Raw genomic sequence first — 57,671 nt, forward strand, 5'->3', positions numbered from 1 at the left:
CCTCCCCAACCTAACCACTCGGGGTCCCCTGGCCCCCGGGGGCCTCCCCCCCCCCGCCCGGGCCCGCCCACCCCTACCGGGGGCCCCGCCACCGACAGCGACCCGGCGACCAGGTCCCCCGGGTACGGGCAGCCGCCCGCCGTACCGCCGAACCCGGCAGTCCCGGCCCCGACCTACGGTCGCTCGACCAACCGTGCGTCGGCGATCGCCGTCCCGTCGTCCTGTCGGCCCCGTGCTCGCGGGTCCCGCGCTCGACGCAGCCGCCTACGGACGCGTCCGGGGCTCCCGGCGATGTGCGACCGCCGCCCGGATCTCTGCCAGCGCGCGGTCGCGGTCGACCGGCGGCGGCCGGAACCGGCCGCCGGACCGTCGGACGTGTTCCTCCCAGCGGTCCTGCCAGAACTCCACCGTCCAGCCCGGCCATCGCTGCGGCATCTCGTAGGCCTCGGCCGACGCCCCGAGCACCCACCAGCCCACCCGGCGCCGAACCGGATCGACATGGACCCCGCCTTCCGCCGGCATACGACACACCGCCTGCTCCGGACCGCCGTCCAGCCGGTCGAGAAGCGAAATCCCCTCCCGGATCGGATGGTCGGCAACGTTCGCCACCACATAGCAGCGGTCCGAGCCGACCGTCACCACCGCGACCATCGGCTCGGGGTCGGCCAGGTCCTCCGGATCCGGTTCCAGCAACTCTCCGGCGAGAACACCGTGGCCGCGGTCGCGTACGAGCTCAGGATCCAGCCCCAGGTAGCTCCGCAACTCCGCGGGACCGTCGTACGACCACCGCACATCCCAACCCGCCCAGGCCTCTCGCAACAGCTCCAGGGCCGCGGCCCTGTGGCGCATCACGGCACTCGGCCCCTCCCAGGCGAACACCAGCAGTACCCTGCGACCGAGGTCGATCAGCGCCGCCCCCTGGCAGTGCACGTCGTCCAGCCACCAGTCGTCGACTCTCAGCCGCTGGACCATCGAGAGCGCTTCCGTCGGCCCGGCCAGCAGGTCGAGGTCGATCCCCACCGCGCCGAACCGGGAGAGATACAGCTCGTACTCGCCGTTCTCGCGGACGACGACAAAGTTCGCGCGGTCAGCCACGTGCCCAGGATGGCCGACACAGGAAGCCCGCCACCACCGATTTCACGCGGCAACGCGGCAACGCGGCCGCTTCGACGCCGACCGGTTGCGGCAGACGCCGGCCGCGCCGCCCCGGCCGAAGGCCGCCGACGGCCGGCTCGTCCTGGCCGTGGACGTGAGCAACCGGCTGCGGCCGGACGCCGAGGGCAGCGCGGACAGGCTGCTCTGCCACGCCTTCGGCCGGCCCGGGACCGACACCTGATGGTCCCGGGCCGGCCGAACTCGTTCGTCGCCGCTCTCGAACGTCGAGAAGGGCAGACCCTGCTCGGCCGGCTTGGACCTGGCGATCTTCCTGAGGACTGTGTCCCTTGAACTACCGGAGCCCTGGCGGCCGTCGGCTACGGCATTGCCTCGAATGCCTCCCGATGGTCGCGCGCCCACTGCTCGAACGTGCCCGCCGGCCGGCCGAGCACCCGCGGCACGTGGTCCGTGACGTAGGCCGCACCGCCGGCACGTGCCCAGCCGATGCCGGTGACCATCTCGGCCGGCAACCGGTCGAGCTCGTTCGTGTCGGTGATCCTGACCGGCCGTTCCAGCACGCCTTCCAGGATCGCCGCCTGGTCCGCGGACGTCAGCAGCTCCGGCCCGGTCAGGTCGTACCGCTGCCCGTCGTGCGCATCGCCGGTCATGGCGGCGACGGCGACCGCGGCCACGTCCCTCGGGTCGACGACGGCCTGCCGGGAGTCGCCGGTCAGGTTCGGGATCGGCTCTCCGGCCTGGATCAGGGTCCGGTGCCACAAGAGGTTCGACGCGAAGCTCGGCGGGCGCAGCATCGTCCACACGAGCCCGCTGGCCTCGATCGCCTCCTCCGCGGCGAGGTGCCACGCGCCGACGGTCGCCCCGTCGAACCGCGCGCCGCTGCCGATGGCGGACAGCTTGACGATCTTACGGACGCCAGCCGCCCGCGCGGCCGTGACCAGGGCGATGTCGTGGTCCGCGGTGGGTACGGGGGGCACGGTTACGAGGAAGACCGTGTCGACGTCGGCCACTGCGCGCGCCAGCGACGCCGGGTCGTCGAAGTCGGCCCGCACCCCGCCGGGCCGCTCGCGGCGGGACATGGCCCGGAACGGCAGGCCCCGCTCGGTGAGCAGGCGCACGACGTGACTGCCGATGGTGCCGGTGGCACCGGTAACAAGGATCATGTCCCGACGATGACAGCGCTCGCACCGCTCCTGATAGGAAGTTTCGGCACTATCGTGGGCCGCGTGAGTTCTCTCGTCGTGCCGCCTGCCCTTCTACGGTGGGTGGCCGGGATCGATGTCGCCACGTCGGCGGGGGCGGCGGCGGTCGACGTTCCCGACCACGCCACCACACTTCTCGTGCGCACGGACAGGCGCGAACTGATCGTCATGGGCCCCCGCACCCGGGCCGCCTATCACGTCGCCGTGCCCGGCCGCTCGTGCGTGCGGGCCCGTATGCGGCCGGGTCGTGCCCAAGCCCTGCTCGGACGTTCGCTGAACGGCCTCGCCGACGGTGTCCTGCCGTTTGGCGAACTACCGGGCCTGGACATCGACCAGCTCGCCGCCGACCCGCTCGCCGCTCTCGAAGAAGCCTTGGCCGACCGCCCGGAACCGTCGGAGCGGCTCGAGGAGGCGGCGCGTCTACTGGCCGACACCACCGTCTCCGCGACCGCGGCCCGGCTGCACATCAGTGAGCGCCGCCTGCACGCCCTGTTCACCGACGCCACCGGCCTGTCCCCCAAGCACTTCGCACGCATCGACCGCGTCCGCACCGTGCTCGCGGCCGACGCGGGCCGATGGGCGGACATCGCCACGACGGCCGGCTACTACGACCAGTCCCACATGACCGCCGAGTTCCGCCACTTCATGGGTGTCCCACCGGCCGCGTTCACCGCTGGCCTGCGCCCCGCCGCGACTTCGTGCACTGCCTGAGTTCCAGGACACGGCACAGAGAAGCAGGCCTCCCGGTGATCACCAGGCCCTGTGCCTCTTCATCTCCCGAGGAGCCCCATCGCGCCTGTCTGCGCGACCTCCTGATGTCCTGTCCCGTGAAGTTGGGGATGCGGCTGGCTGGCGGGTGGCTTGCCCGCGAGTGCGGTGTGTCCGTGGTGGTGATTGCAGGTCTGGAGCCTGGCGAGGCAGGCGTCGCGGGGTTCCTGTTCGATGCGGTAGCGCCGTGCGTAGGCCCATTCGTCGCGCAGGGGCGGCTGAAGTGTTCGCCCTTGCAGTTGGTCCGGGGGCGGTAGGGGTGGGTGCGTTTGTGCGCGATGCCCTCGGTGGCGAGGGCATCGCGCCAGGCATGCGACAGGTAGCGGGCGCCGTTGTCGGCCATGACGCCCTCACTGGCGAACCCGTCTCCTACACCCAAGCCTGACAACAGCCCGTACGATGCTGTTGAAGGTTCAGAGTCGGCTCACAGGGGCGCAGCTGGGAGAGATGGCCTCTGGGACGTCGATATCGCAACGCGGGCTCCGGATTTCGAACTGAATGGATTGGCGCACTCTGCGCCCAATCGCAGCAGGTCAGGAAGTGTCGGCCCCGCGCTCGCGGGGATAGCTCCCGGGGTGTGACCTGAATCCCGGGATGAGCCTGGTCGGCCCCGCGCTCGCGGGGATAGCTCCCAGGAGGTGCGGGACGACTTGGTGAAGGCCGGGTCGGCCCCGCGCTCGCGGGGATAGCTCCACCCCGCGCCGGGCCGAGTCCGGGTCCGGCTGGTCGGCCCCGCGCTCGCGGGGATAGCTCCATGATCCCGGGGCCAATCGCCAAAGCGCTGGGGTCGGCCCCGCGCTCGCGGGGATAGCTCCCCGCCCTGGTCCCGGTGTCCATCACCGGCGCCGTCGGCCCCGCGCTCGCGGGGATTGCTCAGGCAGAGCATGGACGCCCCGCCAGCGGTGCCTCGGCACTACTCAGGCGGCTCTTGAGTACGCTCGCCCATGCGCTTCCGACCGGCCGCTTCCTACCGTGATCAACATGGACACGAACGCGGCTCCCGCCCACCCCCAGCCCTCCGTCAACCCGCGCTGGGCCACCGGCTGCGGGATCGCGGTGGCACTCCTCACTGCCCTGGTCGTCCTGGGAGCCATCGTGCTGGCCAAGTTCGAGGACTCCCTGACCCAGCACGGGTACGTCAAAGGCCCCGGAACCGTGGTCGAGCCCCTGCACGCCGGCGGGACCGCCCGCTACGACGACGGCCTGAGGATCACCGTGAGCCCGCCCCACCGGGAACCCGACAACAGCTACAGCTTCACGATCACCTACGACAACGGCACCGGCAGGGAACTGCGCCCGGGCGGGACGTCCCCCGACACCGGCCTCGGCACGACCCGCGGTTCCGCCCCCGTCGTCGTCCGCCCGGGGAAAGCCCTCGACTCCGCCACCCCCACCCCCACCCCCGCCTCCAGCGCCGGCCCCGCTCCCGTCCCTGCCCCCGGCATGACCTTCCTGGACGGGGCCGCGTCCGTCACCGCCCTCACGCCGCCCCTCGACACGGAGCAGCACCGCACCGTGCCGGTACGGGTGAAGCCCGACAAGGACGGAGGCCCGGTCACGGTGGAGGTCACCCCGAAGTCGCCCGGGTACCGCGACACCGCGTACTGGCAGTTCTCCCTCAGCTGACCAGCCGACCCCACGCACGGGTGCGGCGTCCTGCCGGCCCCATGTCCACCGGACGGACCCAGCGCCCACGGGGGCGCTGCGGGGTGCGCAACGCCCCGGGAAGCACCACGGATGCGTGGCCGGCGATCAGGTCTTGCGCGAGGACGCGGGCGCGTACGAGAACTCGTCGATCGGATGCCTGACCTGACGCCTCAGAAGGGCCATGGTCCTGATGGGACTGGCGCCCACGTCCGCGGAGAACGCCATCACGATCCCGCGGAGCTCCAAGCTCTGGACATCGTCGGACTCGATCTTCGGCAGCAGCTTCTCCGTGACACCCAGCCGGGCATCCACGTCGGACAGGGCGCGACCCTGCCGCGCGCGGGCCGCCTGCAGCAGTCGGCCGACGCCCGCCATCGGCCGAGGGGCCGGCCGCTCCTCGGCCGTGCCGCTGCGCCAGGACTCGGCCAGGACCCATCGTCCCCATGGTTTGCGCCGGACGAGGCCGTCCGGTGGGAGATCACGGAAACGGTCGCGGGCAAGACCCGTCGCACCGTCACCACCTTCGACGCCGTCGGCCGCACTCTGTCCGCCGAGACCACCGGTGACGAGGGCTACCCCGTCCCGAAGTGCTAGATCGAGTACGCCCCGGCCACCGGGGCGCTGCTCAGGACAACGCCGCCGCCATCGTCCCAGCGGTGCTGAACTTCGTCTTCAAGCCGTTCAGCTTCTAGATTGACCCAACGGTGTACTCCGATCCACTGAACCAACCTGTCGGGGCGCCGTCCGGATCCCGGGCGGCGCCCCGGCGCACCCGAAAAGTGGAATGGAAAAAGCGTAATCGTCGGAATGCGGGGGCACTGGCCTACCTCACGATCGGGCTAGTGTGCTTGCTGATTGCCGTCGCCGGAGTGGCCAGTACAACGAGGGTCGACGACCTCATCCCGATCTGCCTCACGGGTGTTCCAGGTGTTCGGTGCTGGAAGGCTCAACCGCTCACGGTCGGAGACGTCAGGCTGTCCGGGCTGACGCGGGGGAGATCCCAGGCCGGTCACGGAACCGTCACATCGCCTGCGCCGAGCGGTGCGTATCGCTACGGTCACCCCCATCACCTGCACCACGTTCTCAGAGGAACCCCATGCGCCGCACCGCCCTCGTCCTGCTTGCCGTCGGCCTGACAGCCACCGTCGTCGCATGTTCCAGCTCTGGGGCTGGTGGCGAAAAGCCATCGGTCAGCGCCCCGACCGCGACGGGCAGCGCCACGCTCGTCAAGGACACTCCTGCCACCTCTCCCGCTGTCGCGACGAACATGGCGCCGGGCTCGGTGGCGGGTAGCGCATCGGCGACTTTCGCCATGGTCGCCATGACCGTGCAGACCGCGAAGTTCGGCCGGTCCGTGACGGCGGAGGACGACCCGAATCACCTGCTCGGCAGGCCCGGCCAGTACACCTCGAAGGTCACGTTCACGGACTCGCGCGTCAAGGAGGCCGACGTCGAGGGCGAGGACGCCGACTCGGTGGCCCGCGGCGGCGCGGTGGAGGTGTTCGCCACCGAGGCCGACGCCAAGGCGCGCGCGCAGTACATCCAGGGCATCGTCAAGTCCCTCCCTGCGGCGGTGGAGTACGACTATGTGCGCGGCACCGTGCTGATCCGCGTGTCCAAGTTCCTGACGCCCGCGCAGGCCGACGGCTACAAGGGAGCCATTGGCGCCTGACCTGCAAGGATGACGTGCCGGCCCCCTTGGGGGTCAGCCGGTCGGGCATCCGGGTGTCCGGCTCGTCATGCAGGCCGACGTGACCTCGCGGATCGACCACAGCGAGCATCACCGGCCCCCGTCCGCGGCGAAACACGAGCCGCTGGAGCTGCCGTTCCCCCGCGGTCGATGGTGCGGGGGAACGGCAACCCTCATGCCTTCGTCCGGAACCTGATCTCAGTCGTCTCCGAAGGTCAGCCCCTCGACCGCCTCGCTGAGGATCTCCCGGTCCTCGGTCTGGAACTCACGGGGGGCGGATCGCCGGAAGCGGGGGTGGTTGAGGTCCATCTGCAGCGCCGCATGCAGCGGTGCCGGGCTCAGGTCCTTGCCGACGGGCAGTTCGGCGAAACTCCTCCCAGCAGGTCCCGCCGACCGGCATGATGACCGATGGTTACCACTCACATCGCCAGAGTCACGTATCAGGTGTGGGAGAGATCAGGATGCCGAACGCCGTCACCGCCCCGTGGGGCACCACCCGAATGCGCCCGTTCGCCGACACGCCGCCCTGGCCCGCCCTGACTCCGGTCATCGACCCGGACACCCAGGTCGCGGTCTTCCACGACGAGCAGGGCCGCACCGTCGAGCTTGGCAAGCACGGGACCAGCACCGACCGGACCGGCCCGACGAGCACCGGCGGCGGTGGCGGAGACGGGCAGAGCGGCGGCCAGGCCCAGCCGACCGACGTCGACACCGTGACGTCCAACGACCAGGACCAGAGCTGAACCGTGGCGGGTGACCGGCGGGCGGCGGTCCTGGTGCTGACCTGCGCCTACGACCCGACGGCCGACATCGTGCTGCGGATCCTGGCCGAGCGGCAGGTGCGGGTCGTACGCGCGGATCCCGGCGCCGACCTTCACCAGGGCGCCGTGCTGACCGCCCGCTACACCGCGGCCGGCCGGCGCGGCACCCTTGCCACCTCCAGCCGCACCCTCGACCTCGACCGGCTCCGCGCGGTCTGGTACCGGCGCCCCTCGGGCTGGGCCGCGCCGGCCGGCATGGACGGGCAGGACGCCGAGTTCGCCCGCGCCCAGGCCCAGTGGGGCGTCGGGGGCGTCCTCGCCGCGTTGCCCGGCGCCCACTACGTGAACCACCCCTGGCGGATCCGGGCCGCCGAGCACAAGCCCGCCCAGCTCGACGCCGCGCTCGCGGCCGGCTTCGCCGTCCCCGACACGATCGTCACCACCGACCCCGAGCAGGCGCGCGCCTTCTGCGCCGAGCAGCCGGACGGCGCGGTCTACAAGCCGCTGTGGAACTCCCCCTGCACGGACGAGGACGGCCGGCCGGTGCAGGCCTGGGTCGCCGAGGTCGCCCCGAAGGAGATCACCGACGCCGTCGCCGCCTGCCCGCACCTGTTCCAGACCCGACTGGCCAAGGACCACGACGTGCGGCTGACCGCGGTGGGCCGCGAGCTCTTCGCCGTCCGGATCGACAGCCCGGACCTGGACTGGCGCCGCCGCCAGCACCTGCTCACCCACACCCCGATCGACGTGCCCACGTCCGTGCGCCGGTCCGTGGCCCGCTACCTGGAGCACTTCCGGCTCGTCTACGGCGCCTTCGACTTCGCCGTCGACGCTTCCGGCCGCTGGTGGTTCCTCGAATGCAACAGCAACGGGCAGTGGGCGTTCTTCCCGCCCCCGACCACCGACGCCATCGCCACGGCGATCGCCGACCAGCTCCAGAAGGGCCCTGCCGCATGACCACCACCGCCGCCGCCGCGGACCTGCGCGCAGCCCTCGTCCGGCAGCTCGCCGCCGACGAGGGCCTCACCGACCCGCACTGGCGTGCCGCCGCGGCAGCCGTGCCGCGCGAGGCCTTCGTCGGCGACTACTTCCGCGAAGTCCCCGGCTCCTTCCCCACCTCCTGGGAACCGGTCCGGGAAGGCGGCGACGGCTGGCTGGAGGCCGTCTGCACCAACCAGACCCTCATCACCCAGCTCGACGGCCGCATCCACCCCGCCGACACCGACCAACCGGTCGCCGGATCCCCCTCCTCCTCGTCCACCCTGCCGTCCCTGGTCCTGCGCATGTGGCAGCAACTCGACGTCCACGACGGCCACCGCATCCTGGAGATCGGCACCGGCACCGGCTACTCCACCGCGCTCGGCGCCCACCGCCTCGGCGAGGAGAACATCACCAGCGTCGAAGTCGACCCCGGCCTCGCCGAACGCGCCGCCACCTCCCTCAAGACCGCCGGCTACGCCCCGCGCCTGGTCGTCGGCGACGGCCTCGCCGGCCACAAGCCCGCCGCACCGTACGACCGACTGATCGCGACCTGCGCGGTGCGCACCCTGCCCTACCCCTGGCTGCACCAGGTCAGGCCCGGCGGAAAGATCCTCGTCACCTTCTCCGGCTGGCAGTTCGGCTACGGCCTCGCCCTGCTGACAGTCACCGAACCCGGCGAGGCGACCGGCCGCTTCCTGCCCGGCTGGACCAGCTTCATGATCGCCCGCCCCCACGACCGCCCCCCGCGCCAGAACCCCACCCTCCTCCCCGGCGACGAACGCCCCACCCGCATCGACCCCGGCACCATCACCACCTGGACCGGCACCTGGGTCGCCCAACTCTCCGCCCCCTCCGCCGAACGCATCGGCGGCGGCGACCAGCAGATCCTCATCGACCACGCCACCGGCTCCCACGCCCGCACCCAACCCGACGGCCACGGCGGATGGACCGTCACCCAACGCGGCCCGCTGCGCCTGTGGGACCAGGTCGAGGACGCCGTCGAGACCTGGCAGGCGGCCGGCGCACCGCACCAGGACCACTTCGGCATCACCGTCACCGGCGACGGGCAGCGGGTCTGGCTCGGCGACGAGGACGGACCCGGCTGGCGCCTACCGGTGTGATCGTGCGGCCTACGAGTCGGGCCTGGTGGAGGCCCGGCGCACGAACCCGGCGGGCTGAGGCGGGCCGGAGTGGGCTGAGGTGGGCCGAGCTCGGTCGGCTGCACGCCGAGGGGAGGGTCAGCGGCAGAGGGCCGCGTCCAGGGCGGCCGCCATGTGCTGTGCGCCGGCCTCGTCCGGGACGGTGGTGACTGTGATGGCGGCGGCGCGACCGTCGTCGGTGACCTCGTCGCGGGAGCGGTAGCCCGGGGTCGTCCCGCCGTGGCCCCAGTACACGCCACCGCACGACAGCGGCCGGCTCACCAGGCCCAGCCCGTAGCGGACGCCCGGAGCCACCTCGTCGGCGGGGACGGTGGTGCGCATCTGGGCGAGCTGCGCCGGGGGCAGGAGCCGGCCGCCGAGGAGCGCGGTGTAGAAGCGGCTGATGTCGCCGGTGGTGGAGACGACGGCGCCTGCCGCTCAGCCCCAGGACGGGTCCAGTTCGGTGTAGTCGCGGAGCGAGCCGTCGGCGTCCCGGTTGTAGCCGTTGGGGTGGGCCTCGTGGATGCTCGTGTCCCCCGGGGTGGGGAAGTACAGGCCCGGCCGGCACACGACCGCCCGCGTCGCCCCCAGCCGCGCGGGCACCGAGTCCTGCGCCAGGTCCATCGCCAGGGCCGACAAGCGGGGCCACCGCGGTCGGTCACGTGCCGGCCGGGCGCCGCCGGTGCTGTCACCACCAGTGCCGTCGAATCCGATGTCCAGCGCCCCGACCTCCGGTCCGGCCCAGAACAGCATGGCGAACAGCTCGACCGCCGAGACATCGGCCAGATCCGCTTCGAACCGCACGTAGTGGTTCCCCAGAAGCGAATGGCGCACCTGGACACCGAGCCCGGCCAGCGCCGCCCATCCGGCGCACGGACGACGGCGTCCGGCATCACCACCAGCGCACCGTCGTAGCGGTGGCCCAGGTCGTCGTGGCTCTTCCAGACGTCGTCGAGATCGAGCGAGCCGTGTGTCCTGACCGGGCTGGTGCCGGCCAGTTCCCAACGCGACGCCTCGTCCTGCTCGACCGCATCGACCAGCTCAGAGGGCTCCACGCCGCGCACGGCGAACGGGTAGAGGTAGACCAGCTTTCCCCGCCCCACCCGCAGCCACCGATCCCCTGCTCTCCGCTGCAGTTCGAGCAGACCGTACCGGAGCGCCCACAGCTCGCTCACGCTGCCCTCGTCGGCCGCGATGACCCCGTCCGTCTCGGCCCGGCGCAACGCCACGATCGTGGGGTTCAGCGAGGCGCCCGAGGCGTAGAACGCGGCAAGCGCCCGTGCGGCCATGGCCGTCGCACGCTGCCAGCCGTCGTACAGCCGCCCCAGCTCCATGACCTGGTCCGCGACGTCATCGTGGATCCGACGGAACCGGATCGAAGCACCTCGCATCAACCGGACGGCCCGCCGAGCCCACAGAGCCGCCTCGTCCGCCGTCTCCGCCCGGACGTGCAGCGGTCCGTTCGCTGCCCCGCTCGTGGTCGGCGAGGGGTGTCACCGACTGCTGAGGCGGCCGATCCGTTCGGCGGTCAGGCAGGCGCGCACGATGGCCACCCGGACCAGCGGGCCGCCGAGGCCGCACTTGATGACATAGAAGAGGATGAGGTTGGTCGAGGTGACTGCCAGTGCGTACACGTAGACGTCGTGCAGAAGTCCCAGGTAGAGCAGGGTGCCGACGCTGAGGACCGCGACCGCGTAGAACATCGAGGTCGGCGACCACTGGGTGAACGCCGCCAGGCCGGTGATCTTGCTGTCATCCTCGGGCACCGTGGTCAGCCCGAGCCGCCGGGAGCGCGCGATGACGGCGCGGACGTACGCCAGGGTGACGGCGTTGGCGAGCCAGGTGAGGATCTGTCCGATCGCCGAGTTGATGGGCCACCAGCGCGGTTCGACCAGGGTGATGGCCAGCACCAGGCCGCACGGGACCACCGCCATGATCCGCATGATGGTCTCGGTGGTCAGGGCGAGCCGGCTCAACGAGCCGGCCCGTCGGCCGATCGCGAGCGGCGTCAGGCCGGAGAACAGCATTTGGTAGTACTTTGGGGCGGCGATGGCGTAGGACAACCCGACCATGCGGGCCGGAAGATTGGCCCGCCAGTCCGGTACGGCGTAGTCCGCGTGCCGCCACGAGTCGACGATCGGAAGGCCGTCGCGGTTGCCGCCAAGGTGCTGGGTCAGCTCGATCAGCCGATTGTCCCAGGACAGGTTCAGGTCGCGGGCCAGCCAGGTCAGGACGGCGAAGTTGGTGAGCGCCCACACCAGGGCCGACAGCAACGACCAGCCGAGCAGCCAGGTGGCCAGCGGTTGTCGGCTGCCGGTAGCCGACGGAGTGCCGCTTCGCCGGCGGCTGCGCCACAGCCGCCACTCCCGGCCGGGGTCGCCCGCCAGTGGTCGGGCCAGCTCGCGCAGCGCCCGCCACCCGGTCTGGACCCGCAGCTCGCCGCTGTCGCGCTCGGCGGCCCGGACCAGTTCGAGCTCGGCGAGGAAGCGCTCCTTCAGCTGCACGTAGGAGAAGTCCCGCCGCGCCGGATCGGAGAAGATCAGCAGCCGCCGCTGCGGGACGGCGTCGACCAGGTCCTCCAGGAACCGGGCCAGCTGCGGGGCGCGCATGTAGAAGATGTCCGGCACCACCCGTTCGGTGCTCTCCGCCCCGGTGCCGAAGAGCATCAGCAACCGGCCCAGCGAGTAGAGGTCGGCGCGCCGGATGTCGCCGTCCCCGGCCCGGACCTCGGGTGCGATGTAGGAGGAGGCGACGCCGGTGGTGCCGGTGATGGTGTGCGTGTACAGGTAGTTGCGGCCGAGGTCGACCAGTCGGAAGGTCCCGTCGGTGGTCGAGACGATGATGTTGGAAGGCGAGAGGTCCGCGTGGACACCGCCCAGCCGGCCGTGCAACGGATTGTCCGCAGCGGCCTGCTGAAGCTCTGCCAGGGCGTCGAACAGCTTCAGTCCGTGTTCGCGGAGCCGGTCCAGACTCAGCCGGAGCTCACCCGCGGGCCGGCCGGCCGCCTCGGCCCGGACGGTCTCGGCGAGGGTGCTGCCCTCGATGAACTCCATCATGATCCAGTCATCGGAGCTGGCCCACACCCGCACCAGGTGCCGCAGGCCCTGGGCAGCCGACCCGTAGGTCCGCGCGTACTCGCGGGTCGCCCTGGCCAAGGTCTCGATCCGGGTGAACGGGTAGAGGATCAGCTTCAGTGCGAAGTCCGGGCGGGCCCCGTGCACCGGGCCGACGGTGCTCCCCCGGAGGATCACGGACGTGCTGCCGTGACGGTGGAAGCGCAGGTTCGGCGCCATGGCCCGCCATTCCAGGACCGCTTGCGCGGTGTCCGGGCCGGGGCGGTACCCTGCGGCGGCCTCGGGGCTGTAGACGGCCGACACCACCCGGCCGACCTCCTCGTTCGCGGCGAGTACACCGCAGACCGCCGGGCAGTCGTGGGTGAGGGTGCCCCCGTCCGCACCGTGCGCGGTGTCGCCCCCGTCTCCCGGGGCCGCGGTCGAGACCCGGGAACGTTGCGCCTCGGACTCGGCAAGACCGATCAACGTCAGCAGGAAGAACCCGGTGAACCCGAAGACGTCGGCGCACGCCTCCTGGAGCGCTTCGCTCTGCTCCCGGTAGCGGGTGCACCAGGCCGTCAGGTGGGCGATCGTGGCCGTTCGCGAGCCGAGTCCGAAACGGGTGTCGAACGAACGCTCGTCCACCGGTATGTCCCGCAGCACCCGCTGCCAGGCGACGAGCCGGCCGGCACGCCGCCTGGCGTTCTCCGGCCCGGACGGCGGCAGGCTCAGCGCCGACCGCAGCGAGGCCGTCCGGTCCTCGCTATAGCCCGTCAGGTCGCGCAGGGCGGCGAGCACCGGGTCGAGCGTTGCTCCTTGGGGCGCCATTCGCGGTCTCCACCACCGTCAGCCGTGGTACGGCATGGATGCGGCCCTGGGCGATCATTGCGGTGGGTCGGTCCTCCAACGCGCAGAATGCCGTCTCGTAGGCCGTGCGAGCGTGTTCGAGCAGCAGGTTCCGGTCCGTCTCGTGCCGCTTCAGCTCCGGCATCCAGGGCAACGGAGCGAGGTCCAGCACGTGCGGCCCGACCTCGCCGACCGAACGCCGCTGACTGCGCAGCCACTCCTGATCGCGGTACTTCTGCCGGATCGCCGCCAGGTAGCCGCTTCCCAGCCCGGTACGGAGCCGTTCGAGGTACAGGTAGGTGTAGCGGTGCATCAGGGACAGGCTTCCGCCCATGCGCTCGCGCATCGGGCGGGTACTCAGCGAGAGCACGTGCGTACAGCCGTCGTCGAGCGCGAGCCGGAACGGGAGTGCCGTCAGCACGCCGCCGTCCACGGCCCGCCTCCCGTCGGAAGTCCGCGCGGTGCCCGGTACTGCGATCGGCAGCCAGGCGGAGGCGCGCAGCGCCGACTTGAGTTCATCCTTGGAGGAGAAGTCGCGCAGCACGACTGTTCGCAGGGCGTCGACATCCGTGACCGGAACGGCCAGCCGAGCCGGAGAGTTGATCACCGCCGCATAGTCCAGCGGTTTGACCCGCTCCATGACGTGGTCAAAGGCGTAGCCCAGGTTCAGAACAGGCCTTCGGCGCAGCGCCCTGGAAAAGTCGACGAACCGGCGCGTCGCCAGGTCGTCATAATAGATCGACAGTGAATACCAGGTGTTCCCCATGAGAAAGTAGGCGCCATTGATCCCGCCCGCCGAACACCCGTAGACCACGTCGAAGGCGTCCTTGAAGCCGTGGTCCTCCAACTGGCACAACATCGCGGCCGATACCACCCCGCGCATGCCGCCACCCTCGACGGCAAGCGCGACCCGCGCCCCGTCCGTGCGGCTCCCCGGAAGGCTCCCGGAGTCGCGCCTGGCGCGCAGAATCTCGAGCACGGGATGATCCGGATCCCAATACCCCTGTGTAGACATCAGCCTGTCTGTCACATCGACGTACTGTGCCATACGGGGAAATCATCTGATGGTGTTTTCCATCAGATGACGAGGCGAATATGCGGAACGCCACCCGCCGCTTCACAAGCGAAAGTCGGCAATTCCGCTTGTGGCGGAGGAACCGGTCCGGAAGTCTGCCACCAGATTTTCGAGCACCGATGCGAACACGGCCCGCTGAACGGGGACCGCCTGTGCCCACGGCCGCGAACAAGGGACAGTTGTGTCCGCGGGCCGGTCCGGGGGTGGTGTGCGTGGCGCTCGACGCGAGGTCCGCCGGCACGCCGTCGGCCCGGCCCCGGCTGCGGACCCGCCGGCCCCGGCCCCTCAGGCGTAACACACCGTCCACAGGGCTTCAGTGGACTTCGGACAGATTCCGAGAACCGAGACACCGTCCGGCGTTCCGGGCCGCCCGGTGCCGTCCGACCCCGGAAGGGGCGGGGCGGCACGCCCCGGCGACGGCAACCCAGGCGTTCCGGCCACGCACCGGACCGGGGGGAGAACCGTCATGACCCACCGTCCCTCACCATGGACCCGCACCGGCGGCGCGCTGCTCGCTGCGACGGCGCTCGTTCCGGCAGCGGCTGCCTGGTACGTGTTCGCCGTCCGGATGCCGGACGACACCGAGCGGTCCCGCTCGTACTCGGTCGCCACGACCTGCCCGGCCGGGAACCCGGGCACGGCGGTCGAGGAATGCGTGCGCACCGTGCCGTTCACCGTCAGCGGCACGGTCCTCCGGCACAAGGACCACCTGGCAACGCTGGACGGCGCGCCGTCCTGGAGCGGCACGGTGCGGTTCGGCAACCCCGGGCCGCTGCTGGAGGACCTGAAGCCCGGCGACCGGGTGGACGGCACGGTGTGGCGCGGCCAGGTGATGCGCCTGGAGCGGGCCGGCGTCGCGCAGGCCTCCGTCGACGAGCCCCGCGACGAGGCGCAGCTCATCGCCGGGCTGGGCACCTTCGCCGCGCTGCTGGCGGTGCTCGCCGCCGCCCTGGGCGCACTCCTGTTCACCGGCCGTCCCACCACGTTCGCCCTCGCCCGGTCGCTCTTCTTCTGGACGCTGTTCTCCTGCGTCATGCCCGCGGTGCTCGCGTTCTGGGCCGACCTGCCGTGGTGGACGGTGCCGGCCGCGGCCATCCCGACTGCGCTGCTCGCGGCAGAGGCGGTGCGCCGCCGGAACACGGCAGGGGCCCGGACGGGGCCGCAGGGGTTCGTGGACGACCATCTGCCTGCTTGACCCCGTCGGCAGTCGGCGCGGTTGCCGCCGGCTCCCCGCCGTGGGCCTGCCGGAGCATGAACGGCCGGTTCCCCGACGCCGAGCAGCATGTGCTGAAACGGCCTCGCACCGTCCGCTACGAGCACTTCCGCCCGTTCACAGCGGACTACGCGTCACCGCAGGGGCCGCAGGGCGCAGCCGCGGGCCCTCGAGTGGGGCTCCACAGTCGTGGCGGAACGGACGACGGGGAGCGGTCCGGAGGCCGCCCAGGTCCCGAGGGGGACAGGGCGGCCCCGGTGGCCCGCTGCTCGGCCAGGTGACCCCTGCTGTGGAGCTCCTGCACTCTCACGGCCGCGTTCGCCCCGTGCTACGCAGGACGAAGGACAGGGTCGATCCCGGCCAGCATCTCGTGCAACCGGCAGGCTCCCAGGGCGACGCGGTCGTCGATGTCCCGTGACAACTCCTCGCAGAGCTCCAACGCCTTGTCCCGGTCGTCCGAGAAGATGCCGAATACGTCGACGATTGCGGTGTGGATCCAATCGCTGTGATTCGAGTCAGCGGCTGCCAGCGCAGACGCGACTATCGCCAGCCCGACCCTGTCCTTTCGCCGAAACAGGGCTTCTGCGGTCACTCGGGTCACGAAGGTGTCACCTGGGTCGAGCACGAGCTCGATCAGTGGCCCGAGTGCCTCCCGCATCTCGGCGAAGCCTGCCAGGCCGTGACCGGCATCCGCCCGGTCACGGTAGTCGTGGCTCCGCCCGAGCGCACCGAGCGCCATGACGGCTGCGTGCCGCCGCCGATCACTGTCCACCTGCCTGCCCATCCCTCCCACGATGTCCGGTCAAAATACCGCGAGGTACCTGCCCCGCCGGGTGATCGCCAGGACAATGCGTAGTTCAGAGAGACGTACCGGGGCCGAGCGCCGTCCTGATCGACACCCAGGCATCGAATCCCGCTCGCCTGCGCCTGGGGCGGCAGCCTTGGTCGTCCCCCTCAAGGACGGCAGGTGCACATCCCCCCGGCGCGACCGGAAAACGCCGGCGGGGCGCCATGGGGCCTTCGCTGCCGTGACGCCGTGACAAGCACCGTGACGTCCTGGGGTGCCCGGCGCGGGACCTGCTGAGGCAGTTGAACGGGTCAGCGGGGGCTCGGGCCGGCCGGCGGCTGCTCGACACCCGGTCCGCCGGCGTGCGGCGCCTGGACGTAACCCTCGGCCGGAACCGGCAGCGCGTCGATGCAGGCCGTCGAACAAGCGTTGACCAGCAGTGGCAGGACGTCGGCGCCCGACGTCCGCAGTGAGATCCAGGCCTGGCGGAGGTTCACGCCCTCGATGCGCTGGTCGCAGACGCTGCACGTACGGATCACCGCGGCACCCCACACACCGGGGTCGAGGTCCTCGAAGTCGACGCCCTGGGCGGCGGTCGTCGCCAACAGCCGCGGAAACGGCGGCCGTCGCTTGTAGTTCCCGTAGACGGCCCGGGTGCTCACCGTACTGCGGCGCAGGCCGGCACACCGGGTGATCTCGTACGGGAACCAGTGCAGGCGGTAGGAGGTGTACGGGGTGAACTCCTCGAGGCTGCGCATCGCGCCGATCTCGGGTGGGATGCGCACCAGGTTGCTGCCGTACAGCACGAGGTGCTTGACCGAGGTGAGCCCGGCGATGGTCGGGGGGAGCGTGACGACCTGGCGCCGCTGTTCCGCGGTGAGTTCCACGAGCGGTTCGAAGACCTCACGTCCGTCGGCTGCCGCTTCTTCGACCAGTTCGAGAAGGCGGATCCATCCCGGTGCGGTGGTGTCCTGACGCTCCCGGTGGAAGCGGGTCGGCCGCTGGGGCCTGGTGCTGAGGCGCTCGAGGCATGTGCACAGATCGCGGGGCGACTCATGGCCGTCGGGACCGACGGCGCGGGCCCAGTGGTTCGAGAACACCTGTGGCTTCGACTCCTCACTCATCCGCTCACGGTAACGTCACAGCCGACGGGTCGTGGGCGTGATCGGATCCTGTTGTCCGTCCGCCGGCCCGGCTGCGTCCGGTGCCGTACCGTCACGTGCTACCGGCAAGCCGGCCGGCAGCGAGGCGGAACGCGCCCTCCCACTCGGTTCCCGGCCGAAAACCCGCGCCCTGCTCCACCACGGCCGGCCGACCGCCGGGCACAGGCGCACTATCCACCCGCTCGGAAAGCATCGTTCTGGCAGAACGGCAGGAATCGCCACCCGACCAGGGCCCGCTTCAAGTCCTCAGCCCTGCCGCTCGACGGATCTCCTCTACTTTCCGGGTCCGCCGCGCTGGTGGACGTGCCAACCCACCGCATGCCAGGGCTCGGGGTCGAAGGTGGTGCGGAACTCGACCAGCAGGTAAGCAGGCAGAACCAGCACAGCACCAGGGTCCGCCCACTCGGTAGGACCACTCGGGACGTGCTTCCTGAAAAGCTCGGCTGTACTCGGCAGGAGCCATCCCCGCGTGTGCGGGGCCGACAGCGGGATGTTCGCCGTCGCCGCGGCGCTCCTGGAGCCATCCCCGCGTGTGCGGGGCCGACACTTCCTGACCTGCTGTGATTCGTCTCAGGATACGCGAATCTATTCAGTTCGAATCCGTAACCCAGCCTGCGCAGGGCTGAAGCTCGAGGCCGACCCGGAAGCCCCGCTCTTTCAGCCTGGCGCCGAGGAAACCGTGCTCGCGAGCACGAGGCCGAACTCCTGGCAGCGGACCTGTCGTTACCCTGAGGAGGAGCAGCACCCGTGAGCTAGGAGCCGGTGAGTACGCAGTGGCTGTTCACGCAGCTTTCCGAGAGCGCTCCCCGCGAGCATTGTCCTCCTGGTCCATCACTCCGGGCTCGACATTCTCACACCGCGCATCCGTTCCTTCGCCGTCATGTCGACGGGACACCAGAGCGGAGGGCTCCCGGAACGGCTTGGCGCGGTCCGCCAGGATGACCAGCCCGGCCTCCGCGCCCTCGCCGCCGTCATCGTCGCAGGACGCTCCCTGCTTTCGAACTCCGGCGTCGTCGAAGGACACGTCATCCGTATCGTTCCGTGGAATCGACGCTGTCAAGTGCCGCCGAGGATCCTGCCGCTTCGAATACGTGCTGGCCGATTGCGTCGCGGGCAGGAAGACTCAGCTGCTGTGGACATGGGAATCTCTGGCTTCAAACCGTCCTTCCTGGTAGGAGTCGAGGCGGTTCGGCAGGCGCACGAATCACGTCTGGCAACGCTCGTCGGCAGGCGGCTGACGGGGTTCGCGCTGGTGCGCTTCGCCGGGGACGACGACTGGTTCGCCGACTGCCCGGTGGTGGTGGACTTCGACGGCCTCCGGGTGGAGGTCTGCCACGCGAAGCTCGACGAACTCTCGATCGGCTGGAACACCATCGACACCGCAGCGGCCATCACCGGGTGGGAGCGGTCCGAGCTCACGCCCCAGTGGTCCCACAGCGATGAACGGCTGGGGCAGTTCATCGGCCAGGAACTGCGCGAGGTCGCGCTGCTTGAGTGGCGGCCGGCAGACCGTGACCTGGCGGCCGCAACGGTGGCGGTGGGGTTCGCCTTCACCGAGGGCCGTCTGCGGATCGTCAATGGCCTCGACGAGAACCGCATCGAGATCGGCGCGACCCCGCCGGACTACATTCGACACCGGCTGAACCGCTGATCGCTACCACCCAGCCGACTTCTGGACGATTCCAACGACTGGGCAGGGCAGCCTGCGCTGGGATGCCGATCTGCCGAGGTGTCGGCTCGACCGGCGCGGGGACGTCGGAGATCCGCTTCAGTAGCCCGACGAGGGTGGCTTGCCCGTCGTCGACTCGGCGGCGCGTTCGTCGTCCGTCACCGCGATGGCCGCGAGCACCGCTGGCGAGGGCCCGGGGCCGGCACCCTGCCCGGGCCAGCCGTTGCACCTCTCGAGGCCACCTTCCACGCTGCCGGTGAACGCCAGCGCTTCGCGACCGGTCCCGAGGGCACCGAGCAGGGTGTCGAGCGCCGCGTCCGTGTGTGTCCTCCGCCGAGCGGCTCACCCCGGTAGACCTTCAGTAGCCGGTGGGGCTGGCCATGGTGGTGGTGCGTGGGGTCGGATGCGCCGACGCCCCGGGGTGCACCGTCTCAACCCTGCGACGGCGTCCAGAACGCGGTGATCCTCGCTGCGCCGGGCCCGATCCCCTGCCAGGAACCGTCGAATTCGAGGACGGCCACGGAGGCGGTCGGGAACCCGGACTCTTCCACCCACCGTGAGAGGTCGCCGTCGGCTGCTCCGGCGAGGAGCCGGACCAGCTCGGGCAGGCTCGGATTGTGTCCGACGACGACCAGGTCGCCCACGTGGTCCGAATTCTCACGCACCATCGCGACCAGCTCGCCGATCCCCGCTTCCCGTCGATGGATACTCACACTGAGGTCGTAGAGTCCTGGCTCGTGGACCGTCTCTGGGAGCCGCGGCAACGCGGCGCCCACGTGTTCCCAGGTCTCCCTGGTCCGGCGGGCGCCGGACACCCGCGCGAGATCGGGCGTGATGCCGGAACCCGCGAGCCATCGCCCGGCCCGGGACGCCTCCTCCCGTCCCCGCTCGTCGAGACGCCGTTCCCTGTCGACCGCCGTCTCCCGTTCGGCCTGCGCATGACGGATCAGGACGAGTCTCCGGCCGGTACCCACGATCACGTTGGCCTCCCCTTGCCCGCAGGCCGCGGTGCAGCCCGACGGAATCGCTTGATCTTTTGGAGCCGAACACTACCCGGGCGGCGAGGAGCCCGGCCTCGGCCGCCGCGAACGGATCGTCCCGCCTCCGCCAGTGCCGGTGGGCGGGCCGGTGCCGGCGGGAAATCGTTGGATCACGGCTGTGCGGGACCTCAACCCTGACCGGCCATGACGACCCCTGAAGAGGTGGACGAGACGGTTCTCCTGCTGACCGCGCGCCCGCCCGGCACGGTGGAGACCGTTCGGGCGGGCGCGCGGCCGGCTGGACATCGACGGCATGGTCGGCACGCAGACCGGGGGCGCCTTGCGGGAGCTGATCTACCAGGGCTGGTACACCGACTGCTTCGATTGCTTACCGACCCCGTGACGGTCGTCTCGGTCTCTTGAGGCGGACCTGTCCCGGCCTGCCGAGGACGGGTCCGCCCGGTGGTTGCGAGCGGCGCCGGGATCGACTCAGTGGCTGATCATCGCGCCGAGTGATTTCGCAGACTTGAGTGGATCGGCCCTGTCAGCCACCCGTCCGCAGATCGCGCAGTCCTTCCTCGAAGACCGGGAGTGCGTACTGCTCCGTGCCGGGTCCTGGCATCTCGAGCTTCTTGAGCTGCCCGCCGACGATGTGGGAGACCAGGGGCACCGGAAGCGCGTCGGGCCAGAGACCGGTCCGCTTGCCCTCCGTGAGCACCCGGCGGAACGCGCCGGTGGATCCCCGAAGACTTCGGCCGTTTGCCTTCAACTCCTCTGCGGCGCACTCACCTTCGCCCTCGACGATCTGGAGCAGGATCTGCTGAGCACGGGGCGGGAGACGGTCGTAGTACGAGCGGGCCCGTTCTGGCGTCCAGCGGTCGTCGGGCACCGCGGTCACGACGGCAGTCGGCATGGCGGCGAGAGCGAGCAGATTCTTGAGTGCCTCGGGGGTCGGATTCTCCACGGTGATCGTGATCTTCATGGCGGACACCTTTACAGCTCCGCTGGCCGAACACAAATAACCACGACAGACACGCCAGAGACGCGGAAGGCGCCTTGAGATGCCGTATGTACCAGCTCCTGTGTTGCGTCCTCTAACTGGATTTAGAGGACGCAACACAGCGCCCGGTACAGATAGGCTGTCCCGGACGGATCATCAGCCCGCCGTACCGGAAGGAGAGCGCCCGTGGATGCCGAGGCGTCGGACGGCCTGCCCGCCCTGGTGGAGCGTTCCACCGAGATCGTGGTCGGCGAGCTGGTGGACGACGGCCAGGCCCTCGCGCCGTTCGCGCACGCCGGGGTCGACCCCAATGAGACGCTGACCGAGGACGCGGCCGACGACCTCGCCTCCGCCCGGCCGGCACGCACCAGCCAGACCTACGCCGAGCAGTGGCGCTACTTCGCCCGCTGGTGCGCCGACAACGGCCGCCACCCCGGGCCGCGCACCAGCGAGGCGAACATGGTCTCCTACGTCTCCCACCTCCGCCGCCGCGGCGGCCGCGACGGCACGGGCGCGCCCGTCAGCTCCCTGCGCCTGGCGATGGCAGCCATCCGCGACGCCAACGCCCGTGCGGGGTACGAGAACTGGCCGCCGAAGAAGGCGACCGCCGAACTGATCCGCAAGCAGGCCGCCGAACACGCCCGCGCCCGCCGCACCCCGAAGTCGAGCCCGCCCGTCGACGCCGCCCGCATCGCCCACCTCCAGCAGGGCACGACCGCCGACATCCCGCTCGCCCGCTGGCGAGACCTCACGATCCTGCACCTCGGCTACCGCACCCGTGCCCGGCGCTCCGAACAGGCGGCCTACCGCATCGACTCCGTCGCCTTCGAGCACCTGGAGGACGGCACCGAGCAGATGGTCGTCGGCAAGCGCACATCGAAGAGCGACCACTGGTCCACCGGCCGCGAGTACGTCGTCCGCGACCCGGTAGCGATCACCGTGGTCCGCACCTACATCTCACTGCTCGCCGAACTCGGCCAAGCAGAACCGCAGTTGCCGCTACTACGCGGCATCACCCGCTGGGGCAACCTGATGCCCGTCCCCGCTTCCGGAACCGGCATGACCGGCCACTCGGTGAACCGCGCCTTCAAGCGCATGGTCACCCGCACTCCCGGCTTCGACGCCAAGAACGCCACCAGCCACGGCCTGCGCGCCGGCGTCCCCGCCGACCTCGCCGCCCAGGGCTACAGCACGGCGGAGATCCTGGTCATCACCGAGGACTGGAAGTCCACCACCATGGTCGAGAAGTACGCCAAGGCCGGCCTCCGCCGCGCCGGCAAGGACAACCTCGGCCGGGCCCAACAGGCCCTCGACTCCCTGGTCGTCCCACTGCCGCCGACCGGTCCCACCGGATAAGCAGGGCGGACGCCCCGTATTGCCGTGCCGTGGTCTGTCCACTCGCCGGACCACGCCCGTCCTGGCCGCCGACCCGCCCAAGGCCGCCGGAGGGCTGGCTGGGCGCTGGGGCGGCCGAAGGCAGACCACGCGGTCTTCATGTCCCTGCCAGAATACTCCCGTCCCAGCGTCCGAACCTCGGAAGACTCAACTGCACCCAAGGCTTTTATTATTGCCAAATCCTGCCGCCATCAGCAGCATTCGCACCAATTACGCCCAGATCCATTCAATGGGTGCCGAAGCCTTTCCAGCGCCCCTCCTCGTCGGACCAGCATGGTGGTGTTCTGCTCTTCGTCCATAGCCAGCTGCGGGGCGGGCGAGAGGCCTCGACCCCGATACGCCCTTCGGCCTCTGCTCGCGACGATCCGCGAGCGCCAGGGCCGCATCGACGAGATCGAGGAGTACGAGGCGAAGTACTACGCCGACCGGGCGACGGCCAAACCAGTGGCCGTCGAACCACTCACACCGGCTCTGACCAGTTGATCGGCACCTCCCGCACGGCAGGGGAGGCCCAGGTGGGGTGTCGGCTGGCCGCTTCATCGCCGAGCTGGTACCCATAGGCGCACATCAAGCCTTGTGCGGAGGCTGGCCGCCATACCGTGAGCCGGGGAGGCACCCCTTGTACGTCAGTGTGCATCACCAGTTTGAGGATCGCGTCGTCGAGGCCCCGACGTCGGTCGCCGTGTCCGCCGGTGACGAGCAGCTGACCTACGAGGAGCTGAATTCCAGGGCGAATCAGCTGGCACGATACCTGATCGCTTCGGGAGTCAAATGCGGCGACCTCGTCGCCGTCTGCACCGATTTCGGCCTCGAACTGGTGATCGCACTGCTCGGTGTCCTCAAAGCTGGAGCGGCGTACGTGCCGCTCGATCCCTCGTATCCGAAAATCCGCTTGAAGATCCTCGCGCAGCAGGCCAGCAGTTCAATGCTGCTGACCCAGGCGCACCTGGACCTGCGTCATGGTGTCGCAGAACAGGTGCTGTGTCTGGACTCCGACTGGGGGCAGGTCGCCGCACACTCGAATACCGACCTCCCGCGCGAAACCACCGCGGACAACCTCGTCTACTGCATCTTCACCTCCGGATCGACAGGAAAGCCCAAGGGAGCGCTCAATCACCATCATGGATTCGCGAATCTCTGCGCGTGGTACTCAGGAGAGGCGACAGGCGGTGGCCGTGACAGCAGGACCCTGGTGGTCAGCTCGATCGCTTATGACCTGACCCAGAAGAACATCTTCGAGCCGCTGACGTCCGGCGGCGAGGTGATCTTCGCTGGGCGGCGCCCGGGCGACGTCGACGGGGTCCGGGCCGCCGTGGATCGCCGTCGCCCGACGAGGACCAACTGCGCGCCCTCGGCATTCCGCGTGTTGGAAGACGTGTTGTTGTGCGACTCCATGCGGGTGGTTGTGCTCGGCGGAGAGTCGCTTCCTCCCCGTCTCGCGGAAGCGATCGTCGACCGCGGCGTGCGGTTGGTGAACTCCTACGGGCCGGCGGAATGCTCCGACGTGGTGCTCTATCACGTCGGCTTCACCAAGGGCGACGACGTCGTTCCGCTCGGAGAGCCGATCCCCGGCGCCGAGATCCATCTTCTCGACGAACGCATGGATCGTGTGGACGGCGCCGGCACGGGCGAGCTCTGGATCGGCGGGGTCGGGGTCGGACGGGGATACGTGGTCCAAACCGCCACGACGGCCGGCAGGTTCGTCGAGAACCCGTTCGGCGAAACGCCCGGGCGGCTGTACCGGACCGGAGATCTGGTAAGGCGAACCGACGACGGGACGCTGCTGTACGTCGGGCGCACGGACCATCAGGTGAAGATCAACGGTCACCGAATCGAACCCGAGGAGATCGAAGCCACGCTGCTCGGTCACCGTTCCGTTGACAACGCTGTCGTACTGTCCTGGCAGAACCGCATCGGCAGCAAGGGGTTGGTGGCATTCGTCGTTCTCGCACGAGGTGTGACAGGTGTCTCCGGCGAGTCCCTCCGCGAGTACCTCTCCCGGCACCTCCCGCCGTTCATGGTTCCGGCAGTGTGGAGATTCACCGACAGCCTGCCCCTGAACTCCAGCGGCAAGGTCGACAGATCGGCACTGCGCTCGGCTCTGGACGATGGGTTGCGCGCGCCGTCGTCGCAGGCGGAGGCAGCGACGCCGACAGAACGTGTGCTACTGGACATCTGGCGCGAGACGCTCGGACACCAGGGCGCCGGGGTGGAGGATGACTTCTTCGCGCTGGGCGGGGACTCGCTCACGGCGATGAGGATGATGATGGCCATCAAGGAGCGGCTCTCGCGCGAGACATCGATGGAGGCCATCTACGCGGGCAGGACGGTCCGCGGGGTCGCCGCCGTCCTGGGAGGAACCGTGGCGGTCGAAACCCCGTCAGTGGTCGAGACCCCGTCGCGGCATGCGCTAATGGCCGCGCAGAGCTACGAATTCGTCCCCAGCCTCTCGCAGGAACACGACCTGCGGAAGCCAGCCGGTGAATTCACCTTCCTCAAGAACTTCTGTTTCGGATTTCGAGTCGGCAACGGGTTCGACATCGGCCTCTTCTCACATGCACTCGCCGCGACCATCGACCGGCAGGAGGCGTTGCGGGCCAGCTTCGTCACCGATACCGACGGCAAGTTGTTCGGGAGAGTCGCCGCTGCGCACACGGAGAGTTCAGGGAGCGTGGAGGCCCTGGAAATTCAGTGTGAGTCCCGCTCCACCGGCACGATGGAGGCGCTGCGCCGAACACTCTTCCGTACCTCTGCGGCGCCCTTGTTGCGGTGTTCGGTGTTCCGGCGATCGGACGATTCCCTCGTCTGTGCGTTCAACCTGCACCATTCCATCGCGGACGCGTGGTCGATGAGCGTGCTGACCCGGGACATCGGTGAAGCCTACGCTCGGCTGCAGTCGGGGATGCCGGCCCACGACGGGCGAGCGCGCCGCTTCAGCGACATCGCTCTGGCGGAGCGCAGAGCTGTCGCGGCAGGGGCGTTCGATGCCGAGGAACTCTTCTGGCGGCAGACCCTCTCGGGCCTTCCGGAGCACATCGACATCCCCCTCGCCAGCCCGACTCGACCTGCTGTGTTCAGCCACCGGGGCGACGCGTTCCAGTACGACTTCAGCAAGGGGGAGACGAGAGCAATCAGGGGACTCTGTGCAAGCGCTGGGGTCACGCCGTACGTCGTCCTTCTGACCTCGCTCTTTCTCGTACTGCACCGGTTCACCGGCCAGGAGGACCTGTACATCAGGTCACCCGTCTCGAACCGCCGGGACGGCGCGCTCTCGGACATCATCGGACCGTTCGGGGGAATGCTGGTCATCCGCGCGTTGGTACGCAACGACACGGGGGCATCCGCGCTACTGCGAAGGGTCGCGGAGAGCGTCGTCACGGCGCAAACACACTCCTTGCTTCCGCCTCCGGTTGCCGCCCGGTGCATCCCGGGTAATGACAACCCCGCGTTCGGCTCGCGATTCCAGGTCACCTACAACCATCACAATTACCCGCCGCACCCGACGAGTTGGGGCGAGACCAGGCTGGCCAAGCTGCCGGAGGACTTCGGTCACATCAAGGCCGACTTGGTCCTGCACAGTTGGTTCGACGACGGCAGGTTGTCGATGGCGCTTGCCTTCTACGCGGCGATCCTGACCGTGGAGAGCGCCCAGAAGCTGGTGGACGAACTGAGGGCGGTCATCGCGGAGTTGGTCGGAGCGGGACCGGTGTAGTCGCGACGGTGCCTGAGAGGGCTTTTCTGTGGTCACTGGGGGAGACGCCCCCGGGACCGGGGGTCTCATGCTCGACCGGAAGGTGGTCGATCCCCACGACGTGAGGCCCGTGGCCACAGCCGGATCCAAAGGACCGAGGAGCGGAGGTGCGTGTGCTGTCGAGCAAGTGGTGTCGGGGGGTCGCCGTCGGGGTCTTCGCCTGGGTGGCGGCGTCCGGTCGCCCGGGGCCGTCGGCCCAGGCCCAGGCGGCGCCGAACTCCCTGGTGACGCTGCACCAGGTGTCGCACATGACGATACTTCTCACCTCGATGGGGCAGGACCAACAAACCCACCTCAAGGAGGAGGTGAAGGACCACACGGACCAGCGGTGGCTCCTACACCCGGACGGGACCGGCGGCTACACGATCAGGGACCCGAGCGGCAGCTCGTGCCTGTCCTCGGCGTCCCTGGAGAACTACAGCTGGATCGTGCCCGCCGCCTGTGATTCCGCCCAGTCACCTCACCGAACGTGGAGACTCGTGCACAAGGACGCCGGCTTCCAGGTCGCCGATGCGGCGAACACCTTGGCCTGCTTCCACGGTTTCACCGAGGACGCCGGAGAAGTCATGGTGTGGAGCTGCAGCAATTACACGGACCAAGTCTGGTTGCCGGTCTTCGAGCCCCGGTGAGGCTCCTCCGGCTGCGCTCGATCGTCGTTGCCCCGGCGAGGTGAAGCTCCGCGCGCCGGGCAGGGGACGGTGCTGACCGCCTCCTAAGCTCGGTCCGGTGACAGCTGGAGTCCATCGGCAACTCGCGATCTTCCTGGCTGCTGCCCTACCCCTCGCGGCGGTCGGCTGCCAGGCACCGGCATCCGCCGATGCGCCCGACACCGCGGACTGGGTCACCGTCCGACTCGCCTCGGACCTCACCAAACTCCTCACCGACCCCGGCGGCCCCCTGGTCATTCGCGACTTCGATCCTCAGCTCACCGGCCAACGCTGGCTCATCGACCGCCGGGCAGGCACAGGCCCGTACATCATCGGCGACGGTGGCATCCGCTGTGTCTCCGCCCCGAACGGCAGCCAGGGCACCCAGATCGTGAACACCGACTGCGCCGGGTCGGACGTCACCCACTGGCGGTTCGTGCCCCAGGCGGGCGGTTTCCGGATCAGGAGCGACGAGACCCCGTACTGCCTCGGCGCCCCCGACTCCGCCAAGCCGGTCGTGCTCTGGCCGTGCGGTGACAGCGGCACGAACGACGTCTGGCTTCCGGTGATCGAGCCCGCGTCACTCTCACCCTCCGCGTAGAGACCTGACAGGAGCCGCCCATGGCCTCGATGACGCTGAAGGACCTGCGCACCCGGCTGGCCGACGCCCAAGGCAGGACCTTCACCCTGACCGGCACGGAACTCGGCGTGGGCGCGTCCGACACGGTCTTCGGCACTTATCTCACCGGCGGCACGCTCACCATCACCGCTGCGGCCACGGACCCGGACGGGCTGACGGCGGCCGGCAGTGTCACGCTGCCGGGCAAGGGCGGCACGACGGCCGTGAAGGCCGCGTTCACCGCCGCCTCCGACGACGTCGGCGGTTACACCCTCACGTTCCCGCTCGCCTCCGGCTGGACTGTCACCACCAGTGACGGAAAGGTCCACGACTACAGCACTCTGCAGAAATCCGGCACCCTGACCTCGCCCGCGCTCGTCCTGCGGGGCCAGGAGTCGACTGGCAGCGGCGTCCTCACCTGCACCTCCGGGGACACCCCCTACGCGTTCGCCCTCGACGGCTCCGGCACCGTCACCACACCCGGCGGTCTCACCCTCGGCAAGGCCGCCAAGGCGTTCGGGTTCGGTATGGACGAACAGCTCGACATCGAGCTCACCGACCTGTGGATCGGCAACGACCCGAGCAGGAAGGCGACGGTGATCACGGGCAGCCTCCGGCTCTCCGAGGGCCACCAGGTCGCCTGGGTGGCGGTCCTGCAATGGCTCGACCCCCTCCTCTGGGGGATCACCGTGGTGACCGCCGACCTGGGCTGGGACGTCCCCTCGCTCTCACCCCTCGCCCACATCATCCCGTCGACGTCCAGCCTCGTGGTCTCCAGCGCCGGGCTGACCTTCGTCCGCAGAAAGCTCGAATCGGAGAAGCTCACCGAGTTTCAGCAGATCCTGCGCGAGACCGTCGGTACCACCGCCCGCCCGGTGCCGACGCTCCCCGACCCGCCGCTGGAGGCCGGCGCGATCGCGACACTGGGTTACAAGATCGGCGGCATCCCGCGGGACGGCGTGAAGGTCCGGCTCGGCGCTCTGTCCAAGGACACCGAGTCGGACGACACCCCTCCTGATGCCAAGGCCGAGCAACACCCACGACCCGCCTCGGAGGGGCCCTTGCGTCTGGACACCGTGAGCCTGGGATACGAGGGCGGCACCATGGCGATCACCATGGACCTCACCTTCGCCCTGGGGCCGATCGTTTTCCAGGTCTACGGGCTCGGGCTGGCCTACTGTCTCAAGGGCTCCGAACACGGCCGGCAGAAGCCGACGATCAGCGGCCTGGGAGTGGAGGTGAGGACCGGCCCGGCCGAGCTGCTGGCGGCGCTGCGCTATCGGTCCGACGACCACTACGATCCGCTCGTCGAGGGGGCCGGACTCCTGACCCTGCCCTCCTTGGTGGCCACCGTCGTCGGAGCGTACGCCCGTCCCACGGGCGATCCGTTCGCCTCCTTCTTCCTGTTCGGCAGCCTCTCCGTCGGCGAGAAGAACGCCCAGGGCCTGGGCCCACCGTGGTTCCGGGTCAAGGGCATCTGCCTGGGCGGCGGCTACAACAGCCAGGTCCGGCTGCCCGGTGTCGCGGAGATCGACAAGTTCCCGCTGCTGCGTGGCGTGGACGACCCGGCGCTGTTCGGCGGGAACGATCCGCGTCCGATGGACGTCCTGAACGTCCTCACCGGCGGGTCGCACCCCTGGGTGAAGCCCGACAGCGGCGAGTACTGGATCGCGGGCGGACTACGGGCGAGCATCGTCGAGTTCGTCGACCTGCGCGCCATCCTGCTCGTCGAGTTCGGCAACGACCTGGTCGTCTCGCTGGACGCCCTCGGCGTGTGCGACCTGCCCAGGGAACCGCCGCAGAAGGCCGCCGCGGCCACGGGCGATTCGAAGGGCACCACCCCCACGATGGCGCACATCGAGCTCGCAGCCTCTGCGTCGTACGTGCACTCGCAAGGGCTGCTGCAGCTCTCTGCCGAGCTCGGCAACAAATCCTGGGTCGTCTCCAAATACGCCAAGCTCACCGGCGGCCTCGCCGTATGCTCCTGGATCGACCCCAGCCCGCACCATGGGGACTTCGTCCTCAGCTTCGGCGGCTACCACCCGGCCTACGACAAGCCCGACTGGTACCCGGCCGTGCCCCGCCTGGGACTGAACTGGACGATCGACGACAAGACGCACGCCCGGGGCGAGGTGTACGCGACCGTCACGCCCAACGGGCTGATGTTCGGCGGATCCCTCGCCCTGGTGTACGAAACCGGTGCCTTCAAGGCGTGGCTGACCGCGCACCTCGACGGCCTCTTCGAATGGAATCCCCTCTACGCCGAGATCGCGGTCGGGGTCTCCGTCGGTGTACAGGCCACCGTGTCCGTCGCCTTCGTGCACGTCACCGTCAGTGTGGAGATCGGCGTCGACCTCGACTGGTGGTCGCCGCCGGCCGGCGGCCACGCCGACGTCCACCTGTGGTTCCTGTCCTGGGCCTTCGACTTCGGCGACCCCAGTCCCGACCACAAGGCGGTGTCCTGGAGCGCGTTCCAGAGCCAGCTGCCGCCCCAGGATTCCTCCAGGCGGACCTGGACCGAGATGAAGGAGATGACGACCAGCCCCGACGAGGACGAGGAGGCCGTCGGCACCCCCGAGGATCCGGCGGCCCCGCCGGTCTGGGTCGCCACCAACCGCGGTTTCGTCTTCGGCACCTCCGCCGCCGTGCCGGCGACCCGGCTGTACCTGGGAACCCGGCAGATCACGGACGGGAGCGGAACGGACGGCGGCGCGCTCTTCGTCCGCCCGCTCCGGACGGAGACCGACTCGGTGCACACCGTCACGGTCACCGACGCAGACGGCAAGACGGTCGACACCTCCGCGTGGCCCGCCACCGCGGTGCCGGGCACCGGGCCCGTCTCACTGTGGGGCCGCGACGAGCTGACGCTCGACGGCCCGGGGCTGGTCCACCACTACGACGGCCTGCGCATCCCGCTCCCTGACCCGATTCCGGCCCCCGACCCCTTCGTGGCACCCGCCAGGCGCTTCGCCACCGACCCCATGACCGGCCCGATGCCCTACGACGGCACCGACGTCCCCGACGGTCCCGCGCCCCACCAGGCGGCCGGCACACCGGGGACGATCGCCGACCAGATCGCCGACAGCACCCACGCCGGACGGCGGTCCGCGCTCTACACCCGACTCGGCGCGCTCGGATACGCACCCGGCGCCGGCCAGGGCAGCGACGATCCCCTCGTCCGCTACCCGGCGTTCGCGGGGCACGATCTGACAGCCGCGCCACTGCTCCTCCCGGAAGGCACGTGACCACGCGATGACCTCGCTCCCCAGCACCGACTACGCCTTCCGGGACAACACGGTCCCCCAGGTCGAGGCTGGCCTGTACCGGGTCACCGTCACCCACGACCTCCCCGGAATCGACGACCCCGCCGCGAAGGCCTACTTCGCGGATCCCGTCGTCCGTATCCTGGACGTCCGCACCCCGCGGTTCCGCCTCCCGCCCGACGCCGTGCACTCCGTCCACCCCGCGCACGGCTGCGTCGGCACCTTCGACGACGTCCTGCCGCACATCACCCTCGACCACCCCGAACTGCCCTGGCAGACCCCGGTCGGCGTCAAAGCCCCCCGGGAGACGCCGTTCCTCGCCCTGCTGCTGTTCGCCGCGGGAGAACTGCCCGGTGACCCGGAGGCCACCGGACGCACCGACACCCGCAAGGTCAAGGACCTCCTCGCCACGCCCCCGAGCGAAGCCGTCGCCCCCGCGATCGACCCCGCGAGTGTCGAGGCGGACGTCCTGGGCGGCAACTGCGCCACCGTCGACGTCCCCACAGCGTTGTTCGCCCGGGTCGCACCCCGCCTCGACGAACTGCACCTGCTGGCCCACCTGCGCCTGGGCGGCGACGAGCCCGAGTCCCTTCCGGCCCTCTCCGCCCTGGCCCGCTCCCGATCCGTCCACGGCGCCGTCCGCACCGCACCCCGCCACGCCGAACCCGTGGACACGGACGACCCACAGCAGCCCGGCCTGCACAGCGTCGTCCTCACCAACCGCTTCCCCGATCCCGCCGGCGGACAGTACGCCGCCCACCTCATCTCCCTCGAAGGGCACGCGGACCGGCTGCCCACCTCCGACGACGACGCCGGTGCGAAAACTCCCCCGCTACGCCTCGTAGCCCTGCATTCCTGGACGTTCCGCTCGCTCGCCGACATCGGCGCGCACTTCGGCGCCGTCATGGAGCAGCTCGCCGCCGCCGGCTCCCCACACCCCGACGCCCTCACGCTGCGCCTGGACCCCAAGAGCGCGGACGGCGACCTCAAAGACCGCCTCACTCGTGGCTTCGTCCCGGTGTCCCACATCCTGCCGACCGGCGAGCACACCTACGCCTGGTACCGGGGACCGCTCACCGCGACCCCCGCCGCCATCGCCCCCACGCCCACGGCGCCCTACAGCGCCGACGCCTGGATGGTCTACGACCAGTTCGGCGGCGTGTACGACCTCGGCTACGCCGCCGCCTGGACGATCGGCCGCTCCCTCGCCATGGCCGACAGAGCCTTCACCACTTCGCTCATGAACTGGCGCGGCGCCGTCCGGCAGGCCCTCGGCCGGGCGCTGACCGCCCGTCCCGGCCGCCGCCACGGCAGCCTCAGCGGCACCGGCGCGGTGCTGGACGGGCAGGCCCCCGCCGCACTGCTCGCCCCGCGCGCCGCCCGAGACGTCTTCGACACGGCGGTCCGCCGCGGTCTGGCCGACCTCGTTCAGCAGGCACGGCCTCCGCACGACCGCGGCAGCGGCGCGGACGCGCCGACCAGTCCTGTGCAGGGCCAGCGGGATCGGCTGAAGGCCTTCCTCGACGACGCCGAGTTCTGCCGTGCTCTGGGGATGGTCGCCAGGACCCCGGCCACTGCAGTCCTGGACTGGCTCGACCGGCTCGCCCTGCTTTACCCCGTTCCCTTCGACCATCTTGTGCCTGACAGCCGGGCCCTGCCCAACGAGACTCTGCGGCTGTTCCACGTCGATCCCGCGTGGCAACGCGCCCTCGTGTACGGCGCCCTCAGCGTCGGCGCCGGCACCTCACTGGACCTCGCCGCCAACGACCGGCTCGCCAAAGCGGCGATCGACAAATTCCCCCGGGCCATGACCGGATTCCTCGTCCGTTCCGCCCTGGTGCCCACCTGGCCCGCGCTGCGTCTGCGGGTCCGCGGTACGGGACCGGACGGCAGCGCGGGAGTCCTCACGCCGGTGCGCGCCGATGTCCTCGCGCCCGATGTGGTGCTGGTCGTCGTTGACGGGCTCCTCGATGAGATCGACGTCGCGGAGCCGCCCCAGGCCATGCACCTCGGATACCAGCCGGACGACGGCACACACGGCGACCACGTGCGGCTGCGCGACCTCGTCACCGATGTCGGCGCGCCGCTGGACTTTTACCAGCCCATGAGCGACGCGTACCGCCAATCCGGCGCGGGCCTGCCCCGCGTGTTGAAGGTGGCGGGTTTCAGCGCGGACCTGCGAAAACTGCTCGGTGCGCACGCGCACGACGGCGAGCTCGGCCCAGCCGGATTCGCCGTTCAGATGATCGCCTCCCCCCTCCGGATGACCTTCAAGCACTCCTCGTCGTGAAGGGACGCCACTCGGTGAACACCCCCTCGCCCGTCCCCCTCGTCGTCCCGATCGAGATCGACGCGCTCCTGGTCAACCCACCCATGCTGACGAGCCGCCCCTTCGACCGGTGGCAATCGGACTACCGGCTACTGCTCCAGGGACAGTCACCCGACGATTCGCTGAACACCGTCCCACTCGACCAGGGCGTGTACCTCCAGTGGCAGCTGCCGGGCGCGTTGCGCAACTGCCGTCTCGATCAGCCGTCCGCGCACGCGGAATTCCCGCGCATCCCCAACCGCTGGCTGGTCGTGCGGGGTTGGGGTCCGGTCGATGGGCGCAAGGCACGCGGCTGGATCGTGGAGAGCGACTGGTGCGGAGACGACTCGCACAGCGGCACCACCCCGTTCCTGAACCCCGACTGGGCACCGGGCGTCGGGACGACCACCGACGGTTCGTCTCCTGCGTTGACGCGCTTCATCGGCCGCACCGTCCCGCTGAAGGAGTGGGACGGCGGCCCCAGCCCCGCGCCGTCGTTCGTCACCGCCGCAGGCTCCGGCCAACTCGCCTTCACCGCCTTCCAGCCGCACAACCAGGACGTGCTGTCCATGCGCGATCCCCTGGACGACGTGGAGGACACCGCAGACCTGTGCTACCTGGTCACCGGATGGCACGCCGATTCCCGCGACGACCCGCTCACCCACGCGACGAACCTGTCCGAGCTCTACTGGACGGTCGTCGGCGACCAACCCACCTCGCCCCCGACGGCGGCGCTGTACACCGGGCAGGTCCTCGGTCTCACCTGGGACCGGAAGGGTGACCGCTGGACGGACACCGACCGCGTGCCGCCCTCGCCCCGGCCGGCCGGCGTCGATGTCGACGTTGCCGTGGGCCACAGCTCCGCCGACGCCCTCACCGCGCTGCTCGCCGCCACCCAGACACCCCAGCCGGAGATCGCCGCACTCGAAGCCCTGCAGTACGGCCTCCTGGACAGCCTGGACAACGACGCCCCCGCAGTCGTGGACGACGCCATCCACCACTCCTGGTTCGCCACCACACCCGGCGGCTGGACCTGGGAGATCCACGACCGCGACCGCAGCGACAACACCCTGCCGGTGCCGAGCACGCTCACGGCCCAGGAGGAATCACTCCTCGACACCCTCAATCAGGCCCAGGCCGCGCACGACCAGTGCTGCCGTACCCTCACCACACTCCGCCAACAGCTCTACGACATCTGGCTGCTCACCTTCAACACCGAACTGCCGGACCAGTACGACGACCCCTTCAGCGCCGCGCTGGACCCCACCGCGCCGCAGAGCATCGCCGCCCGCGTCCACGCCGCCGATGCGGACATCACCCGTCGGCGCACCGCCACCCGGGACCGCGACCACGTGCCCTGGGGCGACACCCCCGACGCGGTCGCCGTTGCCGCGGGCGCCTATCTGGCCGGGCACGGCGGGGACATCCGGACCCGTGTCCTCAAACGCGTGCCGCTGCCCGGCTTCCACCGGGCGGTCGATCCGGTCGTCATGCTCCGCGGCATCTCGCCCGCGCCCCTGCCCAACCTGCGTACCACGGTGAACTGCCGGCTCACCATGTCCCTCGTCACCGCCGTCGTGGGCGCCGTTCCCGGGCCCGAGGCCTCCCTTCCCGACACGCTGGAGCAGCACCCGTACGCCGAGACGGTGCATCGGCTGCTGACGGAGTTCTGGGTCCTCGACCGTGCCCAGAACGCCGGTGTGCTCGCCGCCGCCCTCGCCGACCCAACCAAGGTCACAGGCGTCGCACCGCAGTACGGCACCGATACCTGGACCCAGCCGTGGAAACCCCTCTTCCTCACCTACCGGGCGTTCCACTACTCCCTTCCCTACCAGGACTCCACGGGCACCCACTGGACCTTCGACGGGTACACCTACACCTGGAACGGAGCTCCGGTCCCTGCTCCCGAGGACTACCGGGAGGAGAAGGCACGGGTCCTGCTCACCCCCCACGCCGTGTTCAACCTCGCCGCACAGGTCCGGCGCTACCAGGAGAACAATCCCGGCGTCCTCACTCCCGAACTCCTCGACCTGGAGGCGAAGGTCACCGGCTGGGACCTGCTCAGCCAGGCCCTGAGCGGGCTGACCCAGCGCATGGGCCTGCGCGATCCAGCCACCCAGATGCATCCGTACGACCCGAACGCCTCCGCCCACCCCGCCGACCCACGGTCGCTGCCCGCACTCATCGCGGGACAGCACCACACCGCGCCGACGCCCGGCCCAGCGCCCGACAGCGGCACCTGGCCTCCGTCGCGGCTCCTCCAGACCCGCAGCGGCCAGTTCTACTTCTCGGAACTGCACGTCGTGGACCAGTTCGGCCAGGTCTGTGACGTCATCAACCCCGACAAGGGCGACGCTCAGACGAAATCCGATACCGGCTTGCGCAGCGCCGAGAAGCGACTGCACCTGTCCGCCGCCGTCTCCTTGGACGACACGCGGACGGTCGTCCCGCCCGCCTACCGCATGGCCTCACTGCGCCCCCGCCTCCTCCAGGCAGCCCGCCTGTGCGCGGACTGGATCTCGACGCAGTCCGACGACACAGTGGTCAGCCCGTACTCCTCGGCCACGCAGGTCTGCGGCTGGCTGCTTCCGAACCATCTGGACCGGGCCCTGACCGCCTACGATCCGGACGGCGGCCCGCTCGGTGAACTCCGAATCGCCTACGACGACAGCCTGTTCTGGAAGGCCACCCCCCACAGCACCTTCCCGACCCTGGACTCCCTGGCGGACCGGTTCACTCACCTGCACGGCCTCCTCGCCGCGCTCGCCGCCCGCGCCGACGCCGGACCGGCCTTCACGGCCCTGCTGTCCGCCGTCGACGAGACCCTCCACACGGTCAACCCCCTCGGCGGCTGGGACGACCGCACCATGTCCGTTCTTGTCGGCCGACCACTCGCCCTCGTGCGGGGGCGCCTGCGCTTCGAACTGGACGGACCGCCGCTCTACGACTCCAGCTGGGAGGCGTGGCAGTACGTCGTCGGCCTCAAGCAGGCCCCGCCGCCGCCACCGGACTTCCTCGGCCACCGCTGGAACGTGCGGCTGGGCAGGGCCGACAACCTCCGGGACGGTCTGATCGGCTACTTCGAGGACACGGACTACGGCCTGCTGCGCGCCGTCACCGTTCCCCAGCAGCCCACCACCACGTACCTGAGCGGGATCGGCACGGGCTTCACCCTCGACATCGCGGGGGCCACACCGATCAAGTACGTGACCATGCTCATCGATCCGCGCGCCGCCGTCCACGCCGCCACCGATATCCTGCCCACCGTCCCCTGGCAGCTGCCCGCCGCGCGCGTCACCCCCGCCCTCGCGCGGATGGAGGTCTCCTACCGCATCGGCCCGCTGCTCGCGTGCATCGAGCCGACCGACGGCGGCGACCGGCTCATCGCCCCCCGCCCGTCCACCCGGCACGGCACGTGGACCTTCGCCCAGCCCCGGCGCGACGGTACGGCAGGCTGGACCGAACTGCCCGTCGGGCCGGCCGACTCCGTCGCGCGGGTCCCCCCGACGCCCCCCACGGCCCGCAACGGTCGCATGGTGCTGCGTGGCGCCGTTTCCGAACACCCCGAAGACCGGTTCCGCCGGAACCGCTGAGGAGGTCCGTCGTGTTCATCAGCCGCGCCGCCGACTCGGACAGCATCCTGGACTACGCGCTGTTCACCCACCCCGTCCCGCTCCAGGTCAACTTCGCGGGGCAAGGGGCCGCCCCCACCGGCAACGGCCGGATCGTGGTCACTGTGTCCAACAGCACGGGAAACACGGTGGAAATCGCCTCACTGTCCTTCACCGTCGAAGTCGGCCCCGAGCCCAAGGACCTGACACTCCACCCGGATGGCATCCGGCCGACGGCCGCGCCGGGCGACTGGACCCTGTCCCTGAATGGCGGGACGTTCACCGCCCTGCCGAAGGATGCGACAGCCGCGTACGTCTCCTTCGGCACCGGGACCAGTTACGCGTTCACCTTCGACACCATCGACGTCAATACCGCGGTCGGCATCACGACCTTCACGGTCACCGAATCGCAGTACGACAAGCCACCCGCCAGACACGTCCACTTCCTCGTCGGCAAGGCCCCCTACGGCTTCGAGTTCGGCAACTTCCGCCCACAGACCGTCGACCGGGCGGATGCGCAGGGCCACCACGCGGCGATCAATCCGGGAGACCCGGTAACCCTCCTGTGGGACGGATCGCAAGGAGCCACCTACGAGATCATCCACGACCGCGAGCCGCCGTACGCCGTCCCCGAGGGAGCCCGCTCCTGGCAGTCCGGACCGGTGTACCGGGACACCACCTTCCACCTGAGGGCCACCCTCACCACGCCTGGTGGGAGCGTCCAGGTCAACCACTGTCTCGCCACCACCGTCACCGTCCTGGGGCCCGTCACCCTCGGCACCGAACAGGATCCGGTCAACCTCCTCGTCACCGGAAACTCCATCACGTGGGGCGACTCCCGCACGGACGGCGGGCTCACGGTCTCGGGCAAGGCGTCTTTCGAACAGGACGTGGGCGTCGGCGGCCGCCTGACCGCCGGTGCCACCGGGCTCTTCGGCGCATGGGACGACGTCTGGACGCCTGCACCCGACGAGCTCACAGCGGCTGCCAAGGACGGCAAGCCGAGAACGAGGCCCATTGACGCGAAACCGACGGACGGCTTCGTCCTGGGCGCGCTCAGCATCCCCTCGATCTCGGGAAGAGGAATGTACACCGCGGTTCACGTCTGGTGTTCGGTCACCGGACGGCCGGATGTCGGGGCGCAGGTCATCCAGCAGATGGGAGTGGGCTTCATGACGATGCATGACAGCTTCCTCGCGCCGGTGCTGGCCGGCTCCGGCTTCACCCTGGGCTTCAGTGCCCTGCACGTGCCCCAGACGGAGGGAGTCACCTTCGAGCTCTCCTTCCACTGGATCCCGCTCGGCACCGGGCCGACGGCAGCGGACCAGGACCGCCCTGCCCCCACACCCTGACCGACTGCCATCCAGCCCGGGCCGCCGGGGTGACGGCACCTCGACACGGACGTCGTTCGCCGCCCGCACCATGCCGCACCCCCGCGCCTCCTGGCGCACCACCGCCAGCCCGACGGCGCGTCGGCATCGCCACAACACGATCCCGCGTCCGTGCTGCTGGTAGCTTCACGGACGTGCCCGCGCTCCCCCGCAACACGGCTTTCGTCGTCGTCATGCCCGACACGATGGCGCAGGACCTGTGGGACGCGCTGGCCACTCGCCTGGGTCCGCTGCACCTGCGGGTGCTCGCGGCGACATCGCTGATCCTACGGCCGCCGCTGCTGTCGGCGCTCTACGCACACGGCACCTTCAAGCAGCCACGGCCGGGAGGCGCAGCGAGCGGTTGGCTGTCCTACGCCGTCGCCGAACTGGACGCCTCCGTAGCAGCGGTCGTGCGCACGCCGTTCGACGTCGACCTCGTCGGCTTGCTGGACGCGTGGAAGGGCCCGAGCGCCTTCGGGCGGCGCCACCCCGGGGACCTGCGGTCGGTGGCACCGGCGGCGCACCGCTGCTACTCCCTGCTGCACACCCCGGACGACGCCGAGCAGGCCGCGAAGGACGTCGTCACGCTGCTCGGCGAGGAGACCCTGAACGAGGTGCTCTCCCCGGACGCGCCGCAGCGGTGCCGGTTCGACCGGCTCCGCCGACTGCGCATGCCGACGGGGCTGCGCTCTGCGACGCACCCCTACGACGTGGTGATCCGGTGCGTGGTGAGGGCGGCAGCCGTCCTGTCGTACGACCACGCCACGGTGCCGAGCCGGGAGTGGACGGGGTTCGTCGACTCCGCCGAGTGTGTCCGCGACGAGCTCAGCACGGTTTCGCCCGGATCGGTCGCGGTCGCCTGGTGGTCCGCCGCCGCGATGCTGGCGGCACGGCTCCCCCGGCCGCCTCTCCCCGCCATCGGGCCGCCCCGCGGCCGGGCCACCATGCTTCCCGAGCTTCACGGTGCTCTGCGGCGACTGCTCGCTCCGGAGCGGTACGACGCCGCCGCCAGCCTGGCCGTCGAGGCGGCCTTCCACGCCCACGACCTGTTCCTGGACCCGTGGGAGCGCCACACGTTGCGGATCGCCCTGTCGTTTCCGGTTGGCTGAGGCCCCTTGAGGAACGACGCACGGGTACCGGGTCAGCCGGGTGCGTGCTGACCGGTAAAGGTCCGACCCGACGGCTCGGCGTTGTCACGCACGGGTACCACGTCGCTGACGTCGAGCTCCAGGCTCAGCTCCACGTCCTCGGCAAAGCCGGCCGCCACCAGTTCGCGGGCCGAGACGCAGTCGCGCAACACGTCGGAGCTGGTCCAGGAAGCCGCCGACAGGGCTGCCTCGGCCGACAGCGACAACCCGGCCTCGCGGAGTCGGAGACAGAGCAGCCCGGCGCCCAGCCAGTCCTCGGCCGCCGGGCGCATTCCGCTCACTCCGGGTTCGACCGAGCTCCATTGTTCGCCGCTGGCGACGATGGTGATCCGCCGCGCTGTTCCGCTGGTCAGCACGGCGCGCGCGGTGCGGGCCGATGCCGCTGCATTGCGCAGCCCAGCGACGAGGAGTGCGGGCGCGGAGGCCGAGGCGGCGACGATCGAGGCGCCGTTGAGCGAGGTGAACAGCACGCGCTGGCCTGGCTCGGCACGTGTGAGGCTGCCCGGCGAGAGTGACAGGGCGCCCGGCGGCACCCGGCGCCGCTTGCTCAGCGCGCGGGCCCTGAGCCGCTCCGCTGCCGCTTCCCGGCCACCCATCTCGGCGATCTCGGCCCCGCTGTACACCAGGCAGGCGAACCCGCGGTCCACGGCGACGGCGAGTGTGGTCGAGAAGGACAGCACGTCCACCACCACGACCGCGTCGCCGCGTGCCGCGGCGAGCGCCGCCCCGGGGACTCCCCACTCCACGTGCACGTCGTGACTCGGCCAGGCGTCGAAGTCACTCGGTGCGAGGACGTCGGACGTCGGCACGCCCTCCACCGGGAAGTCAGCGTGCGGCATGGCCGGCGCTCGCGTCGAGCCGCGATCGCGAGAAGCGCTCCTGGTCCAGCGCGATCTGCCTGCGCGTGAACGCCTTGGTGCGGCTGACGAAGTCGAGGTCCGGCAAGTCGTCGGGGTCGAGTCCGTGCAGGGCGGGCAGCTCGCTGTAGTGCTCGCTGGCGTACGGCACCCCGGCATCCTCGGCCCGCTCCAGGACCGACTTGCCGAAGTTGCCGGCGACGCCCCAGTCCGAGGACGTCCCCACCTGTTCGCGGACCCGATTGACCACCGACCAGACGCTCGGGTGCAGCTTCATGTCCGTCCCGGTGAACTCACGGCTGGTCCCGGTGAGGAGGGACGAGAGGTCGTTCAGGCCGAGCAGCAGGTTGGAGGCGCCCATCGCGAGGACTTCCGGGATGTCCAGCAGGAGCGAGGGGATCTCGACCATGGATCCGAACCTGTTGGGCCATCCCGCGCTGTCGAGCATGTCCACCGCGAAGCCGAAATCGGAGGCGTCACGGACGAACGGCACCAGCAGGTGCAGATTCGGGTGGTCCTGGGCGATCTCGGCGACGACGCGCAGCTCGGTCTCGAAGGCGCCGGGCAACTCCAGCGCACGCCGGATTCCGCGTCGTCCCTTTATGAAGTCGGCTTCGTCGTACCGTTCGTCGACACCGATCAGGGTGTTGGCCTCCTGCGAGGTCATCTCACTCGTGCGGTACCAGACCGGCGCCTGCGGGCATGAGGCCATGACGGCCGCGAGGTAGCCGGCGAGCGCCCGCTGCGCGTGCGCAGTGGTGATGAAGTGGCCCTCGGCACGCAGCACGTACTCGCTGCGGATGAGGCCGATACCGTCGAAGCGGGCCGCCAGTGACGCCGGCGGGACCTCGCCGCTCAAACTGAGCAGGTGGCGCATTGGCGGCCGTTTGCGGTGATCTCCAGGCATGGTCATCCCTCGGTCGTCTCAGTGGTAGCAGTAGAGGTGGGCGGTGCCGGTCGCCGCCCACCCGAGCCGGGCGAAGAAGCCGCCCGAGGCGGCTCCCCGCTCGACGAGCGCTGCCGCCGGCGCGCCGGCGGCAGCGGCGTCCACGCACTGCCGTGCGGCGCCGCGGTGCCGGGACGGCGGTGCCGACATCACCGAGCACACCAGACGTCGGGGTCCACCGGCGACCTCGGCGGCCAGGCCCTGCACGCTGGCCGCAGCCACCAGCCCGCTCCTGCCGCGGACCCGCGCGTGCCTCCACTGGGGGTGGCACCGCGCGCTGCCGGCCAGCGGAGTGAGCCCGACGGCGCGGGACATCGCCACAAGCTCAGCCCACTCCCCGGGACTGGGCTCGCCGATCGACACGTCGTCGTCATGACCTCCGACGCACGGTCGCTCGCCCATCGTCCAGATCTCCAAGGTCATCGTGTGGACGTCGGCGACGACGGCTGCGGGGAACGGCGTACCCAGGCTCAGCACGCGCGCGCCGGTGTGCAGCACCGTTCGGATCCACCTTCGTCCCTCACCCGTCAGCAGTTCGGGCCAGCAGAGCAGGGAGCGGTGGTGGAACTGGACGCCGCGCATCCCGTCAAGCCACGCCGCTGACGGCGCCGCACGGCCGGTTCCGGACGAGCCCAGCACGTCGGTGCTACTCACCGAGCAGCTCGAAGATCTGGCGGCCGTCGAGCTCCTGGAACCGCTCATACTCAAAGAGCCCGAGCTTCTGGAGGGTTTGGCCGGCATGGGTTCGGGCCCGCTCGCCCGCTGCGGAGAGGTCGCCGAGTGGGTGGTGCGCGGCGAGCAGGCGCCGCGAATCGCGCAGGTGCATCGTTTCGTCGCGGCAGACGAAGCCGAAGGCCGCGGCGGTGCGGTCGTCGCCCCGTTCCTGCGCCTCGCGTACCAGCGCGCGCATCGGGCCGATGATGCCAAGCTCTCCGAAGAGCGTGATCTGCGTCCACGCGTCCCAGCCCGACATCGCGCCGCGCACCCGAATGCCGATCATGCTGCACTCGTAGTCGTACGGGTCGGCGCCGCGCTCGGCGAGCAGCGTGTGACCAATTGCCGCGTGCCGCGCCTCGTCCCACGCCAACCGGGCGAGATGGCGGAGCGCGTCGAGCGGCGCCTCCTCCACCAAGTCGAACAGGGCGAGCGCGAAGGTCTCCAACGCGTCGATCTCGTCACGGTTCACCCGCAGCAGCTCGACCAGATCGTCCTCGTACTTCGAGCCCGAGGACCGCCAGTCGGTGGCTTTGCGGTAGTCGCGGGTGTGCTCGAACGTACGGAACCGGGGGTCACGGACGCCCATCGTCGGTCTTGACGGACAGTCCGGCACGCCGGGTTCCCGCGGTGCCGCAGGCGCCTCACCGGCGCTGTCCGCGAGCCGAGCCTCTGCGGAGAAGAACCAGGCGAAGGCGTCGTCCATGTCCCACAGTGCGCGTCGGCGCACCCGCTCGGACGGCCCGTCCAGCAGGGAGTCGAATACCGCCGAGTCGAACGCGTCGAGCAGCGGTCGCAACCAGTCGTGCGGCATCGCCGCGAGCCGCGGGCCGGCGGGAGAGGACAGCGCGGCGGCAAGCCGCCGCCGGGTGCGGTCGCCGGGCGCCCGGTCGGCGGGTACCGCGAGACCGCCCAGCTCGACCAGGCGTTCCTCGATGGATGCGGCGACCTCTGTGAGTGTGTGCAGCGCTTCCCCGATGGCCAGCTTCCCCTCGAAGTCGGGCACGTCGAGGGTGCTCGCCGCCAGCAGCCGTACGGTCGCCCAGACGTTGCCTCGAAGGCGGGCGAGCGTGCCCCGGCTGCGCTCAGGATCCGCGCCGGGGGCGGACGTGAACGCGCGTGGCCACGGAAGTGCCGCTGTGGGGGCGGTGAGGGTCTGGCCGGTCACTGGTCCGCCTTCCTCCCGGGGGCCCCTGGACAGGGTCATGCCGATGCCTCCCCGATTGTTTGCTCGGCCGCGTACGCCAGGCGCAGTGCGAGCGCGTCGATCTCTTCCTGCGGTTCGATGCCGACGCTGATCCGGATGAAGCACTCCGCCGGCGTCGCGTTGAGTGTGTCCCGGCCGTAGGCGCGGCCGGTCGTCCGCGTCCACCCGAAGCCTGCCCGCACCCGGGGGATTTCGTCTCCGGCCGCCCATCGGGCCACGGTCATGCGGTGGAGGTCCTCGGGATCCGTGCCGGGCACCTCGGGCAGCCGGACGAACACCATGCAGCCGTCGGCTCCGCGGCGTACGGCCCTGGCAATCGCGTCGTCCCGGCCGACGGCTCCTGTGCAGGCGTCGGAAACCCGCAGTACGGGCATCGCGGCGCGCAGCGTCGCAACAAATCCGCGGCGGCGCGCGGAATGCACGGCGAGCCGCTCCCGGCAGGTCCGCACCTCGCCGGGGCGCAGCCAGTGCAGCGCCCGCCCCTGGAGCTGGTGACCGGTCCGGCGGGCGCACTCCCGGGCGGCGTCTGCCCACGCCGACCAGCCGTAGACGACGCCCACCCCCGCCGAACGGGTGAGGTACTTCATACCTGACTCGACGTAGAGGACGTCAGGGCCGGTGGCGAGCTCCTGTGGCAGAAGACCGTGGCCCAGGGCCGAGACGTCGACCACCGTTCGCACCCGGAACTCCAGCAACGGCTCGATCATCGGGACGTCGCAGCTCGGGCCGTTGAGCGACGGCTCGACCAGCGCCAGGGCAGGGCGGCGCTCGCGAACCGCGTCGGTCACCGCTGCACGGTCCCGCATGTCGACGGGGACGGCCCGCACCCCCCAGGGTGCGTACAGCCCGTCGAGGAGGTCCCTGGACTCGAAGTACATCCCCTCGTGCACGAGGATCTCCGCCCCCGGGGCCAGTCCCGAGCAGCGAAGGGCCACGTCCAGCGCCGACATTCCCGCGTTGACGAGGACGGCCTGATCCGCGCCGAACGCGTCTGCGAGCATCCGTTCCACCTGCCGCCGGCGGCCGTTCTCGTAGCTGTCCCAATAGGCGTGCGGGCTCGCGCCTGCGGCCTGGGCGTGAGCGTCACGCCAGAATTCCTCCATCGACCGGTAGGCCCGGGCAGGCTCGAAGACCGCCCCGAGCCTCGCAGCCAGCTCGGACGACGCGGCCTCGTACAGGGCGAAGGCGTCACCGAACCCGGCGGCGCTGTGTACCGCCTGCCGCAGCCGGGCCGGCGGCCGGATCCCGAGACCGTCGTACTCGGCGGCCAGTTCGGCGGCGAGGACGTCGAGATACCGCCGGCCGTCCGGGGCGGCGCGTGCCGCGTCGGACGGTGGACTCACGCGATGGCCGGGCGTCCAGACTGTCAACGGTCCACCACCAGGAGCGTGTAGGGGAAGGGCATGCCGGGCACGTCGGTCCGGGTCTCCTCGTGGACGACCTTCCCGTAGCCGCCGAGGACCTCCCGCCACTGCTCGACGGTGCGGTGCTGCTCCACGCACGGAACGTCGAAGTTGTTGAGGCACCGATTGAAGAACTGGTCGACGAAGAGGTGGAAGGCCTCGCTGTTCGCCCCGTCCACGCAGTTCTCGACGACCACCCAGCGGCGCGCACCGGTGCGCGCCGCTGCCTCGAGGAGCCGGCCGGGGTCCGGCTCGTGGTGGAGGACCGTACTGATGAGCAGCGAACGGAACGGTCCTGGCGGCAGTACGACACCGGGTTTCACCCGGTGGACCTGGAAGGGCTGCGTCGCCCAGTCCACCTGGTAGGCGTCCGGCCGCTCGCACCCGGCCACGCCGTCGGCGGGCAGGCCTGCCGCGACCAGGGCTCGCAGGACGCTGAAATCCCCGCCCAGCACGTCGAGCACGGGTACCTGGAGGTACGAGCGCAGCCAGGACGCGAGGAAGGCCGACCGCTCCTGGCTCAGTACCCGGTTCCACTCACGACGGACGCCCGACTGGGCAAGGACGGACGCGGCGGTGGCGAAGCCCTCGCGCTTCAGCAACAGGTGGATCAGCCGCGCCATGCCCAGTGGGTCGGTGACCTCGAAGTCCCCGCGCTCCCAGACGCCCAGCATCCGCTCCTCAAACACCTCGAGAACCGTGCCGGCCACTGTGGGGCTCATCGCGGCCCCACCATGATCCGGGGATCCGCGATGGCGGCCACCACCTGATCCACCAGCTGTTCGGCGAGACCCGGGTCCAGGTCCCGCTCCACGGCGTGGAGGAAGTCCAGCACGTAGTCGACGGTGCGCCGGTCACAGTCCCAGTCGTACCTGGTACAGAGAGTCAGGGCTGCGAAGTCCTCCGGATGTTCGATCGAGTACGCCCACTGCCCGTATTCGGACATGGTGCGGGACAGTTTGTCATCGCTCTCCCTGGTGTAGCCGCCGGTCTCGGAGAGCACGCTCGATACCAACTCCCTGGCCCACTCCTGGTCGTGCAGCCGGGCCAGGCTGGCCCGCAGACCACGTTCCCGGTCCGTGTCCGCGACCCGGCGGCCGACCTTGAAATCCAGCGCGCACTCGACCGAGGTGTGGCCGAAGTCGCGCTCCAGGTGCTTGCGGGTGTCGTGCTCGCGCGGGTCTCTCTCCGCGATCCCCAACTTGAGGGCGTCGTCGAAGAACGTGTCCATCCTGTCCGTGGCCAGGTGCATCTCCTGGTAGGCCCAGCCGATGCGGTGCGGCTGCGGCGTCAGCTGAGGTCCGTAGTGGATGACCCAGTCCGTGATGATGTGGCCCTCGATCAGCTTGGCGGCCCGGGACGGTTCCGTGCCCTCGGGAGGACCGGACGCAGTCCGGCGCAGGTGGTGGTAGGCCCACTCGTGGCAGTGCGCGAGGTTGGGGAAGAGCGCCAGCACGGCGTCGTCCTCCCAGACTTCTGCACCGCTCACCCCGGCGTGCTCGATGACGGCGAGGTGCCCGATGATGTCCACTCTTCGTTTCCTCCCCGAGGCGCGTGATGGTCTGTGTGGGATGCTGGGGCGCGGCCGACGGCGGGCGTCGGACTGTGAAGGGGTTCGGGTGTGGAGCCGGCGTAGGCCTGCCACGTGCGGCACAGCACGTCGACCTGCTCCCCGAGCCACGCGCTGTCGAGGACGGGCTCGAAGCGGACGCGGCGGTACCAGTCACCGACCCGTTCCGGCAGCAGGTCCGTGTAGCGGAGCCGCCACTTCCAGCGGGTGATCGAAAGCCCGAAGTGGAAGATCAGCGCGTCCACCAGGCTGTCGGCGGCCCAGCAGAGCTTCAGGTACGCCTCGTCCGGACGGCCGTCGCGGATGCTGGCCGGGATCCCCTTCGTCGCGTCCCGGACGTTGACCAGCGCGGCGTCCCGCTTGAAGGCTTGGTAGGCGGGCCATGGCACGGCTTCCCGGAGCCGGTCGAGGACCTCTGCGCCCACGACCGGCATTCCCCAGCCGAGGGCGTGCATCAGGTCGGTGCCGACCTTCACGTCCAGCCCGCCGACCCGGGTGAAGTCCGCCTCGACGGCCGCCAGGTCGCGAATACCGGTGTCGAGTGCGGCTGCGGCAGCCAGCACCGTTCGTGTCGGCCATACCTCGACGTCGATCTCCTCGCCGCTGTCCGCCCGCAGGTAGCACATGGCGTAGCCGTTGGCGATCTGCTCGGTCCGCCGCTCGCCGGAGCGCCGGGCGGCGAGTTCCTCGATGCGTGACTCGTTCGGCGTGATCAGGATGACGTCGATGTCGCCGCCCGGTGTTTCGAAAGGCAGCGTCACCGATCCGGTGAGCAGCAGCGTCTCGTCGTTCCCGAGCGTGAGCTGCCCGGCGAATCGGTCGGCGAGGCGCAGATCCCGCGCGAGGCGGGACTGCGCGCTCATGTCGGCACTTCCTGGTCGACACCTCGCGCTTCGCGCCAGGCGGCGTCGTAGATCGTCGACTGGTAGCGCGATCCGCCGTCGGGCAGTATCACCACGATCGACGAGCGCGGACCCGGCAGGGTCTCGGCGAGGCGTCTGGCGGCGACGACGGCGCAGCCGGACGAGCCGCCGACCCACAGTCCCTCGTCCCGCTGGAGTCGTAGGCACATCCGAATGGCATCCCGGTCCGTCACGGAGTAGGCCCGATCGACGAGGTCCAGGTCGAACAGGCCTGGAACGAAGTCGCCGCCGATCCCTTCGAGGAGATACGGGTGTCCGTCGCCGCCCGATCCCTCTGCGTGGGCGGCGAGGATGCTGCCCGCAGGATCGGCCAGCACGAGGAGGGCACGGCTGCCCGCAGCTCGGAGCGCCCGCCCGACACCGGTGAACGTGCCGCCGGTCCCCGCGCCGGCGACGAAAGCGATCAGCTCGCCTCCCGCCTGCGCCAGGATCTCCGGGCCGGTCTCCAGCTCGTGCGCTTCCGTGTTCCACGGGTTGTTGAACTGGTCGACGTAGTAGGCACCGGGCCGATCGGCGGCGATCCGGCGTGCGGTGTTGATGAAGCTCTCCGGGCTGGTCGGTGGCACTTCGTACGGGCAGCGCACGACCTGTGCCCCCCAGGCGCGCATCATCGCCTCCTTGTCCGGGCCCATCTTCGTGCTCATCGTGACGATCAGCCGGTACTTTCCGGCCGCCGCGGCGGCGAGTCCGAGGCCGGTGTTGCCGGCCGTCGCCTCGACGATCGTGCTGTCTCCGGGGACCAGGAGGCCGGCTTCCTCCGCCCGGGCGATGATGTGGCGGCCGATGCGGTCCTTCACCGACCCCACTGGGTTGGCGAACTCGCACTTGGCGAGGATGCGGTGCGGCAGTCCGGCGCCGATCGTGGTCAGCTCGACGAGAGGCGTGTTGCCGACCAACCGCATCGCGGCGCGGGTGAGCGTCCGCGGTGCCGGAGTCTGCACGGTCATCGCGCCGCCGTCCGTTCGCCGGGGCCGGCAGCGACCAGCCGCGGAGGAGGTACCGGGCCGGACGACACCGCGGCCACGTGGACGGGCGGGCCCGGCTCGACCCATCGGGTGGTCGTCCATCCACGGGTCAGCTCATTCCAGTCGGGCAGTCGACCCGAGGTGTAGCCGTGCGGCAACAGCGCGGCCAGTTTCACCGGTTCGACGGCCGACTGGAACCTGCAGTCCATCGACAGCCGTAGGGTGTCGCCGACGTTGGGGGTGGTCATGTGCACGGTCCTGCTGTGGAAGATCATGACGTCGCCGCAGCGGTAGTCGTCACCGATCCAGTCGCCGGCCTCTGACGGCACCGCGACCGCCTCCCCGCCGAGGCCGTCGTGGGGTGCGACCGGCAGCACGCCGAGATTGGCGCTACCACGAAGCACCCGCAACGACCCCAGGTCCTCCGGGCAGTCCCCCAGCGGGATCCAGACGGTCAGGACGTCGCTCGGGACCTGGTTGAACAGCGCGTCCTGATGCGGCGGTGTCGGGAAGGTCAGGTGCGGGAAGGAGATCCGTGCGATCTTGCGCGGGTGCACGACGACGGGGGCGCCGAGCAGCACGCGGAGCACTTTAAGTAGGGCGGGGCTGTGTGCCAGGCGGTGCAGGGCCTCAATCGACTGCACCACCTGGTAGCCCTCCCGCCATCCCGGGTCCGAGGCGGCCCTGCCGTTCATCAGCCCACGGTCGTGGTGCGCGACCGGGCCGGGCAGTGCTGCCGCCGGATCGGTGCCGGCGGCGAGCCAGCCGACCTTGGCCAGTTCGGTCAGCACTTGCCGGCGCACGTCGGCGACCGCAGCGGGGTCGAGCATCTCTCGGAAGAAGAGGAAGCTGTCGTCCGCGAATCTCCGCAGCAGTCGGTGCGGAGAGCGGTCGCCCGAGTTGTCGAAGTCGGCCATCGCCGGTCGGCTCATCGCCCCACCCCGGGTTCGGTCGGCGTGCCCTGTCCCACCCGCCGCCACCGGTCGTGCGGCCGGCCGGTGCGCTGGGCGATCTCCAGCGGGTACCCGAACCGCACGGGATCCGCGATGGCGTCGGACAGCCCTTGGAGGACGTCGCCCATCTCGTCCTCGCCGATGGCCCACCAGATGTCGCGCAGCCAACCGCGGATCCAGTCGAGGCATTCGGGCGTCTCAGCCAGGTGGAACTTGAGCGCGATCCCGCGGAGGTGGAATTCGTCGGGCTGGGTCGAACGGGACAGTGCCCCGCAGTACCGGTGGGGCTGCGTCTCGATCGGCTTGCTCGGCGTGATCACGTGCTCGGCGACCAGATCATGCACCCAGGCGAGGTTGGCCGCGGTGTCCAGGGCTTCGGCACGGACTTGTCGGAACGCTTTCGTGAGGTCGCGCCGATCGGACAGCCACTGGTCGATCGCATATTCGATCATGGTGTGTGCCCATCCGCGCCTGCTGTCGCGGGGCAACCCCTGCACGCGCCAACCGGCACGTTCGGCTTGCTCGTGAAAATGGTCGAACCGGCGGGCCACCAGTCCCATCCTGAGATAGGCCCAGCCTCGTCGGTGTTCGTGCCCGCGCCAGTGCTGGCCGTAGTGCACGACGGCGTCGCCGATCATGTGCGCCAGTACCAGTTCCGCCTGCGTGCCGACGCCGGCGAGTGACCAAGCATGCGTGTAGCCCCAGTCGTGGCAGCTGATCAGGTCCGGCAGCATGGCCGCCATCCCCAGCTCGCCCTCGTCCAGGGCGACGTCCGTGAAGGCGCCCGACTCGTGCGCGGCAACCAGGTGACCGAGAACGAACATGATCACATACCTGCCCTCGTCCGGCCCGGGCGTGTACCGCTGACACCTCGTGCCCCGTCGCCGGGCAGGGCCGGCCCGACGCCACGGCCCAGCCGGGCGCAATGGCGCAGTTCACCGTCCGACATCCGTTGCAGCACGTCGGCGTCCGTGTAGCGGCGGCGGCCGTCGCGCGAGTCGATGACGCTGCCGACGACGATCACGCCCCCGGGAGCCAGGTCGTCCCCGAGCCGGCTGATCGCCGCGGCGATGTCGGCGTCGGTGAAGTACGTGTCGGCGTCCACGTCGTCCCGGAGCCGCCGGTACAGGAGGCCACATGCCCGGATGACCTGTGCTGGACGCGGGTCATGGACGAACACGTCGTGACTGCGGAATTCGAGCGCCAGCGCTGCGGCGGCACACCGGTCCGGCGAGGGGTGCGCAGGTGTCACCCACTGGCAGGCTGTTCGGGCTGACGCGCTCTCGAGTCCCCGGGCGATCGGGGCACCGCAGTCCGGCCGGCGTGCGGAGGGTAGCTCCAGCGCCTCCGTGCTCTCGACCTGAATGCACCGGCCGGATCCGTCGAGGACGCCGGCCGCGCCGTCCGGCGTCTCGACCAGAGTGATGGCGGAATACGGGTCACCGGCCAGCACCGTCCCGCGCACGCCGGCGTCACGCAGTGCGTGCCAGAGATCGACACTCGTCCTGCCGTCCGAGACGGCCTCGTCCCGGACGCGGACGGCACCGCCGACGTCGAGCGAGCGCCCCAGCAACCCGACGTCGACCCCGGCCACGTGCCCGCCGTCGCCGCCGGCCGACACCACCAGCTGGGTGATCAACCGGTCCAGGCGGTGCAACCGGCCGAAGTGGGTGCTGCGACGGATCCGCGAGACCGCACGCTCGTCCGGAGCGGCCAGAGCCGCCTTGCCGATCAGGTGGTGCGCCTCCTCAATCGCCACGCGCACCGCCGGAGAGGACGTGCGCCGGTAAGCCGAGCGGAGCTCCGGGAGCAGCCAGCAGGACGTCACCGCGTCGCCGGCCCGACGCAGTGCCAGCCGGTGGCGCGCCGGCTGGGGATGCGCAAGGCCGGCGACGTACGCCACGCGGGAGGCCGCCCGGATCTGCTGCACCGGCCAATGCAGACTCAGCGTCTCGACCACTGTGGCTGCGGCGTCGCCGGCGGCCAGCAGCACTGCCGCCAGCACGGCCACACGGTCCTCGACCGGGAGGGCCTCGCCGTTGAGAGACTCCGCGCCGTCCGGCCCCTCGGGGTGGGGCCGTCCCGCACCGTCGACCGGCCAGGCACCGTGAGCCGGGCCGAAGGCCGCCGGCAGGGCCAGGGCTGTCGCGGCGACCAGCACACTCAGCGCGAGGGCACGCATTCCGTTGTCGCCGAGGCCCGGGATCGGGAAACCCGCGGAAGACACCAGTTCGAGAACGGTGCCGGGGACCACGACCCGGCCGGTCGACCAGACAACGGCCGTTGCGGCGGAGTCGACGTCCCACCGGACGGGCGCACCGACGAACGAGGACGCACCGAGCCGCATCGCCGTTGCGAGCTCGACCGCCTCGCAGCGGACGCTCGGGCCCCAAGGGAGCGTCCCAAGGGCGTCGCAGGCGAGGCCGGTCGATGCCGCGGGACTCATGACGCTCCGCGATGAGCGAGGAGATCGGCGTTCTCCAGGAACATCAGCAGATCGTTCAGGGACTTGGCCAACTGGTCCCGATCGGCCGATGACACATCCTGAAAGGCGTTCACGACCTCCTCTTCGGTGGACCGTCCGTCGAGGAGCAGGACCATGGCGGCCGCAGTGGCGTTGATCCGGTACATCTCCCGCCCGACATGGAGCAGGTACCAGCATCCCGAGTCGTAGCGGAGTTGCGCTCTACAGGACAGAGTCGGGTTCGACCGGCCGTCGGACGGAGGAGACGGCGGATCCGGCGACCACAGGACCGTTCGCACGGCGTGGTCGAGGTCCTTCACTCCGAATGTTTGCGCGTACATCACCGCCACGTTCGCGAACCCGACGCAGGCACGGGCGTACCCGTTGACGGCTTCGGCACAGCCGGGTCGGGTCTGCAAGGCGTAGAACCGGTCCGACAGGCTCTCTGCGTCGGCCAGCAGACGTGGCGGGACTTCTCTGTCCTTGAACTGGTCCCGGAGCAGAGAAGTCAGCCACTTTCCGCCTGGATGAGTGCATCCGATTGCCGCGAGCAGTGCTGATGCGGCGAATTCCAGCAGCCTCTGGCAGGCGACACCGACACTCTGCCAATCACCGGATTCAAGCCAGCCCAGGAGGTCTGTCTGTGAATTGGTGATTCCCACCAGAGCCCGCGCCAGGGAAAGCTGCGCCAGCAGATCCCGGTCCAGCTCCGCCTTCAGCTCCAGCAGCTTTCCCTCGTTGTGCACCGGAATGGCAATGGCGAGCGAATGCAGGAAGTCCCTGTCGTCGTCGGACAAGCGCATGAACGCGCGATGGTCCCTGCGTGATTCCGATCGCAATCCGCGCAGTTTTCCCAGCAGACCATCGACTTCACCCCGCGACCAGACCTCGAGGTCCATCGGGATGTCGTCGTGAGGCATCGGCACCAGGCGCATCCCGTCGGCAGCCGGCCCCACTTCGTCACGAATGAGGAATACGTCGACGTCCGACCACGGTGTGGCGATTCCGTCGGCGACCGAGCCGCCGACGTACACGATGTCATCGTCGTCCAACGCGTAATGCCTGCGCAGTACGCTCTCGATCAGTGTGAGGCCGGCGTCGCGCATGGACGTTACGGCTCCGGGACGAGGTCCAGCGAGTCGACCCGCATCGACTCGGATGCGGCGACGTTCGCCTGGGCGGCCACCTCCTGAATGATGGCGAAGCGCCCGTCGGTCTCCTGGGACAGACGGATTACGCTCTGGATCCGCTCGCCCAGGCTCGCGTTGGAGTGGTCGTTCGCGAACTGGGCGATTTCCCTGCCCTGTCCCGAAAGGGCCATCGTGACGACCGCCTGGCTGACGCTGTAGGGAGTGCCGCCTTCGAGTTTCGCCGCCTCACGGTAGAGGCCGGCCGCGGCCGTGTAGTTGTCGGAAAGGCGGTAGGCGTCGCCCAGCACGGTGCACAAAGAGAGCGGCCCCTCATAGACGAGTGAGCGGAAGACCACCGCCGGGGACTTCATGAGCAGTCTGTTGCCGAGCTCCAGCGCCTCACCGAAGCGCCTCAGCTTTGTCAGTACGATCACCAGCCTTACGGCGGCCTCGTCCAGGTCCGGATCCTCCGAGAGCGCCCTGCGATAGGCCGTTTCCGAGGAACTCAGCTCGCTGGCGATCTCGAACAGCTTTCCAGCTGCCAGGTTCTGACTGCCGGGGGATGAAGGAGTGTCCGCGGCGGCGCTGATGCGGCTGATGGCCTTTGTGATGGCCTCCGCCTCCTGTCGGGCGTCGTCCAGCGACGCACGGCGACGTCGGTCGTAAAGTGAATTGAATTCCACGGGTGCCCCTGGTAGGTCAAGGGAGAGCATCGGGTGCTCCAGGACCTGCCCCGAGGGCGAGCGTATGAGCAGCCGATCTGACGCCCGCCAGCGTTGCAGCCCGGCGGTTCCGTTTCAATTACCGCTATAGCGTGTCTCGTTGCTGTCGACTGGCTCGCTCGAATGCAGCTATCCTCCTGAGGTTGCGCCAGCGGAGGACAAATCCATTACGCCATCTGCATCGCCACGCTTGGTCCGAAAGGAGGCGGATCGACTGAGGTTGTCCCGTAGTCGTAGCCGCCCGGCCAGGCGGTTCGACCTGGTCCGCTGTCAGCAACACTCGTGCGCCGATCAGGCTTCGGGACCTGGCACGACGTGGCGCGGGCCATGGCGCGCGACTTCCGTGAGGGCACCAGTGGCAGCGAGATCGCACGACGGGCCCGGTTGCTGTACGGCCGACCTGTCGTCCTGGTGTCGACGGTCGTGTAATTCCCCAGGTGCGGGTCTGTGATGGCCTGAGGATTGCGGGGGCTGGCGTTGGCGGCCGTAGATCAGTTGTCCGATTTACTTTGGTTCAGAGCCGCCCTCAGCCGCTTCACCTCGGCGATCAATCGCGGGACGTCCTGGCGTGCGGCGGCGATGAAGTCGATGTCCGCGTCGAGTGCGGTGTTGGGGCCCTTGACCTCGTATCCTGCGGTGAAGCGCCTGACGTAGAGTTCGTCGTCCTCGGGGGTTTCGGGGCGGAGTTGGATGAAGCTCTCGCCTCCGATGCCGTGCCGGCCCTCCAACCGGGCCAGCCAAGGCCCTGGGGTGGCGGCAGCAGTACGGTCCTCGATCGCGGTCAGTTCATCCTCGGACATCGGTTCGTCAGACAGCATGATCGGATCCTCGCCGGAGCCTGGCCGCATGTCTATAGCCGTGGGCCCGGGCAAGGACCACGAGGCAGGTCGGCCCTACGTCCCAGACCTCTCCCACGATCGAGATCAAGTGGCGGGCCGGGCAGGGAGAGGACCGCAACCAGTACTGGGAGATCGACCGGGCCTTCCACGCGACCTGTGTCTACAACCAGCTGATCAGGTTCCGCCAAGCCGAGCTGGCCCGCAACGACCTCACGCCCGAGTGCGTGCGAGCCTCCAGAGCGCCTACGACGAGCTACCTCATGCGCGAACTCGAACTCCTGCGTGAGCACTTCTCTCCCCCCACGGCGTGGAGCTGCTGGCCGGCCTGAGCCACCAGAGCGACCAGCTGTAGCCAGGACGCGCGGAACCGAACGACGGAGGACCGATGTTGGATCACCTCATCACCCACGACGCCGACCTGCGGATGGTCCCCACCGACCGCGACGGGCTGACCAGCGTGGTCGGCCGGCTCCACGAGGAACTGCGGGCCCTGCCCGAGGAGACCGACCCCGCTCGTGTCCGCCTCCTGACCAGGTGGATCGGCATCGGCCGGATGTGCCTGGGCGACCACGAGGAAGCCCGGACGATCCTCCGGCAGTCGCTCGACCTCGCCGCAGTGACGGGCAACACCCGGGCCGTCGTCGCCACCGCACTCAACCTCGCCGACGCGCACCGCTACGCCGGCGACGTGCAGACCGCGGACGCGCTCTACCGCAGCGCGCTGACCAGCGCACGAGCCCAGCACCCGGAACTCCTGGACTTCGCGCTCCAGCACACCGGCAAGCACCTGATGGAGCGCGGCGACCTCGCGGATGCCCGGACGCATCTGCAGGAAGCCATGCGGCTGCGGATCACCAAGGGGGACCGCGAGCTGATCGATTCCACGCAGGCCGCACTCGACAGGGTGGAGCTGCTGGCCGGCCGGGCCGACGCCTCGGCGGCAGACAGCGCGGATCCGCGCCGTTGAAGCGGCCGGTGGACCGCATGGCTCCAGTCCCGCACCACGGCCCGGACCCCGGAGCGACGGGCAGAGGACTTCCCGACCCTCCGGCACGCTGCGCACGGGCTCTCCGCACACCAGCGCGTGCACCCGCGCCGCCTGCGTGACCAGTCGTTCCCCGCCGACCTGATCGCCGCCATGGCGCAGGAGGCCGAGGAGGAACGTCACGCTCGTCAGCTTCGGCTTCCGCGCGCGTGATCGGACTCCGCGCTCCCTCACGAACCTTCCGCCGGCCCCCGCACAGCGCCGGAAGCCTTTCGGGGGCAGGGCCGCGCTGCCATGCACCGGATCTCCGAATGAGAGAACAGACACCTCGTGAGCTACGGCGCGGACCCCGACGTGTGGGAGTCGTGATGTGGGCCGCCACCGAAGAGGACCGCCAGGTCGTGATCAAAAGGCTGGTCATCGCCGCGCTCCCCGCCATTGCCCAGCGCCACGCCTGCGACTCCGACTGGCTGCTTCGGCAACTGGCCAGGGCCGGGTACACCGCCCCGCACGCGCAGGGCTCCGGATTCGAACCGGTCAGGCGCCCGCGGCCAGGGACAGGCCGGTGAACAGCATCGTCGTTGCGACCAGGGCGTCCAGGACGCGCCAGGACGAGGGGCGGCGGAAGAATCCGGTGAGCAGGCGGGCGCCGAACCCCAGTGCGGCGAACCAGCACAGGCTCGCCAGCGCGGCGCCGAGCGCGAACTGCCACCGCAGCGTGCCGTGGGTGGCCGCGATGGCGCCGAGCAGGAGCACCGTGTCGAGGTAGACGTGGGGGTTGAGCCAGGTCATCGCGAGGCAGCTGAGTACCGCGCGGCGGCCGGAGTGGACGGTTGGTCCGCCGCCTTCCAGGCTGGAGGCTCGGAAGACGCGGCGCGCGGCGATCACGGCGTAGCAGAGGAGGAAGGCCGCGCCGATCGCGCGCACCGCCGTCAGTGCCGTCGGCCATGCCGTGATCAGTGCGCCGAGCCCGCCCACGCCGCAGGCGATGAGTGCCGCGTCGGAGGCCGCGCAGATCGCGACCACCGGCACGACGGCTTCCCGGCGGACGCCCTGGCGTAGGACGAAGGCGTTCTGCGCCCCGATCGCGACGATGAGTGACAGGCCGGCCCCGAAGCCGGCGGCGGTGGCGGTGAGCGTGCTTCCCATGGCCGCAACGGTAGGCAGGCGGCGCGACACAAGACCAGCTAAAGATTTTTACGTATCCTTAGCAGCCATGAAGGCTGAGCTGCCCCACGACCTGGTCCGGACCCTGCTCGCGGTGGTCGACGAGGGCACCTTCGACGCCGCCGCGGCGGCCCTGCACGTGACGCCTTCGGCGGTGAGCCAGCGGATCAAGGCGCTGGAACAGCGCACCGGGCGGGTACTGCTGACCCGTTCCCGGCCGGTGAGGCCGACCGAGTCCGGGCAGGTCGTGGTGCGCTACGCCCGTCAGCTCGCCCGCCTGGAGGGGGACGCGCGCGAGGCGCTCGGGATGCCCGGGGGCGAAGAGGGTGCCGGGCCGTCGGGCCCCTCCTGGCTTCCGATCGCGGTCAACGCGGACTCGCTGGCGACCTGGTTCGTGCCCGCGCTGACCTCCCTCGCGAAGGACGCTCGGATCCACGTCGACCTGCGCCGCGAGGACGAGGCGCACACGACCACCCTGCTGCGCGCGGGCGAGGTGATGGCGGCGGTCACCTCCTCACCGCAGCCGGTGGCCGGCTGCTCGGTGCGGCGGCTCGGCGCGATGGTCTACCTCCCGGTGGCCACGCCGCAGTTCGCCGCCCGCTGGCTCGACGGCGACGCGGCCCTGCTGCTTCCGGACGCCCCGGTGGTCTGCTTTGACCGCCGTGACGAGCTGCAGGACGTTTTCGCCCGCGAACTGACGGGTGGTCGGGGAGCGAGCCGCCGGCGGCACTACGTCCCGTCCAGTGAGGGCTTCGCCGATGCCGTGGCCGCCGGCCTCGGCTGGGGCCTGGTCCCGCACGGTCAGGCCGAGCCCCGGCTGCACGGAGGCGCGCTGGTCCAGTTCCTTCCGGGCCGCACCGTCGAGCTTCCGCTCTACTGGCAGCAGTGGCGCCTCGACTCGCCCGCACTGGCAGCTGTCGCCGCGGCGGTGGCGGCGGAAGCGGAGCGCGCCCTGCGCTAGGTGGGCGGGCACAACCGGGACGCCTTCGAGGAATGCCTCACCGACACCCGACACCCGACGCCCGCCACCCGCCCCGGCGGCCGGATCCGGCCGGGCTGCCGATTCTGGTGGGCGGGGCCGAGGCCGTGCTCGTCGACGAGCCGGTCCGCGGGCTGACGACCCTGCTCCAGATCCTCGACACGGCCGCCACCGACGAGGGCCCGTTCCTGCGGGTGCCGTTCCTCGGCGACGGCCCCGACAGCGTGGAACGACGGCTGTGCGCGGCGACCCGGGCCGTGGGAGCGGTCCGCGCCGGCTCGAACGGCGGCGGCACGGCGAGGGGTCCCACCGACCGGTGGGACCCCTGCGCGCGGGTGGGTCAGCCCGCCGCCCCCGCCGTCGGCCGGACGGCGACCGCGTCGATCTCGAAGAGCATCCCCGGCAGGGCGAGCGAGGCGACCCCGCTGAGCGTCTGCGCGGGCAGCCGGTCGCCCCAGGCCCCGGCCAGGGCCTCGCCGAGGACGGCCAGCTTCTCCGGGTCGTGGTCGACGATGTACGAGCCGAGCCGGACCACGTGCTCGAAGCCGAGGCCGACCCCGGCGAGCGCGGTGCGCAGGTTGGCGAGGGCGAGCTCCACCTGGGCGGCGAAGTCGCCGGGCACGACCTGGCCGCCGGCGTCGGAGG

The 57,671-nt window shown here is 70.4% G+C and carries 46 protein-coding genes, 1 pseudogene and 1 CRISPR repeat array (1 of these 48 running past the window's edge); of the genes and pseudogenes, 20 read left to right on the plus strand and 27 right to left on the minus strand.

Features of this window, described 5'->3' with window-relative positions; genetic code table 11:
• Nucleotides 1-264 precede the first annotated feature (264 nt).
• Complete coding sequence (locus ACFVHV_RS03645; RefSeq protein ID WP_380348589.1) at nucleotides 265-1,095, minus strand: hypothetical protein; 831 nt, start codon at nucleotides 1,093-1,095, stop codon at nucleotides 265-267.
• 85 nt (nucleotides 1,096-1,180) lie between these two features.
• Here ACFVHV_RS03645 and ACFVHV_RS03650 point away from each other — a divergent pair, with 85 nt between their 5' ends.
• Nucleotides 1,181-1,336, plus strand: a complete 156-nt coding sequence (locus ACFVHV_RS03650; RefSeq protein ID WP_380348591.1) for a hypothetical protein — start codon at nucleotides 1,181-1,183, stop codon at nucleotides 1,334-1,336.
• 136 nt (nucleotides 1,337-1,472) lie between these two features.
• On the opposite strand, the gene ACFVHV_RS03655 is transcribed toward ACFVHV_RS03650, so the two are convergent.
• Nucleotides 1,473-2,276 carry an NAD(P)H-binding protein gene (locus tag ACFVHV_RS03655; protein WP_380348592.1) on the minus strand — a complete coding sequence of 268 codons (804 nt, stop codon included), beginning with the start codon at nucleotides 2,274-2,276 and terminating at the stop codon, nucleotides 1,473-1,475.
• Between the two features lie 102 nt (nucleotides 2,277-2,378).
• Here ACFVHV_RS03655 and ACFVHV_RS03660 point away from each other — a divergent pair, with 102 nt between their 5' ends.
• Both ACFVHV_RS03660 and ACFVHV_RS03665 read left to right on the plus strand, forming a co-directional pair.
• Nucleotides 2,379-3,026 carry a helix-turn-helix domain-containing protein gene (locus tag ACFVHV_RS03660; RefSeq protein ID WP_380348594.1) on the plus strand — a complete coding sequence of 216 codons (648 nt, stop codon included), beginning with the start codon at nucleotides 2,379-2,381 and terminating at the stop codon, nucleotides 3,024-3,026.
• 599 nt (nucleotides 3,027-3,625) lie between these two features.
• Nucleotides 3,626-3,959: direct repeats of the CRISPR family, unit length 29 nt; unit sequence GTCGGCCCCGCGCTCGCGGGGATAGCTCC.
• Nucleotides 3,960-4,064: 105 nt separating this feature from the next.
• Entirely contained in the window at nucleotides 4,065-4,709 is a 645-nt protein-coding gene (locus tag ACFVHV_RS03665; RefSeq protein ID WP_380348596.1) for a hypothetical protein, read from the plus strand.
• A gap of 126 nt (nucleotides 4,710-4,835) precedes the next feature.
• On the opposite strand, the gene ACFVHV_RS03670 is transcribed toward ACFVHV_RS03665, so the two are convergent.
• The gene (locus ACFVHV_RS03670) at nucleotides 4,836-5,105 is read right to left on the minus strand and encodes a helix-turn-helix domain-containing protein (RefSeq protein ID WP_380348598.1); all 270 of its coding nucleotides are present in this window, start codon (nucleotides 5,103-5,105) and stop codon (nucleotides 4,836-4,838) included.
• Between the two features lie 721 nt (nucleotides 5,106-5,826).
• On the opposite strand from ACFVHV_RS03670, the gene ACFVHV_RS03675 reads away from it, so the two are divergent.
• From ACFVHV_RS03675 to tgmC, 4 genes are all read left to right on the plus strand, one after another.
• A complete protein-coding gene (locus tag ACFVHV_RS03675) occupies nucleotides 5,827-6,402 on the plus strand; it encodes a hypothetical protein (RefSeq protein ID WP_380348600.1) in 576 nt (191 codons plus the stop codon).
• A 479-nt stretch (nucleotides 6,403-6,881) separates the two neighbouring features.
• Nucleotides 6,882-7,163, plus strand: a complete 282-nt coding sequence (tgmA, locus tag ACFVHV_RS03680; RefSeq protein WP_380348601.1) for a putative ATP-grasp-modified RiPP — start codon at nucleotides 6,882-6,884, stop codon at nucleotides 7,161-7,163.
• 3 nt (nucleotides 7,164-7,166) lie between these two features.
• Nucleotides 7,167-8,138 (plus strand): ATP-grasp ribosomal peptide maturase, encoded by a 972-nt coding sequence (tgmB, locus tag ACFVHV_RS03685; RefSeq protein WP_380348603.1) that lies wholly within the window; start codon nucleotides 7,167-7,169, stop codon nucleotides 8,136-8,138.
• The gene (gene tgmC, locus ACFVHV_RS03690; RefSeq protein ID WP_380348605.1) at nucleotides 8,135-9,283 is read left to right on the plus strand and encodes an ATP-grasp peptide maturase system methyltransferase; all 1,149 of its coding nucleotides are present in this window, start codon (nucleotides 8,135-8,137) and stop codon (nucleotides 9,281-9,283) included. Before tgmB ends, tgmC begins: the two co-directional genes overlap by 4 nt.
• Before the next feature lie 117 nt (nucleotides 9,284-9,400).
• Here tgmC and ACFVHV_RS03695 read toward each other — a convergent pair.
• The 3 genes and pseudogenes from ACFVHV_RS03695 to ACFVHV_RS03705 all read right to left on the minus strand — a co-directional run.
• Nucleotides 9,401-9,880 (minus strand): annotated as a pseudogene (locus tag ACFVHV_RS03695) (serine hydrolase); the annotation flags it as partial.
• Nucleotides 9,881-10,794: 914 nt separating this feature from the next.
• Entirely contained in the window at nucleotides 10,795-13,182 is a 2,388-nt protein-coding gene (locus ACFVHV_RS03700; protein ID WP_380348606.1) for a hypothetical protein, read from the minus strand.
• The gene (locus ACFVHV_RS03705; RefSeq protein WP_380348608.1) at nucleotides 13,118-14,248 is read right to left on the minus strand and encodes a patatin-like phospholipase family protein; all 1,131 of its coding nucleotides are present in this window, start codon (nucleotides 14,246-14,248) and stop codon (nucleotides 13,118-13,120) included. The genes ACFVHV_RS03700 and ACFVHV_RS03705 overlap by 65 nt, the downstream gene beginning before the upstream one ends.
• Nucleotides 14,249-14,741: 493 nt before the next feature.
• On the opposite strand from ACFVHV_RS03705, the gene ACFVHV_RS03710 reads away from it, so the two are divergent.
• The gene (locus tag ACFVHV_RS03710) at nucleotides 14,742-15,470 is read left to right on the plus strand and encodes a hypothetical protein (protein ID WP_359907356.1); all 729 of its coding nucleotides are present in this window, start codon (nucleotides 14,742-14,744) and stop codon (nucleotides 15,468-15,470) included.
• 346 nt (nucleotides 15,471-15,816) lie between these two features.
• On the opposite strand, the gene ACFVHV_RS03715 is transcribed toward ACFVHV_RS03710, so the two are convergent.
• Complete coding sequence (locus tag ACFVHV_RS03715) at nucleotides 15,817-16,272, minus strand: hypothetical protein (protein ID WP_359907353.1); 456 nt, start codon at nucleotides 16,270-16,272, stop codon at nucleotides 15,817-15,819.
• Between the two features lie 314 nt (nucleotides 16,273-16,586).
• Nucleotides 16,587-17,399 carry a leucine-rich repeat domain-containing protein gene (locus ACFVHV_RS03720; protein ID WP_380348613.1) on the minus strand — a complete coding sequence of 271 codons (813 nt, stop codon included), beginning with the start codon at nucleotides 17,397-17,399 and terminating at the stop codon, nucleotides 16,587-16,589.
• A gap of 1,177 nt (nucleotides 17,400-18,576) precedes the next feature.
• On the opposite strand from ACFVHV_RS03720, the gene ACFVHV_RS03725 reads away from it, so the two are divergent.
• Nucleotides 18,577-19,089, plus strand: a complete 513-nt coding sequence (locus tag ACFVHV_RS03725) for a hypothetical protein (protein ID WP_380348636.1) — start codon at nucleotides 18,577-18,579, stop codon at nucleotides 19,087-19,089.
• Nucleotides 19,090-19,538: 449 nt separating this feature from the next.
• Here the strand turns inward: ACFVHV_RS03725 and ACFVHV_RS03730 are convergent, their stop codons facing one another.
• Both ACFVHV_RS03730 and ACFVHV_RS03735 read right to left on the minus strand, forming a co-directional pair.
• Nucleotides 19,539-20,087, minus strand: coding sequence for a histidine phosphatase family protein (locus ACFVHV_RS03730; protein WP_359907347.1), 549 nt, complete (start codon nucleotides 20,085-20,087; stop codon nucleotides 19,539-19,541).
• A 544-nt stretch (nucleotides 20,088-20,631) separates the two neighbouring features.
• Nucleotides 20,632-21,069, minus strand: a complete 438-nt coding sequence (locus ACFVHV_RS03735; RefSeq protein ID WP_380348615.1) for a hypothetical protein — start codon at nucleotides 21,067-21,069, stop codon at nucleotides 20,632-20,634.
• Between the two features lie 204 nt (nucleotides 21,070-21,273).
• Here ACFVHV_RS03735 and ACFVHV_RS03740 point away from each other — a divergent pair, with 204 nt between their 5' ends.
• The 9 genes from ACFVHV_RS03740 to ACFVHV_RS03780 all read left to right on the plus strand — a co-directional run bounded on the left by ACFVHV_RS03740 (nucleotide 21,274) and on the right by ACFVHV_RS03780 (nucleotide 39,163).
• A complete protein-coding gene (locus ACFVHV_RS03740; RefSeq protein WP_380348617.1) occupies nucleotides 21,274-22,443 on the plus strand; it encodes a hypothetical protein in 1,170 nt (389 codons plus the stop codon).
• 658 nt (nucleotides 22,444-23,101) lie between these two features.
• Entirely contained in the window at nucleotides 23,102-26,194 is a 3,093-nt protein-coding gene (locus ACFVHV_RS03745; protein ID WP_359907338.1) for an amino acid adenylation domain-containing protein, read from the plus strand.
• A gap of 146 nt (nucleotides 26,195-26,340) precedes the next feature.
• On the plus strand, nucleotides 26,341-26,862 hold the full coding sequence (locus tag ACFVHV_RS03750; RefSeq protein WP_380348619.1) for an RICIN domain-containing protein: 522 nt from the start codon (nucleotides 26,341-26,343) through the stop codon (nucleotides 26,860-26,862).
• 97 nt (nucleotides 26,863-26,959) lie between these two features.
• Entirely contained in the window at nucleotides 26,960-27,481 is a 522-nt protein-coding gene (locus ACFVHV_RS03755; protein ID WP_359907332.1) for a ricin-type beta-trefoil lectin domain protein, read from the plus strand.
• Nucleotides 27,482-27,501: 20 nt separating this feature from the next.
• Nucleotides 27,502-30,744, plus strand: a complete 3,243-nt coding sequence (locus tag ACFVHV_RS03760; RefSeq protein ID WP_359907329.1) for a DUF6603 domain-containing protein — start codon at nucleotides 27,502-27,504, stop codon at nucleotides 30,742-30,744.
• A 7-nt stretch (nucleotides 30,745-30,751) separates the two neighbouring features.
• Nucleotides 30,752-33,052, plus strand: a complete 2,301-nt coding sequence (locus tag ACFVHV_RS03765; RefSeq protein WP_359907326.1) for a hypothetical protein — start codon at nucleotides 30,752-30,754, stop codon at nucleotides 33,050-33,052.
• 14 nt (nucleotides 33,053-33,066) lie between these two features.
• A complete protein-coding gene (locus ACFVHV_RS03770) occupies nucleotides 33,067-36,663 on the plus strand; it encodes a hypothetical protein (protein WP_359907324.1) in 3,597 nt (1,198 codons plus the stop codon).
• Nucleotides 36,664-36,674: 11 nt separating this feature from the next.
• A complete protein-coding gene (locus tag ACFVHV_RS03775; protein ID WP_359907321.1) occupies nucleotides 36,675-38,033 on the plus strand; it encodes a hypothetical protein in 1,359 nt (452 codons plus the stop codon).
• A 173-nt stretch (nucleotides 38,034-38,206) separates the two neighbouring features.
• Nucleotides 38,207-39,163, plus strand: coding sequence for a hypothetical protein (locus ACFVHV_RS03780; RefSeq protein WP_359907318.1), 957 nt, complete (start codon nucleotides 38,207-38,209; stop codon nucleotides 39,161-39,163).
• Nucleotides 39,164-39,195: 32 nt separating this feature from the next.
• Here ACFVHV_RS03780 and ACFVHV_RS03785 read toward each other — a convergent pair whose 3' ends face one another.
• The 15 genes from ACFVHV_RS03785 to ACFVHV_RS03855 form a co-directional block, all read right to left on the minus strand.
• A complete protein-coding gene (locus ACFVHV_RS03785; RefSeq protein ID WP_380348622.1) occupies nucleotides 39,196-40,041 on the minus strand; it encodes a 2-phosphosulfolactate phosphatase in 846 nt (281 codons plus the stop codon).
• Complete coding sequence (locus tag ACFVHV_RS03790) at nucleotides 40,028-40,936, minus strand: putative PEP-binding protein (RefSeq protein WP_359907313.1); 909 nt, start codon at nucleotides 40,934-40,936, stop codon at nucleotides 40,028-40,030. Before ACFVHV_RS03790 ends, ACFVHV_RS03785 begins: the two co-directional genes overlap by 14 nt.
• Nucleotides 40,937-40,984: 48 nt before the next feature.
• The gene (locus ACFVHV_RS03795; RefSeq protein ID WP_359907310.1) at nucleotides 40,985-41,587 is read right to left on the minus strand and encodes a hypothetical protein; all 603 of its coding nucleotides are present in this window, start codon (nucleotides 41,585-41,587) and stop codon (nucleotides 40,985-40,987) included.
• Nucleotides 41,588-41,651: 64 nt separating this feature from the next.
• A complete protein-coding gene (locus ACFVHV_RS03800) occupies nucleotides 41,652-42,887 on the minus strand; it encodes a hypothetical protein (RefSeq protein ID WP_359907307.1) in 1,236 nt (411 codons plus the stop codon).
• A gap of 35 nt (nucleotides 42,888-42,922) precedes the next feature.
• Nucleotides 42,923-44,269, minus strand: a complete 1,347-nt coding sequence (locus ACFVHV_RS03805) for a PLP-dependent transferase (protein ID WP_359907304.1) — start codon at nucleotides 44,267-44,269, stop codon at nucleotides 42,923-42,925.
• A 23-nt stretch (nucleotides 44,270-44,292) separates the two neighbouring features.
• The gene (locus ACFVHV_RS03810; RefSeq protein WP_380348624.1) at nucleotides 44,293-45,051 is read right to left on the minus strand and encodes a hypothetical protein; all 759 of its coding nucleotides are present in this window, start codon (nucleotides 45,049-45,051) and stop codon (nucleotides 44,293-44,295) included.
• Nucleotides 45,048-45,860, minus strand: coding sequence for a hypothetical protein (locus ACFVHV_RS03815; RefSeq protein ID WP_359907298.1), 813 nt, complete (start codon nucleotides 45,858-45,860; stop codon nucleotides 45,048-45,050). The genes ACFVHV_RS03810 and ACFVHV_RS03815 overlap by 4 nt, the downstream gene beginning before the upstream one ends.
• Nucleotides 45,815-46,762 (minus strand): hypothetical protein, encoded by a 948-nt coding sequence (locus ACFVHV_RS03820; RefSeq protein ID WP_359907295.1) that lies wholly within the window; start codon nucleotides 46,760-46,762, stop codon nucleotides 45,815-45,817. The genes ACFVHV_RS03815 and ACFVHV_RS03820 overlap by 46 nt, the downstream gene beginning before the upstream one ends.
• Entirely contained in the window at nucleotides 46,759-47,769 is a 1,011-nt protein-coding gene (locus tag ACFVHV_RS03825; protein ID WP_359907293.1) for a cysteine synthase family protein, read from the minus strand. The genes ACFVHV_RS03820 and ACFVHV_RS03825 overlap by 4 nt, the downstream gene beginning before the upstream one ends.
• Complete coding sequence (locus ACFVHV_RS03830) at nucleotides 47,766-48,719, minus strand: phytanoyl-CoA dioxygenase family protein (RefSeq protein ID WP_359907291.1); 954 nt, start codon at nucleotides 48,717-48,719, stop codon at nucleotides 47,766-47,768. Before ACFVHV_RS03830 ends, ACFVHV_RS03825 begins: the two co-directional genes overlap by 4 nt.
• Nucleotides 48,716-49,570, minus strand: coding sequence for a hypothetical protein (locus ACFVHV_RS03835; protein WP_359907289.1), 855 nt, complete (start codon nucleotides 49,568-49,570; stop codon nucleotides 48,716-48,718). Before ACFVHV_RS03835 ends, ACFVHV_RS03830 begins: the two co-directional genes overlap by 4 nt.
• The gene (locus ACFVHV_RS03840; RefSeq protein ID WP_380348627.1) at nucleotides 49,567-51,087 is read right to left on the minus strand and encodes a hypothetical protein; all 1,521 of its coding nucleotides are present in this window, start codon (nucleotides 51,085-51,087) and stop codon (nucleotides 49,567-49,569) included. Before ACFVHV_RS03840 ends, ACFVHV_RS03835 begins: the two co-directional genes overlap by 4 nt.
• Before the next feature lie 95 nt (nucleotides 51,088-51,182).
• Entirely contained in the window at nucleotides 51,183-52,310 is a 1,128-nt protein-coding gene (locus tag ACFVHV_RS03845; protein ID WP_359907285.1) for a PqqD family peptide modification chaperone, read from the minus strand.
• 5 nt (nucleotides 52,311-52,315) lie between these two features.
• Nucleotides 52,316-53,017 (minus strand): hypothetical protein, encoded by a 702-nt coding sequence (locus ACFVHV_RS03850; protein ID WP_359907282.1) that lies wholly within the window; start codon nucleotides 53,015-53,017, stop codon nucleotides 52,316-52,318.
• A 530-nt stretch (nucleotides 53,018-53,547) separates the two neighbouring features.
• A complete protein-coding gene (locus ACFVHV_RS03855; protein ID WP_380348629.1) occupies nucleotides 53,548-53,874 on the minus strand; it encodes a hypothetical protein in 327 nt (108 codons plus the stop codon).
• 406 nt (nucleotides 53,875-54,280) lie between these two features.
• Between ACFVHV_RS03855 and ACFVHV_RS03860 the strand changes: the two genes are divergently transcribed.
• Nucleotides 54,281-54,862 (plus strand): tetratricopeptide repeat protein, encoded by a 582-nt coding sequence (locus tag ACFVHV_RS03860; protein WP_359907276.1) that lies wholly within the window; start codon nucleotides 54,281-54,283, stop codon nucleotides 54,860-54,862.
• A gap of 555 nt (nucleotides 54,863-55,417) precedes the next feature.
• Here ACFVHV_RS03860 and ACFVHV_RS03865 read toward each other — a convergent pair.
• Nucleotides 55,418-56,029, minus strand: coding sequence for a LysE/ArgO family amino acid transporter (locus tag ACFVHV_RS03865; RefSeq protein WP_359907273.1), 612 nt, complete (start codon nucleotides 56,027-56,029; stop codon nucleotides 55,418-55,420).
• Between the two features lie 67 nt (nucleotides 56,030-56,096).
• Here ACFVHV_RS03865 and ACFVHV_RS03870 point away from each other — a divergent pair, with 67 nt between their 5' ends.
• Nucleotides 56,097-57,008 (plus strand): LysR family transcriptional regulator ArgP, encoded by a 912-nt coding sequence (locus tag ACFVHV_RS03870; protein WP_359907270.1) that lies wholly within the window; start codon nucleotides 56,097-56,099, stop codon nucleotides 57,006-57,008.
• Between the two features lie 358 nt (nucleotides 57,009-57,366).
• Here the strand turns inward: ACFVHV_RS03870 and ACFVHV_RS03875 are convergent, their stop codons facing one another.
• A protein-coding gene (locus ACFVHV_RS03875) for a RidA family protein (RefSeq protein WP_380348632.1) crosses the window boundary here: on the minus strand, nucleotides 57,367-57,671 show its 3' portion. It continues 115 nt past the right edge of the window; only the last 305 of its 420 coding nucleotides appear in the window; the start codon falls outside the window, past its right edge; its stop codon occupies nucleotides 57,367-57,369.

Origin of the sequence: Kitasatospora sp. NPDC127116, assembly GCF_042677365.1 — a bacterium.
GTDB classification, from domain to species: domain Bacteria; phylum Actinomycetota; class Actinomycetes; order Streptomycetales; family Streptomycetaceae; genus Kitasatospora; species Kitasatospora lactacystinica.

Coding starts and splice junctions, on each gene's coding strand:
- ACFVHV_RS03845 (WP_359907285.1), bottom strand. CDS start 52,310: ATGCGCGACGCCGGCCTCACACTGATCGAGAGCGTACTGCGCAGGCAT.
- ACFVHV_RS03670 (WP_380348598.1), bottom strand. CDS start 5,105: ATGGCGGGCGTCGGCCGACTGCTGCAGGCGGCCCGCGCGCGGCAGGGT.
- ACFVHV_RS03830 (WP_359907291.1), bottom strand. CDS start 48,719: ATGAGCCGACCGGCGATGGCCGACTTCGACAACTCGGGCGACCGCTCT.
- ACFVHV_RS03860 (WP_359907276.1), top strand. CDS start 54,281: ATGTTGGATCACCTCATCACCCACGACGCCGACCTGCGGATGGTCCCC.
- ACFVHV_RS03735 (WP_380348615.1), bottom strand. CDS start 21,069: ATGAAGATCACGATCACCGTGGAGAATCCGACCCCCGAGGCACTCAAG.
- ACFVHV_RS03790 (WP_359907313.1), bottom strand. CDS start 40,936: ATGCGCCACCTGCTCAGTTTGAGCGGCGAGGTCCCGCCGGCGTCACTG.
- ACFVHV_RS03795 (WP_359907310.1), bottom strand. CDS start 41,587: ATGCGCGGCGTCCAGTTCCACCACCGCTCCCTGCTCTGCTGGCCCGAA.
- ACFVHV_RS03720 (WP_380348613.1), bottom strand. CDS start 17,399: ATGAGTGAGGAGTCGAAGCCACAGGTGTTCTCGAACCACTGGGCCCGC.
- ACFVHV_RS03825 (WP_359907293.1), bottom strand. CDS start 47,769: ATGACCGTGCAGACTCCGGCACCGCGGACGCTCACCCGCGCCGCGATG.
- ACFVHV_RS03725 (WP_380348636.1), top strand. CDS start 18,577: ATGGGAATCTCTGGCTTCAAACCGTCCTTCCTGGTAGGAGTCGAGGCG.
- ACFVHV_RS03855 (WP_380348629.1), bottom strand. CDS start 53,874: ATGCTGTCTGACGAACCGATGTCCGAGGATGAACTGACCGCGATCGAG.
- ACFVHV_RS03865 (WP_359907273.1), bottom strand. CDS start 56,029: ATGGGAAGCACGCTCACCGCCACCGCCGCCGGCTTCGGGGCCGGCCTG.
- ACFVHV_RS03765 (WP_359907326.1), top strand. CDS start 30,752: ATGACCTCGCTCCCCAGCACCGACTACGCCTTCCGGGACAACACGGTC.
- ACFVHV_RS03810 (WP_380348624.1), bottom strand. CDS start 45,051: ATGAGCCCCACAGTGGCCGGCACGGTTCTCGAGGTGTTTGAGGAGCGG.
- ACFVHV_RS03870 (WP_359907270.1), top strand. CDS start 56,097: ATGAAGGCTGAGCTGCCCCACGACCTGGTCCGGACCCTGCTCGCGGTG.
- ACFVHV_RS03820 (WP_359907295.1), bottom strand. CDS start 46,762: ATGAGCGCGCAGTCCCGCCTCGCGCGGGATCTGCGCCTCGCCGACCGA.
- ACFVHV_RS03785 (WP_380348622.1), bottom strand. CDS start 40,041: ATGCCGCACGCTGACTTCCCGGTGGAGGGCGTGCCGACGTCCGACGTC.
- tgmC (WP_380348605.1), top strand. CDS start 8,135: ATGACCACCACCGCCGCCGCCGCGGACCTGCGCGCAGCCCTCGTCCGG.
- ACFVHV_RS03700 (WP_380348606.1), bottom strand. CDS start 13,182: ATGGCGCCCCAAGGAGCAACGCTCGACCCGGTGCTCGCCGCCCTGCGC.
- ACFVHV_RS03655 (WP_380348592.1), bottom strand. CDS start 2,276: ATGATCCTTGTTACCGGTGCCACCGGCACCATCGGCAGTCACGTCGTG.
- ACFVHV_RS03675 (WP_380348600.1), top strand. CDS start 5,827: ATGCGCCGCACCGCCCTCGTCCTGCTTGCCGTCGGCCTGACAGCCACC.
- ACFVHV_RS03665 (WP_380348596.1), top strand. CDS start 4,065: ATGGACACGAACGCGGCTCCCGCCCACCCCCAGCCCTCCGTCAACCCG.
- tgmA (WP_380348601.1), top strand. CDS start 6,882: ATGCCGAACGCCGTCACCGCCCCGTGGGGCACCACCCGAATGCGCCCG.
- ACFVHV_RS03840 (WP_380348627.1), bottom strand. CDS start 51,087: ATGCGGCTCGGTGCGTCCTCGTTCGTCGGTGCGCCCGTCCGGTGGGAC.
- ACFVHV_RS03715 (WP_359907353.1), bottom strand. CDS start 16,272: ATGGGCAGGCAGGTGGACAGTGATCGGCGGCGGCACGCAGCCGTCATG.
- ACFVHV_RS03705 (WP_380348608.1), bottom strand. CDS start 14,248: ATGGCACAGTACGTCGATGTGACAGACAGGCTGATGTCTACACAGGGG.
- ACFVHV_RS03760 (WP_359907329.1), top strand. CDS start 27,502: ATGGCCTCGATGACGCTGAAGGACCTGCGCACCCGGCTGGCCGACGCC.
- ACFVHV_RS03710 (WP_359907356.1), top strand. CDS start 14,742: ATGACCCACCGTCCCTCACCATGGACCCGCACCGGCGGCGCGCTGCTC.